Origin of the sequence: Brevibacillus dissolubilis (genome assembly GCF_006170445.1) — a bacterium.
In the GTDB taxonomy this organism is placed as follows: Bacteria; Bacillota; Bacilli; order Brevibacillales; family Brevibacillaceae; genus Brevibacillus_B; species Brevibacillus_B dissolubilis.
In genome coordinates, this window is the sequence record NZ_VCNA01000008.1 from 1 (window position 1) to 56,427 (window position 56,427).

Annotated in this window: 60 protein-coding genes and 1 pseudogene (1 of these 61 only partly in view); 14 read left to right on the forward strand and 47 right to left on the reverse strand. The window is 50.6% G+C overall.

Annotated elements, in window-relative coordinates; genetic code table 11:
• Positions 1–175: 175 nt before the first annotated feature.
• From FGI41_RS15395 to FGI41_RS15405, 3 genes are all read right to left on the reverse strand, one after another.
• Positions 176–859: an SdpI family protein gene (locus tag FGI41_RS15395; protein WP_139491255.1), complete on the reverse strand. Its 684-nt coding sequence runs from the start codon at positions 857–859 to the stop codon at positions 176–178.
• A 22-nt stretch (positions 860–881) separates the two neighbouring features.
• On the reverse strand, positions 882–1,724 hold the full coding sequence (locus FGI41_RS15400) for a YtnP family quorum-quenching lactonase (RefSeq protein ID WP_139491256.1): 843 nt from the start codon (positions 1,722–1,724) through the stop codon (positions 882–884).
• 62 nt (positions 1,725–1,786) lie between these two features.
• Positions 1,787–2,086 (reverse strand): hypothetical protein, encoded by a 300-nt coding sequence (locus FGI41_RS15405; RefSeq protein ID WP_139491257.1) that lies wholly within the window; start codon positions 2,084–2,086, stop codon positions 1,787–1,789.
• A gap of 243 nt (positions 2,087–2,329) precedes the next feature.
• Here FGI41_RS15405 and FGI41_RS15410 point away from each other — a divergent pair, with 243 nt between their 5' ends.
• Entirely contained in the window at positions 2,330–6,547 is a 4,218-nt protein-coding gene (locus tag FGI41_RS15410) for a GGDEF domain-containing protein (RefSeq protein WP_176560289.1), read from the forward strand.
• A gap of 924 nt (positions 6,548–7,471) precedes the next feature.
• On the opposite strand, the gene FGI41_RS15415 is transcribed toward FGI41_RS15410, so the two are convergent.
• Together FGI41_RS15415 and FGI41_RS15420 are read right to left on the reverse strand one after the other, a co-directional pair.
• Positions 7,472–8,506: a homoserine dehydrogenase gene (locus tag FGI41_RS15415; RefSeq protein ID WP_139491259.1), complete on the reverse strand. Its 1,035-nt coding sequence runs from the start codon at positions 8,504–8,506 to the stop codon at positions 7,472–7,474.
• 59 nt (positions 8,507–8,565) lie between these two features.
• The gene (locus FGI41_RS15420; RefSeq protein ID WP_139491260.1) at positions 8,566–10,563 is read right to left on the reverse strand and encodes an NADPH-dependent 2,4-dienoyl-CoA reductase; all 1,998 of its coding nucleotides are present in this window, start codon (positions 10,561–10,563) and stop codon (positions 8,566–8,568) included.
• A gap of 153 nt (positions 10,564–10,716) precedes the next feature.
• Between FGI41_RS15420 and FGI41_RS15425 the strand changes: the two genes are divergently transcribed.
• The gene (locus tag FGI41_RS15425; RefSeq protein ID WP_139491261.1) at positions 10,717–11,613 is read left to right on the forward strand and encodes an NAD(P)-dependent oxidoreductase; all 897 of its coding nucleotides are present in this window, start codon (positions 10,717–10,719) and stop codon (positions 11,611–11,613) included.
• 156 nt (positions 11,614–11,769) lie between these two features.
• On the opposite strand, the gene FGI41_RS15430 is transcribed toward FGI41_RS15425, so the two are convergent.
• From FGI41_RS15430 to FGI41_RS15450, 6 genes are all read right to left on the reverse strand, one after another.
• A complete protein-coding gene (locus FGI41_RS15430; RefSeq protein WP_139491262.1) occupies positions 11,770–12,237 on the reverse strand; it encodes a hypothetical protein in 468 nt (155 codons plus the stop codon).
• A gap of 418 nt (positions 12,238–12,655) precedes the next feature.
• Positions 12,656–12,961, reverse strand: a complete 306-nt coding sequence (locus FGI41_RS15435) for a hypothetical protein (protein WP_139491263.1) — start codon at positions 12,959–12,961, stop codon at positions 12,656–12,658.
• A gap of 234 nt (positions 12,962–13,195) precedes the next feature.
• On the reverse strand, positions 13,196–14,647 hold the full coding sequence (locus FGI41_RS15440; RefSeq protein WP_139491264.1) for an LCP family protein: 1,452 nt from the start codon (positions 14,645–14,647) through the stop codon (positions 13,196–13,198).
• A gap of 214 nt (positions 14,648–14,861) precedes the next feature.
• The gene (locus tag FGI41_RS25010; RefSeq protein WP_176560290.1) at positions 14,862–15,005 is read right to left on the reverse strand and encodes a hypothetical protein; all 144 of its coding nucleotides are present in this window, start codon (positions 15,003–15,005) and stop codon (positions 14,862–14,864) included.
• 90 nt (positions 15,006–15,095) lie between these two features.
• On the reverse strand, positions 15,096–16,007 hold the full coding sequence (locus FGI41_RS15445) for a pseudouridine-5'-phosphate glycosidase (protein WP_139491265.1): 912 nt from the start codon (positions 16,005–16,007) through the stop codon (positions 15,096–15,098).
• Positions 15,991–16,950 carry a carbohydrate kinase family protein gene (locus FGI41_RS15450; protein ID WP_176560291.1) on the reverse strand — a complete coding sequence of 320 codons (960 nt, stop codon included), beginning with the start codon at positions 16,948–16,950 and terminating at the stop codon, positions 15,991–15,993. Before FGI41_RS15450 ends, FGI41_RS15445 begins: the two co-directional genes overlap by 17 nt.
• Positions 16,951–17,063: 113 nt before the next feature.
• Between FGI41_RS15450 and FGI41_RS15455 the strand changes: the two genes are divergently transcribed.
• Together FGI41_RS15455 and FGI41_RS15460 are read left to right on the forward strand one after the other, a co-directional pair.
• Entirely contained in the window at positions 17,064–18,395 is a 1,332-nt protein-coding gene (locus tag FGI41_RS15455) for a GNAT family N-acetyltransferase (protein WP_139491267.1), read from the forward strand.
• A gap of 163 nt (positions 18,396–18,558) precedes the next feature.
• On the forward strand, positions 18,559–19,806 hold the full coding sequence (locus tag FGI41_RS15460) for an MFS transporter (RefSeq protein ID WP_255298484.1): 1,248 nt from the start codon (positions 18,559–18,561) through the stop codon (positions 19,804–19,806).
• Between the two features lie 155 nt (positions 19,807–19,961).
• Here the strand turns inward: FGI41_RS15460 and FGI41_RS15465 are convergent, their stop codons facing one another.
• The 4 genes from FGI41_RS15465 to FGI41_RS15480 form a co-directional block, all read right to left on the reverse strand.
• Entirely contained in the window at positions 19,962–20,255 is a 294-nt protein-coding gene (locus FGI41_RS15465; RefSeq protein WP_139491268.1) for a hypothetical protein, read from the reverse strand.
• Between the two features lie 155 nt (positions 20,256–20,410).
• A complete protein-coding gene (locus FGI41_RS15470) occupies positions 20,411–22,465 on the reverse strand; it encodes a YecA family protein (RefSeq protein ID WP_139491269.1) in 2,055 nt (684 codons plus the stop codon).
• 31 nt (positions 22,466–22,496) lie between these two features.
• A complete protein-coding gene (locus FGI41_RS15475) occupies positions 22,497–22,739 on the reverse strand; it encodes a DUF1759 domain-containing protein (RefSeq protein WP_139491270.1) in 243 nt (80 codons plus the stop codon).
• The gene (locus tag FGI41_RS15480; protein ID WP_139491271.1) at positions 22,736–23,788 is read right to left on the reverse strand and encodes a hypothetical protein; all 1,053 of its coding nucleotides are present in this window, start codon (positions 23,786–23,788) and stop codon (positions 22,736–22,738) included. Before FGI41_RS15480 ends, FGI41_RS15475 begins: the two co-directional genes overlap by 4 nt.
• A gap of 145 nt (positions 23,789–23,933) precedes the next feature.
• Between FGI41_RS15480 and FGI41_RS15485 the strand changes: the two are divergent.
• Together FGI41_RS15485 and FGI41_RS15490 are read left to right on the forward strand one after the other, a co-directional pair.
• Positions 23,934–24,089 (forward strand): annotated as a pseudogene (locus FGI41_RS15485) (LysR family transcriptional regulator); the annotation flags it as partial.
• Between the two features lie 35 nt (positions 24,090–24,124).
• Positions 24,125–24,373: a type 2 periplasmic-binding domain-containing protein gene (locus tag FGI41_RS15490; protein WP_255298508.1), complete on the forward strand. Its 249-nt coding sequence runs from the start codon at positions 24,125–24,127 to the stop codon at positions 24,371–24,373.
• Positions 24,374–24,491: 118 nt separating this feature from the next.
• Here the strand turns inward: FGI41_RS15490 and FGI41_RS25015 are convergent, their stop codons facing one another.
• The 4 genes from FGI41_RS25015 to FGI41_RS15505 all read right to left on the reverse strand — a co-directional run bounded on the left by FGI41_RS25015 (position 24,492) and on the right by FGI41_RS15505 (position 26,904).
• Positions 24,492–24,638 (reverse strand): cysteine hydrolase family protein, encoded by a 147-nt coding sequence (locus tag FGI41_RS25015; protein WP_176560292.1) that lies wholly within the window; start codon positions 24,636–24,638, stop codon positions 24,492–24,494.
• 148 nt (positions 24,639–24,786) lie between these two features.
• Positions 24,787–25,734 carry a 3'-5' exoribonuclease YhaM family protein gene (locus FGI41_RS15495; RefSeq protein WP_139491273.1) on the reverse strand — a complete coding sequence of 316 codons (948 nt, stop codon included), beginning with the start codon at positions 25,732–25,734 and terminating at the stop codon, positions 24,787–24,789.
• A 16-nt stretch (positions 25,735–25,750) separates the two neighbouring features.
• Positions 25,751–26,281, reverse strand: a complete 531-nt coding sequence (locus FGI41_RS15500; RefSeq protein WP_139491274.1) for a YkvA family protein — start codon at positions 26,279–26,281, stop codon at positions 25,751–25,753.
• Complete coding sequence (locus FGI41_RS15505) at positions 26,278–26,904, reverse strand: DedA family protein (protein WP_139491275.1); 627 nt, start codon at positions 26,902–26,904, stop codon at positions 26,278–26,280. Before FGI41_RS15505 ends, FGI41_RS15500 begins: the two co-directional genes overlap by 4 nt.
• 160 nt (positions 26,905–27,064) lie before the next feature.
• Between FGI41_RS15505 and FGI41_RS15510 the strand changes: the two genes are divergently transcribed.
• The 3 genes from FGI41_RS15510 to FGI41_RS15520 all read left to right on the forward strand — a co-directional run bounded on the left by FGI41_RS15510 (position 27,065) and on the right by FGI41_RS15520 (position 28,654).
• Positions 27,065–27,577, forward strand: a complete 513-nt coding sequence (locus tag FGI41_RS15510; protein WP_139491276.1) for a DUF2062 domain-containing protein — start codon at positions 27,065–27,067, stop codon at positions 27,575–27,577.
• Between the two features lie 111 nt (positions 27,578–27,688).
• Positions 27,689–28,123, forward strand: a complete 435-nt coding sequence (locus FGI41_RS15515; RefSeq protein WP_139491277.1) for a MarR family winged helix-turn-helix transcriptional regulator — start codon at positions 27,689–27,691, stop codon at positions 28,121–28,123.
• A gap of 192 nt (positions 28,124–28,315) precedes the next feature.
• Positions 28,316–28,654: an antibiotic biosynthesis monooxygenase family protein gene (locus FGI41_RS15520; protein ID WP_139491278.1), complete on the forward strand. Its 339-nt coding sequence runs from the start codon at positions 28,316–28,318 to the stop codon at positions 28,652–28,654.
• Positions 28,655–29,424: 770 nt separating this feature from the next.
• Here the strand turns inward: FGI41_RS15520 and FGI41_RS15525 are convergent.
• The 5 genes from FGI41_RS15525 to FGI41_RS15540 form a co-directional block, all read right to left on the reverse strand.
• Complete coding sequence (locus tag FGI41_RS15525; protein WP_139491279.1) at positions 29,425–29,688, reverse strand: hypothetical protein; 264 nt, start codon at positions 29,686–29,688, stop codon at positions 29,425–29,427.
• Between the two features lie 70 nt (positions 29,689–29,758).
• On the reverse strand, positions 29,759–30,601 hold the full coding sequence (locus FGI41_RS15530) for an MBL fold metallo-hydrolase (RefSeq protein WP_176560293.1): 843 nt from the start codon (positions 30,599–30,601) through the stop codon (positions 29,759–29,761).
• Positions 30,602–30,741: 140 nt separating this feature from the next.
• A complete protein-coding gene (locus tag FGI41_RS25020; protein ID WP_176560294.1) occupies positions 30,742–30,909 on the reverse strand; it encodes a hypothetical protein in 168 nt (55 codons plus the stop codon).
• An 85-nt stretch (positions 30,910–30,994) separates the two neighbouring features.
• Positions 30,995–31,339: a PspC domain-containing protein gene (locus FGI41_RS15535; protein WP_139491495.1), complete on the reverse strand. Its 345-nt coding sequence runs from the start codon at positions 31,337–31,339 to the stop codon at positions 30,995–30,997.
• Positions 31,340–31,524: 185 nt separating this feature from the next.
• Entirely contained in the window at positions 31,525–31,905 is a 381-nt protein-coding gene (locus tag FGI41_RS15540; RefSeq protein WP_139491281.1) for a hypothetical protein, read from the reverse strand.
• 109 nt (positions 31,906–32,014) lie between these two features.
• Between FGI41_RS15540 and FGI41_RS15545 the strand changes: the two genes are divergently transcribed.
• On the forward strand, positions 32,015–32,395 hold the full coding sequence (locus tag FGI41_RS15545; RefSeq protein ID WP_139491282.1) for a hypothetical protein: 381 nt from the start codon (positions 32,015–32,017) through the stop codon (positions 32,393–32,395).
• A gap of 64 nt (positions 32,396–32,459) precedes the next feature.
• On the opposite strand, the gene FGI41_RS15550 is transcribed toward FGI41_RS15545, so the two are convergent.
• The 4 genes from FGI41_RS15550 to FGI41_RS15565 all read right to left on the reverse strand — a co-directional run bounded on the left by FGI41_RS15550 (position 32,460) and on the right by FGI41_RS15565 (position 35,857).
• Positions 32,460–33,116, reverse strand: a complete 657-nt coding sequence (locus tag FGI41_RS15550; RefSeq protein WP_438358028.1) for a flavin reductase family protein — start codon at positions 33,114–33,116, stop codon at positions 32,460–32,462.
• Between the two features lie 48 nt (positions 33,117–33,164).
• Complete coding sequence (locus tag FGI41_RS15555) at positions 33,165–34,328, reverse strand: homogentisate 1,2-dioxygenase (protein WP_139491284.1); 1,164 nt, start codon at positions 34,326–34,328, stop codon at positions 33,165–33,167.
• A gap of 26 nt (positions 34,329–34,354) precedes the next feature.
• A complete protein-coding gene (locus tag FGI41_RS15560; protein WP_139491285.1) occupies positions 34,355–35,290 on the reverse strand; it encodes a fumarylacetoacetate hydrolase family protein in 936 nt (311 codons plus the stop codon).
• A 219-nt stretch (positions 35,291–35,509) separates the two neighbouring features.
• On the reverse strand, positions 35,510–35,857 hold the full coding sequence (locus tag FGI41_RS15565) for a DUF3870 domain-containing protein (protein ID WP_139491286.1): 348 nt from the start codon (positions 35,855–35,857) through the stop codon (positions 35,510–35,512).
• Positions 35,858–36,012: 155 nt separating this feature from the next.
• Between FGI41_RS15565 and FGI41_RS15570 the strand changes: the two genes are divergently transcribed.
• The 3 genes from FGI41_RS15570 (at position 36,013) to FGI41_RS25480 (ending at position 36,951) form a co-directional block, all read left to right on the forward strand.
• A complete protein-coding gene (locus tag FGI41_RS15570; protein ID WP_139491287.1) occupies positions 36,013–36,258 on the forward strand; it encodes a hypothetical protein in 246 nt (81 codons plus the stop codon).
• Between the two features lie 180 nt (positions 36,259–36,438).
• Positions 36,439–36,786: a hypothetical protein gene (locus tag FGI41_RS15575; protein ID WP_139491288.1), complete on the forward strand. Its 348-nt coding sequence runs from the start codon at positions 36,439–36,441 to the stop codon at positions 36,784–36,786.
• 39 nt (positions 36,787–36,825) lie between these two features.
• Entirely contained in the window at positions 36,826–36,951 is a 126-nt protein-coding gene (locus tag FGI41_RS25480; RefSeq protein ID WP_255298485.1) for a hypothetical protein, read from the forward strand.
• 113 nt (positions 36,952–37,064) lie between these two features.
• On the opposite strand, the gene FGI41_RS15580 is transcribed toward FGI41_RS25480, so the two are convergent.
• From FGI41_RS15580 to FGI41_RS15600, 5 genes are all read right to left on the reverse strand, one after another.
• Positions 37,065–38,270, reverse strand: a complete 1,206-nt coding sequence (locus tag FGI41_RS15580) for a hypothetical protein (RefSeq protein ID WP_139491289.1) — start codon at positions 38,268–38,270, stop codon at positions 37,065–37,067.
• 269 nt (positions 38,271–38,539) lie between these two features.
• Positions 38,540–39,424 (reverse strand): RluA family pseudouridine synthase, encoded by an 885-nt coding sequence (locus tag FGI41_RS15585; RefSeq protein ID WP_139491290.1) that lies wholly within the window; start codon positions 39,422–39,424, stop codon positions 38,540–38,542.
• A 130-nt stretch (positions 39,425–39,554) separates the two neighbouring features.
• Positions 39,555–40,379, reverse strand: coding sequence for a methyl-accepting chemotaxis protein (locus FGI41_RS15590; RefSeq protein WP_139491291.1), 825 nt, complete (start codon positions 40,377–40,379; stop codon positions 39,555–39,557).
• A 138-nt stretch (positions 40,380–40,517) separates the two neighbouring features.
• Positions 40,518–41,039 (reverse strand): thiol peroxidase, encoded by a 522-nt coding sequence (gene tpx / locus FGI41_RS15595; RefSeq protein WP_139491292.1) that lies wholly within the window; start codon positions 41,037–41,039, stop codon positions 40,518–40,520.
• 101 nt (positions 41,040–41,140) lie between these two features.
• A complete protein-coding gene (locus FGI41_RS15600; protein WP_139491293.1) occupies positions 41,141–41,674 on the reverse strand; it encodes a hypothetical protein in 534 nt (177 codons plus the stop codon).
• 299 nt (positions 41,675–41,973) lie between these two features.
• Here FGI41_RS15600 and pyc point away from each other — a divergent pair, with 299 nt between their 5' ends.
• Entirely contained in the window at positions 41,974–45,420 is a 3,447-nt protein-coding gene (pyc, locus tag FGI41_RS15605; protein ID WP_139491294.1) for a pyruvate carboxylase, read from the forward strand.
• 76 nt (positions 45,421–45,496) lie between these two features.
• Here the strand turns inward: pyc and FGI41_RS15610 are convergent, their stop codons facing one another.
• The 14 genes in view from FGI41_RS15610 to FGI41_RS15670 are tightly spaced (at most 45 nt apart) and all read right to left on the reverse strand, a layout consistent with a single transcriptional unit that may run on beyond the window.
• Positions 45,497–46,555 carry a hypothetical protein gene (locus FGI41_RS15610; RefSeq protein ID WP_139491295.1) on the reverse strand — a complete coding sequence of 353 codons (1,059 nt, stop codon included), beginning with the start codon at positions 46,553–46,555 and terminating at the stop codon, positions 45,497–45,499.
• A 15-nt stretch (positions 46,556–46,570) separates the two neighbouring features.
• The gene (locus FGI41_RS15615; RefSeq protein WP_139491296.1) at positions 46,571–47,710 is read right to left on the reverse strand and encodes a hypothetical protein; all 1,140 of its coding nucleotides are present in this window, start codon (positions 47,708–47,710) and stop codon (positions 46,571–46,573) included.
• 3 nt (positions 47,711–47,713) lie between these two features.
• Positions 47,714–48,229: a putative phage tail protein gene (locus FGI41_RS15620; RefSeq protein WP_255298487.1), complete on the reverse strand. Its 516-nt coding sequence runs from the start codon at positions 48,227–48,229 to the stop codon at positions 47,714–47,716.
• Positions 48,222–49,289, reverse strand: a complete 1,068-nt coding sequence (locus tag FGI41_RS15625; RefSeq protein ID WP_139491297.1) for a baseplate J/gp47 family protein — start codon at positions 49,287–49,289, stop codon at positions 48,222–48,224. The genes FGI41_RS15620 and FGI41_RS15625 overlap by 8 nt, the downstream gene beginning before the upstream one ends.
• Complete coding sequence (locus FGI41_RS15630; protein ID WP_139491298.1) at positions 49,286–49,729, reverse strand: DUF2634 domain-containing protein; 444 nt, start codon at positions 49,727–49,729, stop codon at positions 49,286–49,288. Before FGI41_RS15630 ends, FGI41_RS15625 begins: the two co-directional genes overlap by 4 nt.
• The gene (locus FGI41_RS15635) at positions 49,713–50,165 is read right to left on the reverse strand and encodes a DUF2577 family protein (RefSeq protein WP_139491299.1); all 453 of its coding nucleotides are present in this window, start codon (positions 50,163–50,165) and stop codon (positions 49,713–49,715) included. The genes FGI41_RS15630 and FGI41_RS15635 overlap by 17 nt, the downstream gene beginning before the upstream one ends.
• Before the next feature lie 15 nt (positions 50,166–50,180).
• On the reverse strand, positions 50,181–51,155 hold the full coding sequence (locus FGI41_RS15640) for an XkdQ/YqbQ family protein (protein WP_139491300.1): 975 nt from the start codon (positions 51,153–51,155) through the stop codon (positions 50,181–50,183).
• 5 nt (positions 51,156–51,160) lie between these two features.
• A complete protein-coding gene (locus tag FGI41_RS15645) occupies positions 51,161–51,559 on the reverse strand; it encodes a hypothetical protein (protein ID WP_139491301.1) in 399 nt (132 codons plus the stop codon).
• A gap of 3 nt (positions 51,560–51,562) precedes the next feature.
• On the reverse strand, positions 51,563–53,959 hold the full coding sequence (locus FGI41_RS25025; RefSeq protein ID WP_176560295.1) for a hypothetical protein: 2,397 nt from the start codon (positions 53,957–53,959) through the stop codon (positions 51,563–51,565).
• 41 nt (positions 53,960–54,000) lie between these two features.
• Positions 54,001–54,138, reverse strand: coding sequence for a hypothetical protein (locus tag FGI41_RS25030; RefSeq protein ID WP_176560296.1), 138 nt, complete (start codon positions 54,136–54,138; stop codon positions 54,001–54,003).
• A gap of 23 nt (positions 54,139–54,161) precedes the next feature.
• On the reverse strand, positions 54,162–54,584 hold the full coding sequence (locus tag FGI41_RS15655) for a phage tail assembly chaperone (protein ID WP_139491302.1): 423 nt from the start codon (positions 54,582–54,584) through the stop codon (positions 54,162–54,164).
• Between the two features lie 45 nt (positions 54,585–54,629).
• On the reverse strand, positions 54,630–55,058 hold the full coding sequence (locus tag FGI41_RS15660) for a phage tail tube protein (protein WP_139491303.1): 429 nt from the start codon (positions 55,056–55,058) through the stop codon (positions 54,630–54,632).
• Between the two features lie 41 nt (positions 55,059–55,099).
• On the reverse strand, positions 55,100–56,155 hold the full coding sequence (locus tag FGI41_RS15665) for a phage tail sheath subtilisin-like domain-containing protein (protein ID WP_139491304.1): 1,056 nt from the start codon (positions 56,153–56,155) through the stop codon (positions 55,100–55,102).
• 18 nt (positions 56,156–56,173) lie between these two features.
• On the reverse strand, positions 56,174–56,427 hold the 3' portion of the coding sequence (locus FGI41_RS15670; protein ID WP_139491305.1) for a phage tail terminator family protein. 187 nt of this gene lie beyond the right edge of the window; only the last 254 of its 441 coding nucleotides appear in the window; its start codon lies beyond the right edge, outside the window; its stop codon occupies positions 56,174–56,176.

The window sequence follows — 56,427 nt, forward strand, 5'->3', positions numbered from 1 at the left end:
ATCGACATGCAGCCGTATGGCTTCACGTTTAATCGATTCTGGATAGCTTTGAAACTTCTGTCCTTTTACTGCCATAAAAAATGCACCCCCTAAAGTTCATCGGTTAAACCAGGGGGTTTTTCCAATGACTACTTTAAGGGGTGCACTTCAAACCTGCGGAAGCGGGGGTTTCTCTTTATCCATGTGCCTGTGTTTTGGGTATGTGCGTTTTTTTGCGGTGCAGCCAATACGAATAGCTGGTGGAGACGCCGACGGTCAGCACGACCATCCCGCCAGTCAGCCAAGCGGCCCACAGCGGTGGCACGAATGCCCCGATGAGCACCATCACACCTGTGAGCATCCACAGCGGGCCTGTGAACGCGTACGTGCGATGCCAGTTGTCTGCGTCCTGCAGCATCCATGGCGTCCGCCAGCCAAACGAGGTGCCAAACGGAATGTTGACCATAAAATTCCCCAGCAACAGACACACCGTACCCAAACCAAGCATCACATACACATACACACCCACCTGTTCACCCATGTTGATCATCAGAATAAAGCCCAGTGTCGCACTGGCAAAGATGGTCATGATAAAACGGATGAACTCGGTGATATGTCCAATGCTAAGCCTGCTCTCTGTCTTAAAATCAATATGCCGAAACGCTTTTAGCAAAATCGGGATGCCAAGCACAATCAAGCCATACACGATCAAAAAAACGATCTTGCTCTGGTAATTGTTCGGCTCGTTATCCCACCCAATCTGAATGGCAATGGGATCAGGCAGCTTCGTGTACAACAAAATGGCAGCGATAATAGGCACCCATGCCACGGTCAGCAAGATGAGGTCAGACCAACCCCATTTCCTGTACGGTCGAGCCATGTTGATTGTTTCACCACCGGGATTAGCTCTGAATCTCAATGTTCTCCACCATCTCACCCTGTTCGTTCCACTTCACGGCACGGTAGACTGCATCATGGTAGAAGGTAAACCAGGAGCCGTCCTGAACCCCTTTGGGAATCCATTTTTGCTTGGCATAGATCGCGGTCATCGGGTAATCATCATAAGCCATCACCCACAGCGGATTCTGGTGTGCATGGGTGGCCATGATGTCAGCCAGGTGCAAGGCAGATTCCCCGTTGGATTCCATCCGTATAATCGCGTGCCCTTCGCTGTGGCCGCCAGTGTGGAACATCTCGATACCGGGGAGAACAGTGATAGAATCAGTATATGTCTGAACCTGGGAATGGACACTGCGCCAGTTCTCTTCCCAATATGTATTGCGGGAGCGGATATTTGGATTGCGCATCTCATTCCATTCGATTTCTTGTACATAGATGGTCGCATTCGGGAAGGTAGAGACCAGCTCATACCCTTCTTTCGACACAAGACCGTTGCAATGGTCGTAATGCATGTGGGTCATCATGACGATGTCGATATCTTGTGGAGTGAGACCAAGCTCCGCCAATGATTCGACAACCTGAGACTCTTCCACCAGTCCATAGTTACGCTTCTGCTTGTCTGTTAAGCGGTTTTTTCCGATTCCTGCTTCGATCAACAGGTTTTTGCCGTGTGCCTGCACGAGGATCGGGTCCGCACGTAAAGGAATTTGGTTGAGGTCATTGCTTGGATAACGCTTGCTCCAGAGCGGCTTTGGAACCACTCCAAACATAGCGCCTCCGTCAAGCTGCGTCAAACCTCCGCGCAGCCAGGTTAAACGAAAATCTCCGATCGTCAATTGGTTCATATGCGTCTGATCCTCCTTGGAAGTAAAGCGACTAGACAAAAAGCACCCCAGGTTCGGGTGCTTTAATTTTTTTCAATTAAAGTGATAGTTCGGCTTGGAGCTGCAATCTCTAGAATAACATCACTTGCAATTGCTTGAATCGTTAAATTATCTTGTTTGTGTCTTTTGAGGCTGAGCTGTGCCACTTTTTCTGAGTCGTGGTACAAACTGATCAAGGTGTCGCCGTCTGTTTGCTGAGATTCGCCGCCTGCAATAATGTTATATCCTGCAGGGACATGAAAGTTCCAGCCTTCTACAACGATCTTTTGTTCTCGACAGAATAGAATCTGACGCTTTCCTAACATGATTTTGTTGTCGCTCATCTCCAGGCCACCTTCACTTCCGTAGAAAATGTTACATAGCTATTGTGCAACGAAACTCAGGCAAAAGAAAGGCTTTCGACAAAATATCTCATAACTAGACAACCTTTGTCTGATGTTATCTAATGGTGAGGCTTTTCTGACAGAATAATTTCAAGTAAAATAAAGTTAATTATTCTATTCACGGAACGGAGTGACGTCATGGATTTGGCTTATACAGTCTCATCCGATTCCTCCTCACGGTGTATGATCTTGACGCATAGCCGCCACGCTTCGACTATGCTCTTTCAAAAAAAGGTCTGGAAGTACTTCACCTACACCCTGATTGAAGAACGGTTGAACAAGTGGAGTAGGGCCGCCCATGAAGCTTATTTTCGCCGGCCGATAAGCTGGCATAAAATAGAGGACGAGCTTCACATCGACCTGCCCCCCCTGCCCAGCGGATTTACGCCTTTTGTCGAACTCTCGGGTTATCCTCTTGACGACTCCGCCAAGACACGCCTGCTGATCGGAGTTTGTGAGGCACTGACTCATCTACATATACATGATTTTTATATGGGCTTCCTATTGCCTGAGCTGATTTATTTTCACCCCGACACCTTAGAGATCATCATCGACCTACAACCATACCCCTCAGGCCTGCCCTTCGTCAATTTTCTGTTGGACGATTATCCGTTCATCCACTTCTCTCGCTTCACCCGTACCCACGATATGTCCCGCATTTCCGATTTTTACGCAGTTGGACTGCTGATCCAATATACCTTTACCAACTCACTTCCCCATAAACCTGGCGAGGTCAATGCCAATCTGCCAGATGCCATTCGTGACCTGTGTGAAAAATTAGCCCATTCGCCGGAGAGCTTCCTGTTCATTGAAGAGGTGGCCGACAGCCTGCGAGCGATGATTCACGAACCAATCCCTCTGCGCCCTGAGCTGGTCAATACCTCTGCCAAATGGCTGCACCCGATGGACCCACCAATCTCCCGTGACAATCAGGATGCGCTTCGCTCTTTTTTGCGTTCGCATGAGCACCGTCTGATCGGGCTGGTCTGCGAGGATGAATCCACCCGCTATCAGGTCATCAGCCAGCACTTTAATGAGGTGTTGGAGCACCACTTTTTCTTCACGATCATGTGCCGGAATCTGCCATTCGCCACGCTTCGCGAACTGATTCACAGAACGATCACGACAGCCATGGTCTATCTGCCTGATTCGGTCAACAAGCTTCGCTCTCTTTCCCGCAAGTTCGACGTGCTGCTCAAGCAGCATCATGAAGGCCCTGAGATCGTCCGCTCTCTGACCGACTGGTTGGTCGTCTTTTTCCGGGAAATTCTGCCGATGTTCCAGCTGCAGAGCTTCTACTATTACTTCGAGGGCTGTGAGAATTTTGACGAGGATTCTCAGCGGGTCTTTCTCTTGTTCTGGGAAACGTACGGCTCCCAGATCCCTGGTCTGCATGCCGTGTTCAGCGGGTGCCTGCCGCCTAAGCTGATTCCAGAGCTCAACATCACCCCAATCGAGATCGGCGGTGTGGGGCAGGATGTCTATCGTCGCTTGATCATCTCCCAGCTGGGACGGGCTGAGGGAGCACTGGTCAATCAGCTGACCACGTGGATGATGGAGCACGAGCTGGAGCACCGCCATTGCAGCGCGATTTTGGAAGATTTGATTGAGAACGGTGATATCTATCTGACCCGCCAAGGCTGGAGGAAGGCTGAATCCTTCCATTTGGACATGGAAGCCTTGTCTCCGCAAAAATGCTTTGACAAGCGGATCGCCCAATTGTCCGAGTTCGAGCTGGAGATGCTTCGTGTCTTCGCCTGTCTGCCGATGCCGATCCGTGCCAAGACGCTCTATATCACCAACAATCTGGATGTCAATGAATTGAGCACCCTTCTCTCCCGCTTCTCAAAGCTGGGTCTGATGGAGGTCTTATACGAGGACAGTGTGTTCGTCACCCGCGATGTAGCGACACAGGTGCTCCACGATCTGCCTGGCAGCGAGCAGCAGATCTACTATCGCAAAGCACTGCCCCTCCAGCAAAAATATATTTCCAACTCCTATCCGCCATTGATCGAACTGGCGCGGATGGCTGGGGATGACCGTCTGGAATACTTTTTCCTAATCAAATACTACCGCCAGCTCCGCACCATGCTGTCACTTGACCAGCGCAAAGCGATTCTGGAAAATATCAGACAGCTGCAGCACAAGCTCGCCCGCCTGCAGATTCTCTCATGGGATCGGTTGCTGTATCAGATCTATATGCGTCTGAACCTCTACTCGGAAGCGGAAAATCTGGCCTTTCATCTCTATGACCGCACCCATAAAGAAGCAGACCGGTTCCGCTGGATGCAGATCCTGTTGTTCCGCAACAGGCTAAATCTCCCCAATGTGCGTCAGGAGCTGCTCGATTTTGTGACCGATCCGGCCAATGATATCAACGATAAGATCAGAGCCGGGTTCCTGCTCTCTTATGTAGACTTCTTCATCCCACTGCAACGGGAAGGCGCTGAGAAGGTTCATCACTTCTATATCCACGAGTTTTACCCGAAGCGGCAGATGTTCTCTACCAGGGTCTTTGCCGAGTTTACGATGTGTTACGCGATTCTTTTGTTCACCTACTTCCACGAGCGTGATGAGTGGGCGACGGTCCTGTTAGCCAAGCTGGAATCCGTGCTGGAAAAATCGCCGCACTATGACCTCCTGCTGGAGCTGTACAACTCGTATATTTTTAACAATAACAACCGGATCAGCCATAAATACAACCAGCGCTGTCTGGAAACCTCCCGCCGTTACGGATTCAAGACCAAGGAGCAGGTCAGCCACCTCAACGGAATGGAGATCGGTCTGTTCCAAGGAGACCTGCCGAGCTACCGCTATCATCTGGAACGCTTCCCACATGTCGGCGAGATCAAGCGTACCGATCTCTCGGAGCAATTCTACATGCACCAGTTGCTCTACGCGATCGAGTGGGAGGATTGGGACTCTTACTACAAGCTGGAAGAAATCGTGTTGGCTAGCGGGTTGACCACCTCCACCCTGTATCAATGGGAGATGCACATCCGCTACTCTGCCTTCCGCCGCCACAAGCAGCTGCCGCCTCCACCGACCTGGAAAGAAGAGAATGCCTCCTCCCTGTTCGTCGGAGCGCTCTATGCGATTGAGGAAGGCGATTATGAAAAAGCATGCCACCAGTTCCAAGAAAGCATCATCTCCTCCGGCTTCCGCCTGCAATCCGGCTGGTCGTACCGCGAGATGATCGAGCTGCTGCTGCAGATGGAAGCGCCCGAGACGGGGTATTGGCTGGAGCAGTTTGAGCTTTATCTCAAGCAGTACGGCTATGATGTATTCTGGCCGGACTACTTCCGCCTCTCTGCTTACTGGGCGATGAAAAAAGGCGATTCCCAGCGCAGCCTGCTCTTCCTGCGCCGCGCGATCAACGGCTATCAGATGATCGAAAAAGAGAACTGGATGAGACAGCTGACCCACGATCTCAACCATGTGGTGAAGCCGACCATGATCGACGATGAATCTCCGTTGCTTGCACACGAACCGGTCCGCCAGCTGGTGGCCGAACGTGAGCAGCTGCTGCATCAATCCCTCGATCTGTTGATCATCATTCAGATGAGTGAGCTGGTGACAGAGACCCTTGATCTGGATACTACCTTCCAGCGCCTGACCCACGCCCTGTTCGAATATTTCCCTGTCACCCATGTGCTGATCAACTATGAGCTGTTCTACCGCAAGGAAAAAGTCTACTTCTCCTCCTCTGGTCACATCGACAACCATGAGCTGCTGCGCTACCAGAGCCGCAATAAAAATGAAGTGAACTACACCTTCCCGCTCTACCAGCAGGGACAGCAGTCGATCACGATGGATGTGCATGTGCAGGATCTGGAACCGACCAAGCTGCAGCACATGGAACACTTCCTCTCCTTCATCAAGCCGCATATCGCCAATGCGCTCCTGTATATGGAGATGATGATTGACAACCTGACCGGATTCTATCAGCGCCGTTATTTCCTCGACAGGCTGCAACAGGAGCTGGAGCTGTCCAAACGCTACGGCCTCGATCTCTCACTGATCATGCTCGACATCGACAACTTCCGACTGGTCAATGAGTTCGGCCATCAGGAAGGGGATAAAGTGATCCGTGAGCTCTCCGATATCGTCCGGACGATCCTGCGGAAAAACGATATCCCCGGGCGCTATGGCGGGGAGGAATTCCTGCTCATCCTGCCCAAAACAGACGGCTTCTCCGCGGTCCGCCTCGCCGAAGAGCTGCGCCAGACCATCGAGGAAGAGTTCTCTCACGGCCGTCCGTACAAGGTCACCGTCAGCGTAGGTGTCTCCTCTCTTGAAAAATGCCATGCTGATACCATTGACGAGCTCATCCGGCTGGCAGACGATGCCGAGATCGCCGCGAAAACAACTGGTAAAAATAAAGTAATCACCGCTTGGTAACCCGGTCTTATTACTCTATGATCATCCAATATCTCACCGCATCAAATAAAAAACCTGCTAGGGATGTCCCCGGCAGGTTTCATTATTTTCTGATTATTCAATGGTAATTTATCTTTATAGTCTTGAGCTTAGTCTTGAGCTGGCAAAGTGCCTTCTGGAATCCGATTGCTGTAGTATTTGTAGCAAAAAGTTCCGATTACCACGTTAGAAATGAGAAGCACAGCTGCGATTGTTGCCATTAGGGTTCACCTCATCGGAATTTTGATCAATCATGTTGTAATTATGGCGAAATTGTGAATGATAAGTTCATTATATCGTCAAACTCTTTTGCTGACAATACAATTTTCAAAAAAAGTTCACAACTGTGGGAGTATGTAGTTTGGGGCGGTGGAGAGGCGGCGGCTGGCAAGTTGCTTGCCTAATTGGACTGCCGCTAGGGGGTCTGACTGTCCGCTTCGAAAGAAGCGAGGGCTGAGACCGGGTCAAAAAGGGTTCGAGGAAGCTTAATCGTACGAAGAGGTTTGCCCCTCAGAGGATTCGAAGAAGCCTCATACGCCCTCGCTTCTTTCTACGCTGGGAGGAAGTCCAAAAAGGCACGCTCCTTGCCAGCCGCCGCCTCTCCAGCCAACCGTAGTGGTAAAAGAATCGAAAAAGATTGAACTGCAAATGCAAATGATTTTGAACTCCAAATCATTGATTGGTAAACAAATACAAAAAAGCTGATCCGGCTCAAACATGCACGGGTCAGCTTCTTTTCTCTTCCCCCTCTCCCCTAATTTCGCAGGGGAGAAGCTGTTTCAAGCACAGAGTGTGGGGAGTGGAGTATCTGTTTGTAAGGAGACCGGCCCCCTCATCGAGGGGGGAAAGGCGACTGGAAAACAGATACTCCGCTCCCCACACTCCCCCGCCCGCAAACAAAATCCCCTACGAAAACCTCCCCAAGATATGTTCAAAATCTTTCAAAGCAGCTGCCGCAGCCGCCCGAGGATCAGACTTACCGCCAATCACCAGGAGCTCACCCATCACATCTGTAGTGATCTGGATCGCCTTGGTAGATCCCTTCACCTGTGTAAACGGATGCTCCACCGAAAACAGCCTCAGCCCCACCTCTGCCTGCACTCCAGCTTCTGTGCGGCGAATCTGGCCGACCAGCTTCGGTACAACATGATCCTGCTTCCACTTCGCGATATCCTGCGGGGTCACACCCGAAATTCCCTCCCGCTTGATATCAGTCAGTTTCACATCGGCTCCAAAAGCAGCATTGGCAAGAATCGTCACTTTGCAGGCGGTATCCCAGCCCTCCACATCAAAGCTCGGGTCAGGCTCGGCGATGCCACGGCTCTGCGCTTCCGCAAGAGCAGTCTCGTAGGTCACTCCATCCTCCATCATGCGGGTCAAGATGAAGTTCGTCGTCCCTGTAAAAATACCAGTCATCTCCCCAACCGTGCACCCAGCAGCATTATATGTCACCAGATCAATGGTAGGGAGTGCCGCAGCGGTAGCTCCGCTGATTTTGAGCATGGCACGCTTGGACTTGGCCAGAGCAGCCAGACCGTGGTAATCGTAGACCAGCGCCCCCTTGGAGATGGAGACCGCATGCATGCCTTGGGACAGGGCAGCTTTGATATAACCATAGCCCGCCCCACCAGTCTCAAAATCAGTCGGTCCCGCTTCAATCAACACGTCTGCACCGCTCTTTTGCAAGAAGCTGACACCTGTATGTTCAGCCGAAAAATTCGGGGAGGCACTCACCCCGCCGTTTGCTCTGGTGAGCGGGGTCAGTTCCTGCCAAGGCAGACCGTCAGCCTGGTAAATGCCGCCCTTGGAGTTGCTGGCGGCGATCAGGCGCACGTCAGCTTGGTAGGTATCGAGGTAATAGGCTTGGCGTTGGGCCAGCAGATCTGCAACATGCCAGCCCACATTGCCAAAGCCCGTAATCGCGATGTTCCAAGTTTTCACGATGTAAGCTCCTTTGTTCATCCGTTACACCAGATGAATTTTACCCCTATTATACACCCTTAAATCTGACGGGCCACCAGTGTTCCTTCATAAATCGCACGTTTGGCATCCAGCTCTCCCGCTTCTTTTGCCCCACCGATCAGGTGAACGGGGAGACGTCCTGCCAGTGCTTCATAGAGCTGGTTGTTTGGCGTAGCCCCCGCCGCGATGATCACAGTATCTGCCGGGATCGTCTTCTCTTCCCCTTTTTCGATGATGACCACGCCCTCAGGAGTGATTGCTTGATAATCGATTTCGGTAATCATCTCGACCCCTTGGCTTTTTAACAGAGCGATCGTGGCCCAGCGAGTCGTCTTGCCAAGACCTGTACCGACATGATTGCCACGGCGCAGCATGGTGATTTTGCGGCCTGTGTGCTGCATGCGGTGAATCATTTTTGGCTCCAGAATCCCGAAGGCGGCGAGATATTGCCCAGCCTCTGCGCTGACCACGCCATTGTGGAGCAACAGGTGGGACATGTCACATGCGATGCCGCCCGCACCGATGATCACGACGCGTCTGCCTACGGCTGCACGGCCTTCGAACACGTCAGAATAAGAGACGACATGCGGAAGATCAACGCCAGGCAGATCAGGCATCCGCGGTGTGACACCTGTCGCCACGACCACTTCCTCAAAGCCTTCGTTGATCAGCGTATTCGCATCTATCTGTGTACCAAGACGCGTCTCGACGCCCAGTTTGTTCAATTGCACTTCATAGTAGCGAAGTGTTTCGTTGAACTCGCTTTTGCCCGGTACACTGCGCGCGTAGTTGAGTTGACCGCCGATCCATTTGCCTTTTTCAAAAAGAGTCACCTCATGCCCGCGAAGTGCCAGTACACGCGCTGTCTCCAGACCAGCAGCACCTGCTCCGACCACTGCGACACGTTTACGCACCTCGGCAGGTGTGATTGCCAGATCAAGCTCGCGGCCTGCCAGTGGGTTGACCAGACACGAAGCCGGTTTGCCGTCGAAGACATGGTCAAGACACGCTTGGTTGCATGCGATACAGGTGTTGACCTCGTCGAAGCGGCCTTCCTGGCTTTTGTGGACGATCTCGGCGTCGGCGAGGAACGGACGGGCCATTGAGACGATGTCACATTGACCTTCGCCGAGGAATTTTTCGGCGAGACGGACATCATTGATCCGGTTGCTTGCGATGACGGGTACCGATACGGCCTGCTTGATCTGCGCCGCCACCCAGACGTAAGCACCGCGTGGAACCATCATCGAGATGGTCGGTACTTTGGACTCGTGCCAGCCGATCCCGATATTGAGTGCGTCAGCGTAAGGCTCTACCATTTTGGCAAAACGGACGGTCTCTTCCGGCGTGGTGCTGTTCGGGATCAGATCAAGTCCGGACATGCGGAAAATCACTGGATAATCCTGCCCCACCGCTTCTCTCACACGACGGGCGATCTCTGTGCCAAAACGTGCGCGGCGCTCAAAATCACCGCCCCACTCGTCTTCGCGGATGTTGGTCACAGGCGAGAGGAACTGGTTGATCAGGTAGCCCTCCGAACCCATGATTTCGACTGCGTCATAACCGGCTTTTTTGGCTCGTACTGCTCCATCGGCAAAAGCCTGGATCGTCTGCTCCACCTCAGCCGGACTCAGCTCACGCGGCACGCTGCGGTTGATCGGTGCCTGCAGCGGTGAAGGCGCGACCGGGTCAAGACCTGTATGCTCCTTGTACGCATAGCGCCCGGCGTGGAACAGCTGCAGCGCAATCCGTCCACCTGCCTGATGGACAGCATCGGTCACCACCTGATGACGCCCGATCTCCTCGTCCTTGTTAATATTCATCATATAATGACCGCCGCCACCCTCTGGCGCCACAGCGGCCCCGCCTGTCACGATCAGACCTGCTCCCCCACGGGCACGCTCCGCATAAAAAGCAGCCAGCCGCTCTTCCCCACGATCCAGCTCCTCCAGCCCAACGTGCATCGAACCCATCATAATCCGGTTTGGCAAGGTCATCTTCGCCAGCGTAATCGGTTGAAAAACGTTAAACAGCATATTCCCACACCCTTTTCTTTTGAATGAATATTCATTCAGTTCCTTATCTTTTATTTTATCATACGGTAAGCGATTACAAAAACACTTTTCACTTGTCCCCCCAGAGGGCTGGGAGTAAACTAGGGATATCATTTTTGGAAAAGAGGGATTCCTATGGAACGTATTGGTTTTATCGGCCTTGGCACGATGGGTCTGCCAATGGTCAAAAACCTGTTGAAAGCCGGCTTCTCCGTCCGCGTCGTCTCCCGCAGCCGCGGCCCAATCGACACCGCCATCTCACTTGGCGCGACCGAAGCACTTCATCCACAAGATCTGGCTGAGCAAGTCGATATCCTGCTCACCTGTCTGCCGCTCCCTGCCAGCATCGAGGATGTCTATTTCGGCGAACATGGTATCCTGTCAGCAGATCTCACCGGCAAGCTCGTGATCGACCACAGCACCGTATCCCCGCTCCTCAACAAACGCTGCTATGAAGCCATCCAGGCAAAAGGCGGCTCTTACATGGATGCACCGATCAGCGGTGGTCCGATGGGCGCAGAAGCAGCGACGCTCGCCATCATGTGCGGCGGTGGGGCCGATGACTATGCACGTGCTCTGCCTGTTTTTGAAGCGATGGGCAAATCCCTGTTCCACATCGGCGAGATTGGCAATGGCAGCATCGTCAAGCTGATGAACAACTACGTGATCGGCGTCAACACCGCTGCACTGGCCGAGGTCTTCTGTCTCGCCACCAAAGCAGGCGTCGACACCGATCTGATGCAGCAGGTTCTCGCCGCAAGCACAGGCGACTCCAAGATGCTCCACCGGATCGTCCCGCTCGTGCACCAGCGCGATTTTGCCGCCCGCTTCAGCAACGAGCTTCTCTATAAAGATATGAAGATCGCCGGCGAACTAGCCCAAGCCTATGAAATCGATATGCCGGTGCACAAGGTAGCCGAAGAGATGTACCGCATTACAAAGGAGAATTATCCGAAAGAAGACATGGCTGCACTGTTCAAGGTATATGAGGAAAAGACAGGTGTAGTCGTGAAGGGCAACAGCGAGAAGTAGGATAACACGTACATACTAACGGGAAAACGCGAACCAAACTACTCACGGTGTCATTACCTGATACCTGTGCGAGAACGGTTCGCGTTTTTTTATGTAGCTGATATGATAACGAAAATACGGCGGCAGTCCGACTGATTATTTACAATCCAAACCGATTTATAGTCTGACCAGCTGTCCCAAGTCAGCGGCGAACTTAGAGAGCATCTCATCCGTCTGCTGGTCCTCTTCTTCTGTACGCGGAATCTGCACCACAAAATGATAATCCAGCACAATCGATGCTTCGACCAGCTCGCCCACCTCGATGTAGCGGCGTTTTTCGGTCAGGCTGGCTTCCGCTACAAGCTCGCGTGCCTTTGCCCAGAGCGCCTGAGCGTCTTCGTAGCGGCCTTCTTCCTGTGGGTATTCAATCTCCACCTCTACCTCACACGCCGTATCCTCCAGCGGAAACAGGTGAATCGTCGCGACAGGCTTGTCCCACGCCTCTTCTGACTCGGCAAAGTACATCTCCACCTCATGATGCTCTTCCCCATGAAACACATCTGTCTCCGTCTTCGCCAACAGACTGGTGATCATCCCATGCTGGGACAGCTTCTCGTCCAATTTGGACACCAACACATCCATCATCGTCTCATTCCTCCTACAACGAACCAATATTTGCTACTCCCATCATAATGTCATGGGTGGTGAAGCGCAATAGAGGTTGGTTTCATAACGGTGACAACTGGTTATATGATGGTAGGAAATACCCGCAACCTTTTCCATTCCTCTCCCGTTTTAAAAAATGAGCAGTGCCGTAGAGGAGCAGGGTTCAGGCTGCAAACCTTTTTGAAGCCCCTCCCAGCGGAGAAAAAGCCAAGAGTGGGCCTGGCTTCTTCGAGTCCACTTAGGGGCAAACCCTTCGTTTGCATAAGCTTCCTCGAAACTTTTTGACCCGTTCCCACTCTTGGCTTTTTCGCAGCGGACAGTCTTGACCACCTTCGGGGCTTCAATGAGGTGAAGCAGCTTGAACCCTGCTCCTCTCTCCCGAGGCTAGACGAATTTTTTACGTAAACTCCCGTCCCAGATTTTTCCGGCTCAAGAATTCCGACAACCACACACGGCGCACATCTTTATTAGGGCAGTAGCCGAGAATATAGCTTTCGCCATCCATGTATTTTTGTTTGATCCATTCTTTGTGTTTGCGGAAAAACGCATTTTGGAATTCGAGCGGCATCTGCTGAAATTCTTCCATTGCTAAAGGATTCTGGAGGAAATAATCATCATCGTACACCACTTCTTCTTCGTGATGGCGGCTAATCACATACAGAAACAACAGCACCAAACCCGCATTCACCAAAAAAATTGTCATGTTACCCTCCCCTTTCCTTAAGCAAAACGGCATATGTTTATGACTAGAGATATAAAAATTTTCAGAAATTTTAGTTTTATTCGTAGTACTTTTATTTTATCATGTTTTTGTTTTTTGGTAACCCCTTCTTTGCATCGGACAAGCCAAAAATTTTACAGGAAAATAACAAAACGGTCAGCACCTCTACTTAACAGAGGGCTGACCGTTTTATTTTGGTTGATTCATATGGACAAATTATGTGGCTGGTGTAGTAATCGTTGCGTTCGGGTCGGACGGCTGCACAATATCCGGTGGTGGAGTTGTGGATGGGTCCTGTTCTGCCGGTGGTTCATTGACGATATCCGGCGGTGGAGTCGTACCTCCATTGTTAGGATCCGTCTGTGGTTCGGACGGAGTCGTCGGTGATACTGGCGGTTCAGCCGGAGTCGGCTCGGTCGGTTGCGTGTTGGTATCCTGCTCTGGTGGCAACGTCTCTTCCGGTTGCGGGTTCTCCACTGTCTCTGCTGGCTGCTCCTTAGGTGTCTGTTCTACCGTCTTTTTCTTGGTAGAACGTTTGCTTGAGGACGAGGATGTTGACGCAGCCTCCTCATAAGAAGAACCGGCAAAAGGTGAATCGTTCAGATCAGCTACCTGACTGCTGTCCACTTGCATCGCCGTTTGCAGCGCAGAGCGGATTTCGTCGCGTTTTTCACTCGGCAGCATGGTATAGCTGGTCGCGGCGTTCCAGTAACCACCGTTTTCGAGGGTGGTCACGTTGGACATATCCAGACCTTTGAAATCGTAAGCAAGACCCTTGATCTGCTCAGGAGAGAAGTCGGTGTGAATGTATTCGCTGCCCACTTCGATGACTTTCGGCAGATTCAGCAGTCCTTCCGGCGTCGTCATCTTGGACAGAACGGCGCGGATGACTTCCTGTTGACGACGGTTGCGGTCAAAGTCATTGGAGAAGTATTTCACACCGCGGTTGTCATGACGGTGACGGACATAGCCAAGGGCCTGTTCCCCGTTGAGTTCCTGGACACCCGGCTGCAGGTCAATATGTGTATCATCGGTCGGGTCATCGTAGACGAGGCGTCGGTCGACATTAACCTCGACACCGCCCAATTGGTCTACTACGGCTTTAAATCCGTTGAAATCTACCTCGATATAGTGCTCGATCGGAATACCGAGGATATCCTGAAGCGTCTTTTTGGTCAAAGTAATACCGTTTTCGGTTGCGGTCTGGCCTGACGCATTGGCTTGACGTCGCTCCATCTCGCCATTGGCAAAGACAGCATTGATCTTATGGTAACCGCGATAGCCAGGGATTTTCACCCGTGTGTCACGCGGCAGGGAGAGCATGGTGATTTGTTTTGTTTTCGGATCGATGACCGCAACGATCATAACGTCCGTATTGAGCGATCCCGTCTCTTTGCGGGTATCTCGTCCCAGTATCACAACAGACAATGGCTTGTCAGAGTTATAGGAAGGGTCGATGGTCGTCTGTGTACCTTCTGCATAAGGGTCATTGGCATTCTGGATGCCTTTATCAACAGCAGTGTAAATATTATAGGCATAGGCTCCTCCGGCAATCAGCAGGAACATAAACATGAAAAAAAGAATCCGGCGGAACTTACGGCGTTTCGCGGGTGCTTTCGCCTTCTTGGCAGGTGAAGCGGTGCGGCGTTTCGCAACCGATTCTTGCATATATGATCATTCTCCTTGTTGGCTGAATTTTATTAAGACTAGCATATGTAATGCTATATCGGTTAGACGTAATCGACAAAATGTTTGTTTCTTTCCTGTTAAAAAAACTACAACCACAATTGTAGCATATCCGAAAACTCTTTTGTATAAAAAAATATGGCATGAAAAAGAACCCGGCGCATAAATGAACCGGGTTCTTCCTGATATCAATCTGCTATTGTTTGCCCTGTGGGGCTTGGCTGAAGCCTTGAACAGGCTCACTCACGTTTTGCTGCTTCGCATTCTGCCCGGAATGATGGGCGTCGCCACCATGTTGGATGCTGTACTTGTCTGCTTTTCCTTTGATTTGCTTAGCCATACTGCACTCCTCCTTTATTCAGTCAGGATGAGTGTAGTGTGTGGCACAGACAAGCCTCTCATGCGGCAAGATCAATAGGATGTTGCTTCCTTATTTGCCGAGTTTGGCTAACTCGATAGCGATGGCAGCACCGACACGGGCATTGTTTTTCACCAGTTCGATGTTGGACGCAAGGCTCTTGCCTGCGGTGATCTCGCCGAGCTTGGACAACAGGAACGGAGTGACGGCTTTGCCTGCGATGCCGTTCTCGTCTGCTTCCTTGAGTGCCTGCTGAATGGCTGCTTCGATCTCGTCTGCCGGCAGGGCATGTTCCTCTGGGATCGGATTGGCGATGACGGTACCACCTTCGAGTCCCAGCTGTGCTTTGGAATGCAGAATCTCTGCCATCTCCTCAGCACTGTTCACCTGATAGTTGACAGCAAAGCCGCTGTCGCGGGTGTAGAAGGCAGGGAAGCGGTCGGTCTGGTAGCCAAGCACGGGTACACCTTGGGTTTCGAGATATTCGAGGGTGAGGCCGAGGTCGAGGATGGATTTGGCTCCGGCGCAGACGACGGCGACATTGGTTTTCGCCAGTTCGGTCAGGTCTGCGGAGATGTCCATTGTTTTTTCTGCACCACGGTGCACGCCACCGATTCCGCCTGTGACGAAGACACGGATACCAGCCATGGCCGCGCAAATCATGGTTCCGGCTACGGTTGTCGCACCTGTTTTCTTCTGCGCCATGATATATGGAAGGTCGCGGCGGCTTGCTTTGAGCACATCAGAAGCTTGTGCAAGCTGCTCGATCTCATCATGGCTCAAGCCGATCTTGATCACGCCGTCCATGATCGCGATGGTAGCAGGGACGGCACCGGCATCACGGATGATCTGCTCTACTTCGAGTGCGGTCTCGACGTTTTTTGGGTACGGCATGCCGTGGGAAATAATGGTGGATTCCAATGCGATGACGGCTTTGCCTTGGGCAAGGGCTTCTTGGATGTCTGCTTTAATCTGAATGTTCACGTAGGTAAGCCTCCTTGGCGGTATGTAGTTGAGCACGGTCTACGGTAGCAGCAGTGGAGTGCTCGCTCGACAGCGCGAGTCCTGCCATGCTGAGTCCGCAGGCCGTCTGTTCGATCAGGGATTCGAAATGTATCATACCGTACATGACTCCGGCGGTAAAGGCATCACCTGCTCCGGTCACATCACGGATGGTTGTGCTTGGGGCGGGCAACCAGCATCGCTGTGCATGATTTTCAACATAGACCCCCTGTGATCCGCAGGTGATCATCACACACGCGACCCCCTGTTCACGCAGAGCATGTGCGGCTCGTTCCACCTCTGCCGGTTCCTGTACGGTCAGGCCTGTCAGTCCGGCTGCCTCTTCCCTGCCCGGAGCAATCAGCGTGATCCCGTCGAGTAGTCCTTGGACAACCTCTGCTTTTTTCACGGATACAGGGTCGACGATGACAGGGCAGCCTTTTTCCACTGCCGTGCGGATGATCGTCTCTACCGCATGCCGTGGCAGGTTCGTGTCGATGAACAAGCCATCGGTCCCAGGCTTGATCAGGGACGTGACAAAAGCGAGCTGCTCGTCTGTCCACGTCAGATTGATCGCCATATCAGCGACCGCGACGACCATCTCCCCCGCCTCATCATGGGTGGCAATATAGCGGCCAGTCCGCTGTCCGGGAACACGCAGCATCCCGACGGTGCTGACCCCGCTCTGTCCAGTCATCTGGCGCAGCCACTCTCCATCTGTATCTTCCCCCACCAGCGCGCAAAGCGTCACTTCTTCACCAAGACGCGCCAAATTCTCTGCTACATTGCGTCCGACACCGCCTGCGGTCAGTCGGACAACCCCTGGATTGCTCGTATGATACACAAGGGGTGACGAGGGCTCTGCCTTTATATCCACATTGGCTCCCCCGATGACAAGCCAGTTTCCTTGTTTGGTATTCGTCATGGACATATCCTCCCATCGGGTGTATGATTTGTCACAACATTCCAATGATTATTGTAAAATCATTTTCTGTCGATTAAAATATTTTTACTACCAAAAACTAGGGGGTTACACTGATGAGCAAGATCACGTTGATGAACGAGCAGGATGTCCTTATGTACTCCTCCATCGTAGCAAATGCCTATCCCGGTATGCAATACACCACACCTGAAGGACGGGCCAAATTACAGACCCGCATGCTCAGAATCCATCACGAAGACGACATCTCCGGCTACTACAAGCTATCCCGCGACGGCCAGATGCTGGGCGGGATGCGGCTATTGGATTTTACCGTAAACGTTTTCGGTACAATGGTGAAGGCAGGCGGACTTGGCACGGTAGCGGTTGATCTTTTGCACAAAAAAGAAAAAGTGGCGTATGAGCTCGTCTCTGGATTTTTGCATCATTATAAGGAAAAAGGTGCCTGCCTTGCCCTGCTCTACCCGTTCCGGCATGATTTTTACAAGCAGATGGGCTTTGGCTACGGAACTAAGTCCAACCATTACAGCATCCGTCCAAGCGACCTGCCTGACGGGGAGAAGACACATCTGACCTACCTCACCCCGGAACAGATCGGCGAGCTCCGCGACTGTTATGACCGTGTGGCGCAACGGACTCACGGGATGATTGCCAAATCTGATTTTGACCTGAGTGCTACGGCAGAGAATCCAGAACATATCTACGTCGGCTACCGCCCGGACGGCAAGCTCCGCGGCTACCTGATCATGGCGTTCCGCTCAGGCAGTCCAGTGAATCCGTTCACCAACCACCTTCATGTAAAAGAGATGATCTACGAGACATCGCAAGCACTGCGAGCTTTGCTTGCTTTTCTGCGCAGCCAGGCGGATCAGGTGCAGCGGATCATCTACCAGACGCAGGATGAGTCGTTCCACCATCTGCTGAAAAACCCGCGAAATGATACCGAAGACATGTACCAATTCGTGACGGTGGAATCCAATGTGCAGGGTGTCGGCTTGATGTATCGGGTGATTGATACGAAAAAGCTGTTTGGTGAGCTTAGCGGGCACCGATTTGGAGGGAATGGCTTGGGATGTGGGCAAAGCTTCAACAATTCGCAGCCACTGGGAGACACTCCGGCCATGACCTCCCCTGCTGAATCCACATTAAAACTGAAGCTGACCATCCGCGACAGCTTTTTGCCGGAAAATGACGGCAGTACGATCGTTCATTTTACAGACGGCTATGCTCGTGTGGTCACTGACACGGGAGAATACGACGTGGAGATCGGAATGGATATCGCCGAGTTTTCGTCCATGATCATGGGGGTTGTCCCGTTCCGTCAGCTGGTGCGGTATGGGATGGCGACGATTTCGGATGAGCGTTATGTGGAGTGGGTCAATCGGTTGTTTGCGGCTGAGGAGAAGCCGTGGTGTAATACGCCTTTTTAAACACAACTTTCTTGAATCCGTTCAGCGGTTGACCTGAGATTCATCTTCGTTCAATATGTTGAAAAATTTGTTCATCTCTAAAATAAATAGATTATCAATCTATTTAAGTGGTAAAGTAGGTACATTACATGTAATTGAATAAAAAAACGGAGATGAAATCAAAGTGTCTACCAGTACCATCGCAAGTACCAGTCCTCGTACGAATCCTACGATTTACCGTGTACTGTTCGCTGTCAGTCTTGTCCATCTGCTCAATGATACGCTGCAGGCCGTCATCCCGGCCTTGATGCCGACCCTGCAGAAGAGCCTGCTGCTCACCTATACACAGGTGGGAATGATCTCGTTTGTTATGAACATGGTTGCCTCCGTGTTTCAGCCAGTGATTGGCTACATGGCCGACCGTAACCCGCGTCCGTGGCTGTTGCCGATAGCCGCTACCCTGTCTGGACTTGGGATGGTCGGGATCGCGCTGTCAGACCAGTATGAATGGGTGCTGCTGTCGGTGGCCCTGCTTGGTCTTGGGTCTGCTGTCTTTCACCCAGAAGCATCGCGGGTCGTCTACATGGCGGCAGGTGATCGCCGGGGCCTGAGTCAATCGATCTTCCAAGTCGGCGGGAATGCAGGCTCCGCGCTCGCTCCGCTGATGGCGATTTGGTTTTTCGTTCCATTCGGACAACCGGGGGCGATGTGGTTCACGATTCCGGCAGCTTTGGCTGTGACAGTGCTGATCTATATTGCCGTCTGGTATACAGGCAGACAGAAGAGCGCCAAGAAGACATCTGTCACCATTCCGCTTAATTATAAGAAAAAGCGCTATATCGCGCTTCTCCTGCTCGTCACCATCATCAGTGTCCGGTCATGGCTGTACTCCGGCATCCAAATTTTTTATCCGCTTCATCTGATCAATGACCTCGGGGTGAAAACCGAAGAGGCACAGGTCTACACCTTCCTCTTCCTGCTGTCTGGTGCTGTCGGGACGTTTTTCGGCGGTGCGCTGTCAGATAGGTTCGGGCATCGCAATCTGCTGATCGGCTCTACCTTGGGAGCATTGCCGTTTATTCTCCTGATTCCGTATGTACACGGCTTCTGGGCCTATCCGCTACTCTTCATCGGCGGGCTGGTCATGTTCTCCAGCTTCTCGGCGGCTGTGGTCTACGGACAGGAGCTTATGCCTGGACGGATTGGGATGATCTCGGGTCTGATCGTCGGCTTCTCCTTTGGGATGGGCGGAGTCGGGGCATCTGTTCTGGGAAGTATCGCGGACGTACAAGGTCTCTTTTTCGTCATGGTGCTCTGCTCCCTGATGCCGCTGATCGGTCTGTTAGGCTTCACTCTGCCAAAGGATTCCCAATTGCGGAAATGGGCAGATGAGCAGGAACAGGAGCTGCAGGCTGCCAGCACCAAATTGTAATGGAGCCAAGCATCATACACCCATACAAACGCTTGCGGCTTTTTGCCTACAGCATACGAAAAGGAACACCTCTCTGGCCGATCCGATCTCAGAGAAGTGTTCCTTCTTTGTATTGTATTCCACACCATTGGCCCAAGCGTATACGTGCAGTGGTTTTAGATTATCCAGACAAGCAGGAGCAGTACAGCCGAAGAAACGGCCAGCCCCTTCGTAACGCTTCCCGGGAGCTTTTGCCTGCCTGCTCCACGGTACCAGCCACTGAACTGCCAGACATTGCGGTAGAAAAGGAAAATCAATATCAGATTCCCCGCAAGCGCCAGCCAAAAACGGACGCCTTCCAGCACTTCCCCCATCAACGCCTGCTCGATCCCAAATAGGATAGATAATCCAAGGATCGCAATGATCACGATTCGAATCAGTTCTAACGCCGCTCCTGCTAAACTCCCCATGACCGTCTCCTCCCTCCTGCTTCCTATATGGTATACGTGTTACATCCCCTAGCCGTTGCATCACCGCGATCAGAATAAAAAAGGTGCCCCACATACGGGACACCTCTTTCTCTGCCATCCTATGACAGCTTCCTATTAACGCTTGTTTCGCTGAATTAAACCGGTACGTTAACCTCAACACCCAGCAATTCAGCAACGGTCGGCGGATACAGCTCAGGCGTACCATAGAGACGCCATTGGCCGTCTTTCGCTTTACCGCTGACACCGGAGATGAGCCAGCCTGGCTGCAGATTGAGGTCTGCTTTTTCCTCCAGCTTGAGGGTGAACAGCTCGTCGCCATTGCCCACCACCTGATAGCCGTCAGCTTGCTTTTCCAAGACGATGAGGGTCTCTCCGCTCACTTCTTCTGGGGCGATCGCTTCGTTTTTCAGGTTGGCACTTGCTTCTTTTACCAGGACACCGCGGATGCGGTATGCTTCTGGCAGCTCTTCCTTGATACCTGCGAGGAAGCCTTGCAGGTTGGCCATCATGGTGAGGCCGTGACGCTTGTCCAGCCACTTGAAGAAAGCGGTCAGGACGGACAACAGGTTGGTTGCCAGCGTCTTGGAAGGGGCATCGACACGTTGCAGGACATCATGGCTCAGGAAGTAAGCAAGCTCCTGCGGACGAATTGCTTCCCACGTGAAGCTTGGGCCGAATGCACTGCGTACGAAGGAGCGGAACAGGTTCATCGTCTCATCGTATTTTTTCACAGTGGACTCGGATTTGCCGGATGTCATCTCTTCGACGAAGGACGCGATGTCATCCAGGCGTTCTGGCAATACGGTGTACAGGGACTCCGGCAGACCCTCGATAAGCGGACGCTTGAGCAAATTGCCGATATGTACCTGATCGTTGTCCAGAGCCAGTCGCGGCTTGATCAGGTCGGTACGCATGAAACGCGCCAGACCTTGTCCGAGTGCTGTCTCTGCGTCGATCTTGGCGATCAGTTGCGCGAGTTCTTCGCGCGCTTCCGCTTTGTCAGAGGCTGCTACCAGTACTGGAGCCAGTCCGGACAACTCTGGATGCGCGGTCAGAAGCCATTTTTCTGCAAAATAGGTCTGTACCGCCCACTGCAGCACGCGTGGCGGCAGGGCCGGCTGACTAGTGATGAACAGGGTGCCTTGGCTAAGCTTGGAGCGAGTTGATGTGAGATGCTCAATCTGCTGCTTGATTGGTCCGATCAGCTGGAGTTGATCCGCAATCTCAGACACCTGCTGCTCATAGCCCTCGACCATCACGAGCTTTTCCTGAAGCAGGATCTCACCGGCTACCTCGTGCAGTTCCAGCAAGGAATTGTCGAATTCGGTGAACAGATGCTGCTCGGTATGCTTGGCGAATACCCATACATCCATAAAGGCATCGCGTTTTTTCAGTTCAAAAGAAGGCAGCTTCTCCAGCAGTTCGCGTACCTGATCGGTCGATTCCATCGCAAAATTGTAACGGATCATACCCTCTTCCCGCTTTTGCTGCGGTTGCTGGTAGCGTACTCCGTCCTGGATCACATGCTCATAGAGAGCCAGGGTACGGCGGCTGATATCTGCTGTTTCGTTGATCGGATGCTCTTGAGCAACACGGATCATCTGGTCTTTCATGAATGGCTGCAATACCACGCTTCCAGAGAACAGCATGTTGCGGTTGCCAAGACCAAACAGACGACCCATGATGATTTGGCCGCTTTCCACCCGTGCTTTTGGAGAAGCCAGGATGTAGTGCGTCTCATTGGTCGCAAGGTCGGTTACTCGCAACACCTCGTCTTCGTGACTGATCAGTTCGTACAGGCCCATCCGGAGATTGAGGAACGCTTCTTTTACCTCACGCTCCATCTTCTTGCCGTTGATGCTGACGAACTGTTTGATGAGAGAAGTGCCGTTTTGCTCAACGTCGAGGACGAACCAGTTAATAAAATGATCGGCCCATTGCGGATGAGTGGCTTCCTGCAGTGGCAATCCAGTGTGTGTAGCGAACTGCTCCCGCGCTTTGATGATCACTTCTTGTGAAATTTGGCTGGTGACAAATTTGGTCAGGCGCTCAATCCATTGAGCGCTTTCCTTGCGCAGGTTTTGTTCGCGGACACTGCGGATTTGCGTGATGGGAGTCACGACACCACAGCATTTTTTATACTTCTTGCCACTGCCGCAAGGACATTGTTGATTTCTGCCGACTGACATAATAGGGTGGTTCTCCTTTCAACTGCCAAAGCTAATCAATTCCGATTTCGGCGGCTTCTTCCCAATGCTCGACGAAATGTTCGAGTTTCTTGACAAGGCGCTCTATGCGATGCTTCTCCTCAATGCTTTTGGAGATGGCCGCCAGTTGGTTGGTGGCGAACAATTCCACCACCGTTGCTTCCATCTGCGTAAGACGCTCGTGGTACTGCGAGATGATCCCGCGAAGAGTGTCAAACCGCTTTTCGATGCAAATGGGGGTGGCTGTATGAATCATTGCTGTTCGAGAGCAGAGATAACTTGCAGAAGTCCATTTGCAGCCTGTTCATTCTTATGTTTCTCTTTCATAAGAATTTCAATCGCTTCCATGTTGCTTTGTTGGAAGTGGCCTACTACTTCGGCTTGCATCTCTTGGTTACGGGTTTCAAGAAGGCTTACTGCCTGACGGATCAATTGTTCTACTTGCTCGTTTACTGGTTGGGTTGCGGTCATAGTTGTCATGGTGACATCCTCCTTTGGATACGGTGCAGGGTTAGTAGTTGGTGGGGTTGTTGCGGTTTCCGCTGCTTCGGTGGTTACCGTTACGGCTTCCGCTGTAGCGGTTGCATCGGTGACGGCGGCGGCTGTCTGAGCCTCTGCCTCCATCACTTCCGTCTGAGCGAGTTGCTCCACAGCCGGTTCCTGCGCGGTGACTGGCACAGAATCGGCTTGGGCGGCTCCATCCTCAGCAATACAAATGTAGAGATTCTCGCCCTCCATACGGAAACGGTCGTCCAGCTCTGGGACAAACACATATTCCTTGGAGGACAGCTTGAGTTCGTGCTCCATCAGCGGCAACACGGAACGAAGTGCGATCCGGTCCATCTGGTTACGCGCTGCATAAGCAAACACATGGTCATTGGCGACCTGCCATTCTGCCAGATACCAGCGTTGGTCTTGCTCAAATTGCACAAAGCGCGGGTCTTGCTCCAACACGAGCGTGCGTGTCAGTTGGTTCCAAGACAAAGGACTATTCTTTCTCAGCTTTTGCAATATTTGCTCAATGGTTCTAGGCGTGTGGATCTCGCGCAGGTAGCGATATGCCAGTTCAAAAACAGGATGGGATACCGGCAACAGCTCGATGATCGCTTCCGTTCTCCCGACGCGTACAGGTGATACTGGCATTTGAAGGATTTCGGTGAGGGTCTGTTCTACGTCCTGACCGTTGCTCACATAAGGCAAGCAGTCTGTCAGACGATCGATGATATCGGTTCTTGGAAGTGAACGTTCCCCAGGCCGAAACACCTTCTTGATGCAACTCAGTGTCGTATAGGCAGGCCTTCTCATGAAAACATTCTCCTTCTCCGCCGACCTAAGTTTTCCATCTAGTCGGGGTAAGGATAAATATTCTACACGAAGCTGAAAACTCCTACAGAAAAATGCGCTTTTTTTGCTATAATCACGCTAAGAAACGGGAATGTAACGGGTTTTGATGAATCTCGACTGGTTTCGTGCCTTTTTGGAGACAGCTTCGACAAAAAGCCCGATGAAAGCAAGCGAAAAATTACATATCACCCACCCTGCCTTAACCAAGCAGATTCAAAAGCTGGAGCGGGAGCTGGTCGTCACCCTGCTGAAGCGCTCGTCTGCTTCCCAGCTCAATGCGACGTGCGTCAGCAAGTGGTGACAGCATACGCGATGCATCGGCGTGAACCAAAAATTTCCTCGGAAATTGCGTTCGGCGAGTTTTTGCTCGGGTACGTGGCGGCTGGTGCGGGTGTGTCGATTGTGCCGGAGCTGATCGCACGGCCTATTGGGTATCTCGCTTTGGGTTCTTTGCCGATTACGGATTTTCCTGTGATGCGGGTGATTGGACTGGTAGGCGATCCGGCTAAACCGCAAAGCAGAGTATCAGCGCATTTACAGAGATGATTTCTGACAGCTATAACAGAAAGAAAGAAATAATACTTTAAAAAATAAACCTACCTATAAGAAAAGACTTCCCCTCGGTTCGTGCCATAAGGGAAGTCTTTTCCTATGGTGAAGTGTGCTAAATGACCACACCTGGAACGCCGTGTGCATATGCTTCGTCCATGGCCCGCAGGATGTTGGAAAAGCTGTTGGACGGGTAGCTGACAGGCAGCTTGCCGCTGAAGTACTCATTTTGCACATTGATGATCAATAAACAACGTTTCATGTGTAACATTTACCTCAACTGGTCAAATTTGTATCACTAGTCATGTATGATCTGATTTGCTCATGTCTAGAGTACCAGCCTCGGGAGAGTTTGGGTAATTCCAATCAGGACTTAGGAAATAACAAAACGTTATGGCTCAAGCTTTTTCTTAAAAACCACGCCAGATGCGGCGGCGCAGGGCTCCTGCATACCCCCACTCTTCCTCTTCTCCCATGCCGCTTAAGGTCTGTCCGAGTGCATTCATCTTGCTGTCGATCTGATCAAGGTAGTGGAAGATGACAGCCGTCGGGGTTTTACCGGATACAGCACTGCCCCAGCCCATCTCGATATCGCCGTGGTGGCTGAGAATACAGTGCTTCAGGTGCAGAATTTCACTGTTGTCTGTCGGGATCTGGTGTGTGCGGCACGCTTCTGTCACCAGCTCCACTCCCATCACGAGATGACCGATCAGCTGACCCGGCGTAGAATAATCAGGGGCGATGGCATCTGACAGCTCGTACAGCTTGCCGATATCGTGCAGGATGCAGGTAGCGTACAGCACATCCCGGTCCACATGCGGGTAGAGCGGCAGCAGACGCTTGGCCAGCTCCAACAGAGAGACGATATGCTCCAGCAGTCCGGAGTAGTAGTTATGATGCATCTTGACGCCAGCCGGGAAGCTTCTCAGACGCTCAACCAGCTCTTCATTCGCCAAAATCTCACGGATGACCTTGACCAGCACATCGCTCTTGATCTCCCCGATGAAGCCCTGCAGCTGGTTCCACAGGTCTTCGAGTGGATACTTGGAAGCGGGAATGAGTGACTCCATCAGCACCTCGTCTGCTTCGGTCGCGAGGCGGACCCGCTGGATGACGAACTGCTTTTTACCCCGATAGCTCTGTACCTGTGCATCGATCTTAATGATGGATTTGACTTGGATGATCGTCTTGTGCTCCTCGGTCACGTCCCACAGCTTGGCGATGACACTGCCGGAACGATCCCCGATCTCGATGTTCATATATTCGCTCTGGTTGCTGGTCACGCCCACCTCTCGGCTTTTGACCAGACAAAAAGCGATGACGCGTTCTCCCTCCGCATAATCGTTGATATATTTCATCTCTCTAGTTCCTCTCTTATTTGCCGAAAATCTTTTCTTCGATTCGTTTCAGGATATTATGTCCGACCAGATCATCTGCTTTTTTGATGATATTGGTGATGACTTCCAGCAGATTATCTTGACCGTTCCAATGGTGCAGGACGATGTGCTCGTCGGTATCGACAAGGATTTTGCGCAGCGCATAGACGGCGACCACGATATCATCGAGCATACCGATTGGCCCTGTGATCGCTTCTGGGATCAAGTCAATCGGTGCAATATAGTAGGCAATGGCAAGTCCGGCAATCGTTTTGGCCTGCATGGAGACACGCTTGTCCAGAACCAGACGGGCCAGCAGTACGAACAGGTCTGGGGCAAGCAGCAGAATCGACGTCAGGTTATCGTTGAGTCCTTTGTCACGGACAAACTTTTCAATTCTGCCACGTAATTTGTCATAAAAGCGCTGATGCTCCTCCGGCAGTTCAACCACCATCATCGCCCGTTGCCTCGGTTCTGTGGTAAAAATCTCAATCTCTACTTGATCCCGGTCTTTGATCTCTTCACTCATTGGTCGGTCCCTCCTGATTTGGGTTTTGTTTTGTTTCGTCTAATCACATAAGAAACGATCATGATTCCTGCAAACACAAGGATGAAGAAAATAGCCAGGTTGCGTGAGATCGCATCAAATAATTCTTCCCAACGCTCTCCCAATTGCCAGCCCAGCGTCACGAACAGTGTGCTCCAAAACGCCCCGCCAAGATACGCATACAAGGCGAAGTCACCGAACGGAAGCTTCGTAATCCCGGCAAAATACGCCGTATACTGACGCACCACCGGAATGAAATAGCCGATGGGGAGCGCCCATTTGCCCACCCGGTTGAACCATTCTTCTGTGCGTTTATACGCATCATAGCCAAGCCCAAACCGTTTGCCGTATTTTTCAATAAAAGGATGTCCCAAGCTCCGGCCAATCCAATAGGCAGCTGTCATCGCGCTGATCGAACCGAGAAAACAAGTAAGGAGCGTCGGCCAATAGGACAGATGTCCAATGGAAACCAGATAACCGGAGAATACCAAAAGCGACTCTTCCGGAACAGGCAGACCAAGGATCCCGAAGAAGAACAGTCCATAAAGCGCCCCATATCCATATGTCGTGATATATTCCCCAAATTGACTGATGATCTCTTCCATCTTTCGTTCTTCTCTCTCCTTCCCATTGTTTCCCATTCATTATTATGCCAAATCATAACTACGATTCGCAAATTAATCCTTTGTGTTTAACCGACAGGATTCGCTATAATAGAATTGTAAAAGATGAGGAAACTATAAAGCTGTTGGGAGATACGTATCCATGTGGAGAAAACTATACCGTAAACTAAAACTTGAATATTATAAACTGGTTCGTATGAAGGGCGCCGCATCTTTTATTGCCCGTGGGTTTTCGATCGGAATGTTCATTGAGTTTATTACCCTGCCCACGATTGGCACCGCTTTCCTTCTCCTTTATCCGCTGAATGTGTTGTTCCGCTCCAGCTTCTCCGCCTCTCTGATCGCTTTTGTAATTGGCAAAATTCTTCTTCCATTGTTTATGTATACGAATAAGCAGGTCGGTAATCTGGTCATGGGCAAACACATCGTGGAAGAACCTGTTCATCATGGTCACCATGCCCCACCGCTGTTTTCCGCTGATTGGTTCTATGACAAATGGGAGTGGTTCCTCAACTTCGGGATCACTTATCTGGTCGGCAGTGCGGTTGTCGGATTGGTCGTCGCGATCGCCAGCTACTTCTTGGTCTATGGTGCTTTGGTCTATTACCGCAAAAAACGGGCGAAGCGTACCGTCGTGGTCAACCGTTCGTCTTAACTTACTCATACACCCCTTACCGATCAGATTCTGGAGTATTTGTCCGGTCTGATTTGGAGGGGTTTTTGATTTCTATCATGAATTTCTCTTTACGAAAAGGAGCCGCTTGAGATGCAAGATCGTAAGACAGAGTATTTACAGGAATTTCAAACGATTTTTGAAGATGTATTCGTCAAAATGAAAAAGAAAACAGGTTTCCCCAAAACCGAGTACAAGCTGGCCACTGGTCATATCTTCGTACTGCTCAATCTTGTACCTGATAAGGTCCGTACCGCTACCGAATTGGCTAACGCTCTCGGGGTAACCTCCGGCGCTGTAACCGGGTTGACCGATAAGCTCGTGTCCTTCGATCTGATCAACCGGGTCCGCTCCGAGGAAGACCGCCGAGTCGTCCAGTTCTCTCTGACCGAAAAAGGGATGGATGTCGTCCATCAGGTCAGAAAGGATCGCGCCCAGACCTTCGTCAATCTGTTTTCCAACCTGCCTGAAGAAGATATCGTAACCATCGTAGAAGTGTTCAAGAAGCTGAACAGTGTGTTGGAGTAGTCATCCATCTATATTGGCGTTATGAAGAAAGAGTAAGGTTCCTCTGTTTGAAACATGAGGAGCCTTCTTTTTGTTGCTTGTTGATAATGATTATCATTGACGAGGAGTGTTTCTTTGGTTTATCATGGAGGTGTCAGTTATTTTAGCGACTAAAATAATTAGGTATCAAGATAAATAACAGGAGGCTCCGCCATGTTTGTTTCCCAAGCCAGCTTCGAGATTGACAAGAATCATGAAGACCGCCTCATCGCCAAAAGCCAAAAGAATCAAAAAGAAATCGCCCAAGCAGACGGACTGATCTCCTACGAATGCTGGCGACGCGTCCATGCTGAGACCGTTGAATTTGTGTTTGTCTCCAAATGGAATGCGCAAGCCGATTTTCAAAAATGGATCAGCCGGGAAGAGCATGTACAGGAGCATAAGGAGAAGTATAAAGAACAGAAGGCGTCTGGGGTAGAACCGCAGGTGAAGATGAAGAAGACGTTGAGTTTCTACGAAGTATTTGAGGCTTCTGGGGCATCTGCGGTGTAGAGAGAAGCCGACTTTCAATCCGCTCGCCTTTTTGAAGCCCCAGAGGGGGTTGGAACTGTCCGCTCCGAATAATTCACTGGGAAGCATCGGGCAAAAAAGGTTTACTCGAAGATGATTAAAGTTTGCCCCGGAGTGTTTTCAGAGAAGTTGATTCCCAGTGAATCATTCGGAGCTAGGTGGGGGCTTCAAGGAGGCTTGCTGCTTGAAAGTCGTCTTCTCTCTGCCAGCATTGGATGAAGGAAATACTAAATGCCTTCATAAATGATTGGTAAGATGAAAGGCTGTTTTCGTAAAAGGAACGGTCTTTTCTTCATTCACTACCAGTGATTTTGTAGTATGTTTTAAGCCTTACAGTAGTATCTTTATCCGGATAAATTCTAACTGCTGATTATACAAGCCGTCCTCCCTCCTATCACATTTTCCTTTGGGGACGGCTTGTTTTATTTTTTGCCCCAAGCTACCGCTGGCTAGAGAGAAGACGGATTTCAAGCCGCAAGCCTACTTGAAGCCCCTCCCCAGCGAAGAATGATTCACTGGGAAAATGACTTCCCTGCGGATTCTTCTGGGCAAACTTCAATCCTCTTCGAGTAAACCTTTTTTGCCCATTGTTTCCCAGTGAATCATTCGCAGCGGACAGTCCTACCCCCTTCGGGGCTTCAAAAAGGCGCGCGGATTGAAATCCGGCTTCTCTCAAGCCACCCCACCAGCCTTGAGTCAAAAAAGTAAAAAAGACCGCTCCCCCAAAGGATCGGTCTTTCTTCATTCAAGATTTACGCTTCTTCAGCAGCCTCTCTCGCACGCTCTTCTTCATAGCGTCTAAACGTGCCACCTTGGCGCAAGCTGTACATGATCTCGCTCACAGTAAAACGGTCATTGAGAAGTTCCAGGCAAGAATCGGCTTCTTCTTCGGTCAGGCCTGTAGCAATCAAGCTCTCACGGAGCAATACGTCATTGGGACGACGGAAGTAAGATTGCAGAGTGCGCTGTACGCGTCCTTCGAAACTGGTTCTAAGGAGCAGCTCTGTCGTTGACATGTTCTTCCACCTCTTTTAAGCAGTCTATTCTCTATTATGTACCAAATGGTCAAAAGAAATCAATGATTTATCAACTTTTCTTGCTAATATGCTCCATCAACAAATTCATGTTGTCCAGATGACGCTGGATAAACTCGCCTTGGATCATGTTTTCAGCATATCGGATCCCGCCAAACGCTTCCTTGATTGCCTCTTCAGACAGCCCATTCGCCACACCCTGCACAACCGCTTCGCGCGTCTCCTCCAGATAACGCCGATCCTGATCAATACGCCGCAGCATTTCTCTTTTTTCCGTTGTGGGGTTGCCGTGACCAGGGATCAGCAGCTCCACCAGATCCGCTGTGACCAATTCCTCCATCTGGGTCAGTGTTGCCAGATATTCCTCATAGCTGTGGTAGACAAACGGAAATTCCATGTCAGAAAGAATATCCCCCACAACCAAGGTTTTATGGCTATGTATATAGGTAGCAATCATATCATCCACATGGCCGGGAACCGGGTAGAAGGTCGTCTTCCACTCCCCGACTTCTTCTACACCCTCAATCACACGGTCAATCCGGGGAATCTGGAGCGCTTCAGGACGCATCACGTAATACCGCTCATCAAAACGTCGGGCACTCTCGATCTGCCCCTCTAGTCGGCCCTCCGCCAGAATACGCTTGTGAGCCACCACGGTCGCATCTGCAAACAACGGATATCCCACGATATGATCCCAGTCCCCATGCGTCAGCACGAGGATCAGCTCGCGGCCGCGCCGGATTTCGTTGACATAGTCAGCAATGGCGTCCAGCTCGTTTGGAAAATAAGCCGGATCAAACAAAAAAATCCGTTCCCCCTCCTCTACAACCGTCGAGCAGGTCTGCCAGATCACACTGGTAAAGACGGTAACCTCTCCAAAGCTCTGTCTTTGCATCGTCGCTTCCTCCCCCTTTTTGCATCCTGTCTGTACGCAGGAAAGCCCGTCCCTTATCCTATCATGAACCATGAAAAAAGGTAAGCTGGCGGATTCCCCGGGCTTACCCCATTCACAGACATGAAATTGTTTGGTACTACTTAATTGGAATTGCCGGAGTACGCGTGCATCATTTCTTCGATCATCTGTACATCGTTCTCCAAATCACGAATATCTTCTTCGATCATCTTCTTGAGGTGCTGCTTCTCACGGAGTACTTTGCGGGTCTGCTCCAGACGCTCTTTCATGTCGAAAACACCGAGATACAATTTAAGTTCCCTCCCTATGTAAAGTCCGATCATTACGCTTACATTTTATGCGTTCGGGAACATATTGTTGACAGAAATAAGTTCGTTATTGCGTTTGAAATTTCGCAAGCTCGGCACGCAGGCGGTACACTTCTTCTTGGAGTGCGCGTTTTTCTAGGCGATCAATCTCTTCGTCCAAATTACGATTATTCGGCTGTACCCCGAATCCGTCATCGGTAAACGGCATACGGCCAAAGGATGTCCACTCTGGCTGTTCCTTAGGCATCAGGAAGGCCAGCATCAGGTACACCACAACCGGAATACCGGTAAAAATGGTCAGGAAAATCACAGCAATCCGCACCAGTGTGGAATCTACGTTGATAAAACGGGCGATCCCCCCGCAGACACCAAAAATTCTTTTGTCATCCATTGAGCGATAAAGACGATTCATCATAAATCCTTCCTTTCATCTGTTTCCGTTGTCTTTATCATAGCTCACAGCAGGTCTCGTCAAAACTGGCTAGGGTGGGATTGTGCCTCCGTCTCAGGTCGGAGAGAGGCATCGGACTGGCACGCCCGCAGATGTCTTGTTATCGTCTCTTCCATGATTCAGCCTCGGATGTACTCACCGATCCGTTAGTCCACATACTCAGCCTGATACGAGTTCTCCCCTGCATGGACAGACAGCATGGTATTCGCATAGCCGACCAGCCGATTGACCAGCTCCTCCACGACAGCGTACACCAGCGGCTGCAGGCTCGGCTCATACAGCTTGGGATCATCGAAGATCACCGTCGTGTTGATAAAAATCTCCTTGTTCCCCTGAAGATCGTAGTGAACAATCACCTTGCCCGCCGCCCCTTGTGTAGCCGGATCTTTAAAGCCTGGCAGGAACACGTACCACTCCTCCGCCGTGGCTGAGCGAAAATTTTTGGTGAAAACGAGTCCGCGAATCACTTCTTCGGTCTGCTCCCGCAAGGCCGGGGACATGAGTTGGATGAGGTTTTCTTTTGACATGACGGTCCGCTCCTTTTATGGTAATAAGTCCTGTTGATCTGTGCTGCTTAGGATTCTTCCAATCGGTCTGTGTTAGTCGATTTCTTTTGGACAGGATGAGCGTGAACGTATGCATGGTATATCTGGTATGAAACCCCCGCAGGATGATCAGGCTAAGGCTGAGGTGATTGGTGTGAAAAAGAAGCCAAGACGGACTCCCCGTGCCGTGTATACATATGGATGTATGATACTCACCGCTGCCGTCGTGCTTTCCGGTTGCGGGAATACTGCCCGAACACAAGGCACAGGACAGAACGGAGCGACGGTTAAGAGCGATCCAAACGTGTATTTTCTCCAAAGTGACGTCCCGCCGCGTATGGATATTCAGGGGAACCAGACGCCCTATGGGACACCGGCTAATTTTGGTACCGGGTCGGATTATGGGCGGTTCATCCGGCCTGATGCGGTATCCGATTATACTGGGGTTGATTTTGGAGTCAGCCAGCATTAAAAACAGACCGGCATAAGAAAAAGCATGGGATATGGCTCCCATGCTTTTTTCCTGTTCACAGCCATTATTCTTTCTTCTCATATACCCCACGAGGACGGTCAAACATCTCCCCGATGGTCGCATACGTCAAACCCGCGAGGCGGCTGACCGGCTGGAACTTCGCGGTGTCGATTTTGCCGTCAAAATACAGCTCATCGTCCACATGCACATGCACGACTTCCCCGATGATCAGATCAGAAGCGATGTTATCCCCATCACCCAGATGCACGATCTGGTTCAGCTTGCATTCAAAATGAACGCGGGACTCGGCCATGCGTGGCACCTGCACCGCTTTGGACGGTTGTGGTGTGAGACCGATCTCCTCCACTTCGCTGATCTCAGGCGGATAGTCGGCGGATGATTGGTTGACCGCTTCGACATTGTGGATATCCACCATATTGACGACGAACTCGCCCAGCTCTTGGATATTGCGCGCGGTGTCCTTCATCACGCCACCCGGCTTGCGGGCGACTGCGATGGAGATCATCATCGGCTCGATGCAGGCTACATTAAAATAGCTGAAGGGAGCGACGTTGACCACACCGTCTTTGCTCGAAGAGGAGACCCAAGCGATCGGACGCGGTACGACACCGCCGATCAGCAGTTTGTATTTTTCTTGGCGTCCCAGGTCTTGCACATTGATTTCCACGGATGATTCCCCTCCTTGACGCTGCCACAGCATGCCCCAAATCGGTGCATGCCGGCAGCACCTCGTTCCAACTACAGCTTCTTAGTCCTTGGACGGAAGCCAGCTGTACATATAATTGTTATCCTCGACAGCAATTGCTGTCTTGGTGACTTTCAGCGGGTTGAAGGTGTCGACCATGACCGCCAGCTCTTGGGTTTCTTTTTTGCCGATGGAAGCTTCGATCTTGCCTGGATGCGGGCCATGCGGGATGCCCATCGGGTGCAGCGTGAGGGAGCCTTCCTTGACCCCTTTGCGGCTCATAAAATTACCGTCGACGTAGTAGAGCACCTCATCACTCTCCACGTTGCTGTGGTAGTATGGGGCCGGGATCGCCTGTGGATGGTAATCATAGAGACGCGGCACGAAGGAGCAGATGACGAAGTTCGGACCGGCAAACATCTGGTGGACCGGTGGTGGTTGGTGGATGCGGCCTGTTATTGGCTCAAAATCGTGGATAGAGATCGCATATGGATAGAGATACCCGTCCCAGCCTACTACATCAAGCGGATGGAAGTCAAAGGTGTAGGAGTACAGCGTGTTGTTCTGTTTCACGCGCACTTCGTAAGAGCCCTCTTCGGTATAGGTCTCCAGCTTCTCTGGCACACGCATGTCGCGCTCACAGAACGGAGAATGCTCCAGGAGCTGGCCGTGCTCGTTGCGGTAGCGCTTCGGCGGCACAATCTCATTCTGTGCCTCGATGACGAAGAAACGGCTGTTGTTATCGTTCGGTACGACACGGTAGGTAGTACCGATCGGAATCACCAGATAGTCGCCTTCACGGTAGCTGAGCGTACCAAAAATCGTCTCCAGTTTCCCCTCGCCTTTGTGGACGAACAGCACCTCGTCACCTTCGGAGTTGCGGTAGAAATAGTCCATCGGCTCAGTCGGAGAAACCACGCCAAGCACGACATCGTTATTGCCCATCAGATAGCGGCGGCCCATCACCGGGTCTCCACCAGCAGGCATATCAAAGGTAAAGAAATGCTGGTGCTTTAGCTCTTCACGCTCCACATATTCCATATCAAGCGTAGCGAATTTACGCACATTGGTTACTTGTGTCGGCGGGTTGTGGTGATACAGAATCGATTGGATGCCAGAGAAGCCTTTTGTCCCCATCAACTGCTCACGGTACAGCTCGCCATTAGGCTTGTAAAACGTGGTGTGACGCTTCTGCGGCACTTCCCCCATACGCAGGTAAAACGGCATATCGTTTCCTCCTCTTGTTTTCTTTATTATTGATCCGCAATGGTGTTACGAAGCACACCAAGGCGGTCGATCTCACATTCAACGGTGTCACCGGGCAAAAGCCATGGTCGGTTCTCTGGGCCAAGCTCCAGAATACAACCAGTACCTACCGTCCCCGACCCGATCACATCCCCCGGATACAGGGTGCAATCTGCGGAAGCGCGGGCAATCAGCTCGGCAAACGTATAGTGGATATCTATCAGATTGCCGCGTGAGTACTCTTCGCCATTGACGCGGGCTGTCATGGTCAGGTTGTAGCGGTTGCCCTTTTCTGTACGGGTGCAGACCTCTGCCAGCTCGTCGACGGTGAGCATGAATGGCCCCATCGAGGTAGCGAAGTCTTTTCCCTTGGCAGGGCCTAGGCCTACTTTGACCTCTTCCCGCTGGATGTCGCGAGCGCTCCAGTCATTCAAGATACAGAAGCCGGCAATATAGGAATCCGCCTCCTCCAGCGGGATATCGCGTCCTTCGCGAGCGATCACGCAGGCAATCTCCAGCTCGTAGTCGAGCCACTGGGTTGCTTTCGGCCGTACGAGTGTGTCCTCATGCCCAAGGAATGCCGCCGCATTGGAGAAGTAAAACACCGGGAAATCATACCACTCCGGCACCATCTCCAAGCCGCGTCTGCCCCGCGCTGTCTTCACATGCGCCTCGAACGCGTAAAAATCACGGAAGCTCAGTGGTCGCGGCAACGGCGAACCAAGCTTCACCATGTCATACGCAAGCGCAGCGTACTTGCCTTCTTCGGCAGCCGCTTCTTGCAGGCGCGGCCCCCACTTGCTCCAATCCTCCAGGAGCCCCTGCAACGTAGCCGGTGCTCCCTCGACAGCCACCGCGATATCCACAATCCCGTCACCGGAGATGAAGCCAGCACGCCATGGATCAGTGAGCGCCTCTTTTCGTTTAAAGGAAACGAGTTTCATGTCGATACACCCCTCCTCTACACCATATGAAAAAATGAAAAAACCCAGTCCTCGATTAGTCTTCCTCGAAAAATGGGCAAACTTCCTCCGTCTGCACACATCATTCCAGTAAGACCATACGAAGCGCTGGGTTCTGCCTACTATGCAATGAGAACAAATCTTGTGACGGATTCATCCCCCATAGACAACCAGTCTGTACGTAACAGTCAGGTGGATCTGTTATGAAGTTGTAGTGGCTCCCTCCTGGTAACGGTCAATCGCCGCACGCAGCGCCTGAATGATCGCACCCTGTGCATGCACGAGCGCCCGTGTACGGATCGACTCCTGCAGCTTGTGCCAATCCTCCGGCAATCGGTGCCCGATCACCAGTCCGCGCAGGAACTGTTCAGTCAACCCCATCAAAAAGGTAAAGGAAGCGTCGACCACGGCTCCATCTGTGCTGTCGATGATCAGTGCACAGGCGAACACCTTCTGATTCTCAGACAACGGCGTCCCTTTGGGCAGTTGGGCAAAGCCTGTGACCAGTACGTATTTAGGATCTGCATATGTCGGTACGGATTGGTTCATGGCTCCCTGCCTCCTACCCTTCTATCATAATGGAAACGCTCTCAATTTTCTAGAGGGAATTGACTGAATTTTGATGAGGTATAGAGAAATGGGCTTGGGGTCATGTTATATCAAGACCAGACCTTACCATCATGTTGAACGGGAGTTGTGCAACCGTGAGTGAAAATGATAAAAACCAAGTGCCTAAGATCAATCTGTTTACTACCCCACAAAATATGGACACTCCATATATCACGGAATCCCAGGCAGATACCGATGAGATTAACCAAGCTCTACTTGAAGTGGACAGCGATGAGAATGAAGACCCCGGACGTGAATGGTTGTTGGATCAGTCTGCCGCTGCTTTTTTGGATTTGAGCGGGCTGACCAGTCGTGCTGCGGACAACCAGGGTCACGAGTAAGCTGACAAAAAAACGTTTGATTCAAACAATACCCGTCTCTTTGGTTCTCTTACGAAAATCAGGGCGGGTTCTTTTTTACCATGTAGGAGATACCAGTAGGATTTCTATTGAAGTCTACCCCCTTTTTCATTACAATTAGATAAATATCCACTACTATCAACCTTCGCAAAGGAGGCTGAAATGTCGCATTCCTCGAAGTACCGCATTCATCTGATCATTATGATGATCGTGGCGCTCTTCTGCTCCCTAAGCATCAGCTCTCATTCTTCTATCATCCCATCTGATTCCGATTTCACATATTTGTCCAAAAAGACGGACGCCATCCACATGGTTTCCTCTTCGCATGCTGCCCGCAAGTTTGTGGGACTGAAAATTCAGTTGCTTCAAATCAAAAGCAATGATCGCATTCTCGTCTATGCCCTGCCGCTCTTGCTGGTCTCCTTTTTATTCTCCATCCAAATCAGGCTCAAGTGGCTCCATCTGATGCCCATCAAATACGGGTCGAAATTCGTGATCCGTCCCCTCTAAGGAAACGTTTTTTACAAATTCCGAGGAGGTACGATAATCATGAAATACACAAAAGAAGAAATCACCTTGATCCACAAGACCGTGAAGGAGTTAAAAGTCTTTGGGGCTGTTTTTGCCCTCCTTGTCGTCGGAATGCTGGCCGCTAAATATTTTTTGGAACTGTAAATAAGCTGGAACGACACACAACACCGGGAATTTTCTGGTGTTGTTTTTATTTTCGCAAAATAGGAGCCCGGCAGATTCCCGAGCTCCATTTGTTCGATATCCTATTCTATTGTTTATTGAACTTCAAATTTCACGTTTCCGCAGGCACCACCCGGAAGTACGTATGCAAAGTAGCTGTAACCATCAACATCGGGAGCTGGTAAAGCCATGGACCAAAAGCTGCCTGCTGTCGTAATTTTTGATGTAGTATACCATCCTGTATTCTGTGTCCAAAGAGCAATTCTTCCGCCGCTGCCAGAGCAACTGGATGGAGAAGTTAGATTCGGGTAGATATTAAGCTTTCTACCGGCAGAGTTCTTCACACCGACCCAATACTCTACACCGTAATTTCCCATTATTTTATTTCGGCCCAACAATGTATTGCCGACCGTATCCGCATATTCATACTCATTGGTATTCCCCTGTGCTTCGTAGCTGGAGAGGTAGAACGTATTGCCCGGATAATAGGTGTTGGCATCAATCCAAGCCTGACGCTGGCTATGCTTAAAGGTGCCACTTGTAAAACCAGTGTAGGAAGAGGTAGCTTGCGGGAAACTAAAAATCTTGCTGTCGAGGGTATTCGGATGGGCAAAATAGACTCTTGCCTTTAGACCACTAGAATTTGTTGACATCCATATTTTACCATTTCCAATATATCCATTTGGGAGGGAGGTATACATCAATACCTTGGTTTCACCAGGATTAATTGTCAATGTTTGATAATTGGTACTTTTTCCATAATCCACTTCAACTAGAGTCGACATATCGATCGTATAGCCCGCATTACGAATTGCCTTTTGACCAACATCCAAGGTTGCTACCGAACTGGATGTGTTCTTGACGGCAATTCCTAGTTTGACACCACTGAGACTCGAATTATTATGATGATAAAAATCTGCCACATACATCTCGTTGCTAAGAAGCGTGGTCTCAGTTGTGTATGACCCCCCTTGTGTATTGGTAAGATGTGAGCCCAGTATTGGTTCAGGATTATTTGAATAAATATAGTAAGTCCCCATTTGAGAAAAATTAATACCGTATGTAGTATCTGGAGTGATAACGTTTGAACTGCCGTTCTTCTGCTTTTCAACATTCTCTTGAATTCGTTTTTTCAAATGTTCCGGAAGTTCTACCGGACCTTGTTCCTGAATATCCTCAAACAACGGGACCTCGACACCCTGAGGCATTTGATCCTCCCCTGAATCATTAACAGCTGCACTTGCTTGTCCTACTAACCCTGTAGCCAGGGCTAATGTAAGATAACTTGTTTTTTTAAGCATATGGCTCAACTCCCTCTACATTAATGATGGAACGAGCTTAATTTTACATCTAGTGTATTATTATGTAAATATGGTTAATTATTACAAAATATTGAATCTGATTAAAAATATATATTTATATTCTTACGTATCATTTCGTTCCTATGTGGGTGCGAGCTTTGAGATTATAGCAAATGAACCCGTCCCCATACCAAATACCCTGATTTGCGCTCTGATTGCGCTATCAGGGTATTTTCGCTTTTCACTGTATTTCTTACTATTTCATTTCTCTAAGGCAACACCCGCACCATATCCTCCGGCATCGCCTCGACGAACTCCATCTGCTCTCCCGTCCGCGGATGGACAAACTCCAAGCGGTACGCATGCAGGGCCTGCCGCTCAAGCTCCTCCATGCTCCCGCCATACAGATCATCCCCCAAGAGCGGATGCCCGAGGTAGGCCATATGGACCCGAATCTGATGCGTCCGCCCTGTCTCTAGCTGCAGCTGCACCAGTGTCCGGTCGTCTCCGCGCGCCAGCACCTTGTAGTGAGTGATGGCTTCCTGACCATCCTCCCGTACCTCTCGCTCGATGATCGATGTCTCTTTTCGCCCGATCGGCGCATGGATTACACCCTCATCTGCTTCCACGACGCCATGCACGACCGCCTGATAGGTCCGCTTCATCGTCCGTTCCTTTTGCATGCGGGAAAACTGATCATGTGCCCACTGGTTCTGCGCGATCAGGATCAATCCGGTCGTGTCACGGTCGAGACGGCTGACTGGACGGAACTTGCGATTCTCTCCTTTTGACTGCCAATAAGCGACAACCCCGTTGGCAAGTGTTCCGCTCAGATGCATACCGGTCGGGTGGACGACCAATCCGGCTGGCTTGGCGATCAACAGCACGTCGTCATCCTCGTAGCGGATATCGAGCGGCATCGGTTCTGGTGCGAGTGTCTCCGATTCCTCTTCATCGAGCGTGATCGTGATGACATCGCCTGCTTTTAATTTATAGGTTACATAGACCGTCTCACCATTGACCTGGATATCTCCGCTGTATTTGGCCCGGATCAGCAGACGGCGGGAGATGCCCTTACTGCGCTGGAGAAAATCTCGTAAAAAACGCCCCTCGTCTGTCTCCCTGGCGGTAAATTGCAGTAGTACTTGATCCATATGTGTGTCTCCTTCGACATCTTGTAGATAGTACCATCCATTATACCTGAAAAAACCAAAAAAAGACCCAAGGGGCTCATCACCCAGGGTCCTAACCGGATTCGTCTTTGCTGCTCTTGGCCGCAAGTCTCTACAGCTTGGAAGCAAACTGATTCAGTTTCTCAGACATCATCTTGATCTCCTGCACGAAGTCAAAAATGTCATCTGTTGAAGACACCTGCTGATCCCCTACTGTCACGACCTTTTCGACCGACTGTTGGATCGAGTTCATGGCCTGTCTGATGCTGGACAAGGTGTCGCGGATTTTTTCTGTGGAGGATACGGTCTCCATCGAGAGCTTGCGGATTTCACTTGCGACTACGCTAAAGCCCTTCCCCATGTCTCCGGCACGGGCCGCTTCGATGGATGCGTTGAGTCCGAGCAGATTGGTCTGATCTGCCACTTTTTTGATAAAAGCCAGCACTTCATCCGTGTTCTTCACTTCATCTTGTGCCTGTTTAGACTGCGACAGAAGGGTCTGGCTCAATTCAGCCAATCTGTCTGCACCTTGGGATACATCGGCAACACGTTCGCTGGTTTGCTGCAGGGAATGCAGGATTTGGTCTGAGATCTTGAACAGCTCGCGCTCATTTTGACGGCGGACTGCAATTCCGATTGCACCTACAACTGTTCCCTTTATCCGAATCGGCGCTGCTTTCCCGGTGAATTCAATGCCGAACACATGCTCAGGAACTTCCGTTAAAATTTCACGGGCCTCATAAACCGCTGCATAGAGTGGCTCCTCCCGATGCAGCTTTTGACCTGCCTTCGCACCGATGTTGATCTGTTTGCCCGGAAAATACCCGACGAACTTTTCACGGTCGCATACCGCAATAGACATGTCTACAGGTGATGCCGCTTGAATCAGGGGAATTACGGTGCAGATCATTTCGAATAAAGATTCCGTCGATGACAATAGAACCACCCTCTTTCTTTTATGTCGGGATTATTCTAATCATTACGATCATACTATGAATTCTGTCATCCTAAAAGACGAGAAAATAAAGGAAAAAAGTCCCCCTGAATCCAGAGGGACTTGGTCGTAACGGATCGATTACTTCGCTGCTTTCGCCGCTTCGATCGCTGCTTCGTAGTTAGGGTGTTGGCCTACAGCTGGTACGTACTCAGCGTATACCACTTTGTCGTTAGCATCGATAACGAATACGGAACGAGCGAGGAGACGGAGTTCTTTGATCGCTACGCCGTAAGCGAGACCGAAGGAGAGGTCACGGTGGTCAGAAACCGTTTGAACTGCTTCGATGCCAGCCGCACCGCACCAGCGTTTTTGTGCGAATGGAAGGTCAACGGATACAGTCAGGATAGTTACGCCTTCGAGTTTTGCTGCTTCTTCGTTGAAGCGGCGGGTTTGTTGGTCGCATACGCCAGTGTCCAGGGAAGGAACAACGGAGATGATGCGAACAGTGCCTTTGGATGAAGCGAGGGTCACTGGGGAGAGGTCGTTAGCCAGAACAGTGAAGTCAGGAGCTTTGTCGCCTACTTTTACTTCTGCGCCGAGCAGGGTGACAGGTTGATCTTTAAAGGTAGTAACACCAGTACGTTCTACAGCAGTGGTCATGGAAAAATGGCCTCCTTTATGGTTCTATCCAAAATTGGAATATGTACGTGTTTTATCATACATGATCTTTCTAACGTTTTCACTATCAAATGTGTGAAAAACTAATGTTTCATATGTAAATCTTTTGCCACAAACCGCTCCACCTTGGCGATCCGCTTGACCTCGTGCTCAAATTCATAGTCACATTTTTTGTTCAGCTCATGACAGCGCAGGACAGCATGATACAAAGCGAAGGTGAAGTTGACTTTTTTCAGCTCATAGCGGGTGACGAGCATCTCGGGGTCCAGCCCGTTGACGATCTCCACCAGATAGTTGGAGCGGTCTCGCTTGCGGACGATAGGAGCCATATAGCCCATGTGCCGCAGGATCGCACCATAGTCAAAAATCCCCTGGTCATCAAAATCAAAGGTTTCATTGGTCCCAGCCAGCCGGGAGAACATGTCCCCAAGCGTATACATAGACAAGTGCTCCGGTGCATTCATCGCCAGCACGGAGCCATCGTTATTGACAAAATACACTTTGTCACGGTAGGTAAAAATCAATTCATCCTCCGGCATCTCATCCACATACAGCCAGCGCTGCTTCGGAATCAGCATCCGCCAGATGGTCGCCGGATCAGCGTGTAAAAGTTCCATCGTTCGCTCCCTCCTACTCTCCATTGTGGGCATTCCGTGTCCGTTCCATACTGTGGCCACTTCATTATAATGGAAATCAATACCGGGTGCTTCCCTGATTCAATCCTGTTGTTGTTGGGTAAAATATCCCTTGTTATCAGATTCTGGGGTTTAATTCCGACTAATTTTGTTATCTTTAACGGGTAAATCAGTCACTTTTCGTAATAAAACACATGTACAAACTTGCGAAATTCTGTATATTTAAAAGAAACAGCAAATAATCATCAATCGATCTGACGCAGAGCCAGGAGGAGAGAAACATGCAAGATAAAAAAATTAGACGCCTGCTTGTAGCTAACCGTGGAGAAATTGCAATCCGGATTTTCCGTGCTGCCACTGAGCTTGGAATCCGTACGGTTGCAATCTACTCTGAGCAGGACAATGTCTCAATCCATCGCTTCAAAGCGGATGAATCGTACCTCGTTGGTGCTGGTAAAGGCCCGATTGAGGCGTACTTGGATATCGAAAGCATTATCGAGATCGCCAAGCGCAACGATATTGACGCGATCCATCCGGGTTATGGCTTTTTGGCGGAAAATGCGGAGTTTGCCCGTCGCTGCCAAGAAGAAGGGATTATTTTTATCGGACCTGCTCCTGAATTGATTGATGCCTTCGGTGACAAGGTAGCCGCCCGCAAAATGGCGATTGAAGCCGGCATTCCAGTCATCCCAGGTACGGAGGAGCCGATCGAGTCTCTCCAAGAAGCTATGCTGTTCGCAAAGGAAAACGGTTACCCGATCATCATCAAAGGGGTATCCGGCGGCGGTGGCCGTGGGATGCGGATCGTCCGCAGTCAGGAAGAGCTACAGGATGCACTTGACCGTGCCCGCTCTGAAGCACGCTCTGCTTTTGGGAATGCCAAGGTGTATCTGGAGCGTTATCTGGAGCAGCCAAAGCATATCGAAGTACAGATCATCGGGGATGCTCACGGCAATATCGTGCATCTCTATGAGCGTGACTGTTCGATTCAGCGCCGTCACCAGAAGGTGGTCGAGGTTGCACCAAGCATTTCTCTGTCCAAGCAGCTGCGCGAGGATATCTGTAACTCCGCTCTGCAACTGATGAAAGCAGCAGGCTACACCAACGCAGGTACTGTTGAATTTTTGCTGACTCCTGACCAGAAGTTCTACTTCATCGAGGTCAACCCACGTATTCAGGTGGAACATACGATCACTGAGCTGGTCACGGGTATTGATATCGTTCATACCCAGCTGTTGGTCGCAGAAGGCCACGCTCTGCACGGCTCTGAGATCAATATTCCTAAGCAAGAAGCAATCCCGCTGAACGGCTACGCCATCCAGTGCCGCGTCACAACCGAAGACCCGGAAAACGGCTTTGTCCCAGATACAGGCCGCTTGCTTGCGTACCGCTCTGGCGGTGGTTTCGGTGTGCGTCTCGACGGTGGCAACGGCTATCCGGGTGCGATCATCACTCCTTTCTATGATTCACTCCTGGTTAAAATCTCCACATACGCGTCTGACTTTGAGACAGCGGCCAAGAAAATGTACCGTACCCTCCGCGAATTCCGTATCCGTGGGGTTAAGACGAACCTGCACTTCTTGGAGAACGTGGTATCCAACCCAGACTTCCTCTCCGGTCTATATGACACATCCTTTATCGACACCAAACCTGAGCTGTTCCATTTCCCTGGCCGTCTCGACCGTGGAACCAAGCTCCTCAACTATATCGGCAACGTGATTGTCAACGGCTATCCAGGTCTTCATAAGGGAGACAAGAAGCCTCACTTCGAGACCCCTCGCATCCCAAAAACACCATTCTCCCAGCCGTATCCAGACGGCACCAAGCAGATTCTCGACCGTGAAGGCGCAGACGGCTTGGTCAAATGGATTCAGGCGCAAAAACAGGTGCTGGTCACTGACACCACCTTCCGTGATGCGCATCAGTCTCTGTTTGCGACCCGCGTGCGTACGTACGATCTCGCAGCCATCGCTGAAGCGACTGGCAAATACGGTTCAGACCTGTTCTCTCTGGAGATGTGGGGCGGTGCGACTTTTGACACCAGCATGCGATTCCTGAGTGAATCCCCGTGGGAACGCCTCAGCATCCTGCGTGAAAAAATCCCGAACATCCTGTTCCAGATGCTCCTGCGCGGGGCGAATGCGGTTGGCTACACCAACTACCCTGACAATGTCATCGAGTCATTCGTCAAGGAAGCGGCCCAGAACGGTATCGACGTCTTCCGGATCTTCGACAGCCTCAACTGGCTCGAAGGCATGAAGGTAGCGATCAACGCGGTACGCGAATCCGGTAAGGTCGCAGAAGCCGCCATCTGCTATACCGGCGACATCCAGGACCCAAGCCGCACCAAATACACCCTGAAATACTACATCGACCTCGCCAAAGACTTAGAAAAAGCCGGGGCCAACATCCTCGCGATCAAAGACATGGCAGGTCTCTTAAAGCCATATGCAGCCTACGAGCTGATCACCGCGCTCAAGCAAGAGATCGGCATCCCGATTCACCTGCATACCCACGACACCTCTGGCAACGGCGGCGCGATGCTGCTCAAAGCGATCGAAGCAGGCGTCGATATCGTAGACGCTGCGGTCAGCTCCATGTCTGGCCTCACCTCTCAGCCAAGCCTGAATGCGCTGGTGGCTGCTCTTGAGCGCTCCGAGCGCGAGACAGGCCTGCCGCTGGATCACTTCAACAAGTTGTCCGACTACTGGAACGACATCCGTCCGCTCTATCAGGGCTTTGCCAGCGACATGAACACCACCAATGCCGAGGTGTATGTCCACGAAATGCCGGGCGGTCAATACTCCAACCTCGAACAGCAGGCCAAAGCCGTCGGTCTCGAAGGCCGTTGGGAAGAGGTCAAAAAGATGTACGCCAACGTCAACCTGCTGTTTGACGACATCGTCAAGGTAACCCCTTCCTCCAAGGTTGTCGGCGACATGGCCCTGTTCATGGTGCAAAACAACCTCACCGAAGAAAACATCTATGAAAAAGGCAAAGAGATCGACTTCCCAGACTCTGTCATCCAATTCTTCCAAGGCTACCTCGGCCAGCCACCAGGGGGCTTCCCTGAGCGACTGCGCGACGTCGTCTTGAAAGGCCGCGACTTCTTCACCACCCGCCCAGGCGAGCTGATGGCTCCTGTTGATTTTGCCAAAGTCAAAGCGGAAATCGAAGAAAAAATCGAGCGTCCGGCAAGCGATCTGGATGTGCTCTCCTACATCATGTATCCACAGGTGTTCCTGCAGTATGATCAACAGATCAAGGACTTCGGTGATCTCTCCGTACTCGACACCGCTACCTTCTTCTACGGTCTGCGTCCGGGTGAAGAGACCGCTATCACCATCGAGCGCGGGAAAACGCTGGTCATCAAGCTCGTCGCTGTAGGTGATCTGCAAGTAGACGGCACACGTCCAATCTACTTCGAATTGAACGGCCAGCCGCGCGAAATCACCGTCCGCGACCGTTCTGCCAAAGTAACCGAAGCGAAACGCCTCAAGGTAGACCGCAAAGTTCCAGGCCAGATCGGTGCCTCCATGCCGGGTAAAGTCCTCAAAATTCTCGTAGAGCCAGGAGATAAGGTGCGCAAAGGTGAGCACCTGATCGTCAGCGAAGCGATGAAGATGGAGACGACGATTCAGGCTCCGGTGGATGGTAAGATTAAAGCGGTGCATGTGAAGGCCGGGGATACGATTGAGGTTGGGGATTTGTTGTTGGAAGTGGAATAGGGTAAAAAGTATGTTTTAATATAAAGAAGCCTTGCCACACCTCATATTTGGGTTTGGCAAGGCTTTTTGTAATGCATTATTTGACAAGTGGAAAGTGTGTTGGGTTGCGGCTGACGTGCTGTGTCCCTGATTCTTTAAACCTTGTAATGAATCCGTACTTTTCGAACTCTACGATCAAGTTCGAAAAATCATTTTCTGAAGTCTGCGTGGATTGGGAAATGAAGTGCTTGTTAATTGTTTCAAAGGTGGTTTTATTCGCCTTGATTAAGTAATTCTCACCTGTAGTCGGGTGTAGGCTGTAATATAAATAGCCGTATTTGACAAATATATTGCCGATGGCATCTAGCCCCATCTTCAGAGAATTGAGCAGTTTCCCATCGTGCGAATAGCAAAACATGGTTCCATATCGCCTGTCATTCGACTCGCCAAAAACCAGAATGTGCTCATGATCCATCGCCATTTCCAACAGGTTATTATACATCGCAGTAACCCACACTCTTGCACCAGATAGCAGATCGTATTTAACAAGATGGGTTTGATCCATGATATAAGCAGAACTGCCCCATATCATTACACCCCTTCTTGCGATATCCGTGGATGCGATACTCCAAGTGCCTATTTGATTAAGGTTCAGATCGTATCCATACAATGTTTTTGTATCATAAATATATTGAAAGAAACGATCCTTCTCCTCACTTTGATAAATTTCGCTTACCGAAAAAGCTTTTGAGCTCACTGATGCTCCTGTTACCGGATCTGCTTTGATTAATTTCTCTGGAGTTCTATAGTACGGGACATTATCCTTATCTATATAAACTAAAGATATACCTTGTGAATATACATTCGGGGGGATATCTTGCGGGGTTATTCTGAATAGAACCTGAATGTTTCCCAGCTCGTCAGATGTAAATTTTTCAAAGTAATGAGTCCCTGTGGAATTACTATAGGTTCTTAAATAAATAGAACCTGATGAATCCGCAGCAAGTCCAGTAATAGATTCATTGGTACTAAAGGTTCTCTTAAACGTTCTGTTCCGGTTCACCGTAATCCCCAGATTCTCCACAGGCACATACTGCCCCACCTTATACTTCCCCACACCGATCCCGTGATGTTTCAAAGCCTCTGTGATATTCATCTTCTCACCTCTTGTTTAGACAGGATTCATCTCGTAGACTTCGCCGTCGGTATCGTACTTGAGGGACCATGTCTCCGTGGTAGTGACGGTGGTCCCTGCTTCATCGTAATATTCGTATTTCATTGTCTGGTAGTTGCCATTGGCATCCGGGTTAGACAGCAGAGTCCGCATATAGACGGTATCGTTGGGACGTTTGTATTGGACTTCTTTGTAGACGCCCTTTGCTGTGTCTTTGGTCCATTTCGCGATCTTCAGACGATGGCTGCCGGGAAGCTTCCACGGTTGCCAGCCAGTGGAGGTCTTGACTCGGGTGAACATACCGAATCCATGGAAATCATTGGCGATCTGGAACTCCCATCTGAGCGGGTCACGGGAATGCTTCATGGATGTCAGATAGATGAAATCATGTCCGCCTGGCGGGCGGTTTTTCCCCTTGTATACGTCGTACATGCGGTTGCCCACGTCTGTAGGCAGCGTGTTGATATCTGCGTTGTCACTGAGATTTTCCGTATAGCGGCGGAGGTATTGGGTATGCGGATCACCAGTAGAGTTGTGGTTTCCTGTATGGTGGAACGTCTCAGAACCGATCCGCATGCTGCCGTTATCATAAATCTGCACACCCCGATCCCAGTTCCAGTCCTCACCATTCACGGTGCCAGACGGTGCAAATACCAAGGCATTTCCCTCAGTCTGATGATGCATCACCCATGAGAGGCGATTCGGATATTTGGAGACGAACGCATAGGTATGATTACTCTGAATCGTACCTGTAAAAGTCGCGCCAGACAGATTGGCCTTCTCATCGGAAAGCTGCTGAAGCGTCTTCACCGGCTTCTCCCACCAGTTGGCCTTGCCTGTGATCGACTTGATCATGTTGGCGAACCAGGATAAAAACTGCGTGTATTTCCCCGTATTGCCTGTCGGTGTAAGCGCCTGATCGACAGCACGGTCGCCGATGTGCGTATCCGTGACACTGCCTGCGGTACTCGGCAGGGTGCCTGTTTTCAACGCAGCGAGATCGGTGTCCAATTGCCCCAGACTTGTATCGATCTTCTCGAAGTTATCATTGAGCATCGTCTTGACATTGAATGTCTGCTTGGCATCCTCGATGGGGTCTGCCATGTACAGATTTTTATTCGGTGTGTATTGACCCATAGGTTATGCACCTCCTGCAAAGTTTTCCAATGGTTGTGTCTGAAGCTGTTCGAGTGTCATCTGTTGGACGTCTTCGATAAACAGGTAGCGGAACTCGTACTCCACTCCGAGGTGGGCGGGCTTAATCTCCTCGATGGCCCGCTTCAGCTCTTCGAGTCGCGGAGGAATCCCGATCTGGCTGGTGAACTTCACCCTGATTCGTCCGTTGAAGCTGACCTCACAATCCCCGTTGGCGTAGGCGTCGGCCACCACCTTGATCTGCATCCGGTCGATTTTGCCTGAGCCGCGCATTTTGGAGCGGATCACCTCGCGCCGCGCATCGTATGATTTGGACAGGTCAGTGGGGATGCCAAGTTCCTGCTCAAACACAACAAGGCCCCAAGTAGCCGTAGAGACGTCCAATTGGGGCATCAGGTCTTCGAGTTGTCCGTTGATCAGTTCCAGTTCAAGCTGTTCGGCTGTTTCGAACTGCTGCAGGACCCGGCTTTTTTGCATAAAAGCAGGGAGATGGTTAAGCAACGGTTACTCCCCCCAGTATCGGCACCTCGTTGTCTGCCAGTTGAATGTTGGCTGTACCGCCATTGACGAGCAGGTTGGAATAGTCGAGGTATCCATGTGTGTTTAAGATGATATTGCCGATCTTGGCGTAGCTGGGATGGATGCCGGTAAAGGAGCAGGATGCCAGATAGTCGCGGAGGTTCTCCTCTAGATTGCGGATTCGGTCTGGCTCGGCTACTGCCGGATCGGTTACCCCCGTAAATGAGATGCTGATCGTCCTAGCCACCGCACTCTCCACCGTGCAGCGCGCTCCCAGCGGTGCAACGCCATCCCCGAGACCTGTTGAGCCGGGGTCGATGTAAGCCTGCACCTGTGCGACCAGTTCGTCGCTCGCCGGTTGCTTGTTGGCATCGATGATGATGATTTTGACCGTGTTGTCACCGTTCCAGAGCGGGATCACCTTGGCATCGCCTACGCCGACCACCTCTTTTGCCCAGTTGCGGTAGTGGTGCCTGTTGCCGCTGGTAGCCGGGGTGCGGACGCGTTCGTAGTAGCGCTGGAGCAGGGCTTCATCTGTCTCGGCATCGAAGCCGTTGGTAACTGGCTCGAGGTTAGTGACAGAGGTGATGCCTTCGATTGGCATAGGGAAGCTTTTGATCGCGTTGGCCGGGACGTTGCCGAGGCTGCCAGGGAGGGTGCATTCGACGGTGGTTTGGGCCGTTCCGCCCGCCCCGATCTGGACAGCTTCCGTGACGATGTAAGACATGGTATCTGAGGCGACACGGTCTCCCTTCACAATTGGTGTCCCTGGATTACCCGTCAGAAGGATATAGGTACTGGCCTTCGTTGCCTGATTGCGGGAAATACCCGTTCGCTCATAGATGCGCTGAGCCAGCTCGTCCCCGCTGAGATTATCCAATTGCAATTTTTTTTTCCATTCATCCACTTTGCCATACCAATTGGTCAATTCCAACGAGTACGCCTTGAGTACATCTGAAATAAAACTGCCCACTGCTTTGTTAAAACGGTTATCCACAGCGGTAATCATCCGCTGAAAAATCTCTTGGCTTGTCTGACTCATACGAACTCAGCTCCTTGTCGAAATTGGTTCCCATCCCTAAGAAGGACGTCAAACTCTACAACGAGCATCGCCTTCACCTGCCGAAACTCCCAGTTGGATAGACCCATGATCATGGGATGACGGGTTAATGCCTCTGTCACCTCCCGCTTGATCTCCTCTACGAAAAAGTCTCGGTACCGCTGGAATTGATAGCCCACCAGCAATTCTCCCAGTGGTATGCCGTAAGCTTCACCCTCGTAGATTTCAAAGACATCCCGTTCCGTACGCAGGCACTTTTCTACCCAGAGTTTGATCGCATCCATGCCGTCCACTTCTACACATTTACCATCGACGAGCACGAACTCCCCTACAGCAAAGTCAAAAGCGACCTCTACACCCAACCTGTCCTGCTCGCTTTCTTGCCCCTCCTGAAAAGGAAGCTGGCTATTTTGCGGTATCACTCCATTTCACCACCCGGTTTGAAATATAGTAGAGCTGTCCATCTGCAAAAGGCTGAACCAGTACGGTATCACCGACCTTGAGCGGATCTAAGTACGTGATCTCTTCTTCCTCTGTTGTATAATCAGTGGACACCTGCAAGGATTCAATCCCATGGCTGTGCCCTGGACTCCCTCCAACTGCCGTGCTTCCTGCATTTATCTGCGAGAAGGAGAGCTTGCCTTTTGATTCGGCTTTTCGTTTGTGATCAGGCAACAGATGCTCGGCGAAGACCATGTCATCCTTGTCGAGTACGAGTCCGTCTATTTTGATCTCAATGTTTGGAAAAGCGTTGGTAACCGTCCCCAGTTGAATACTTAGAATCACAGGGTTTTCACGCTCTTTGAACAACTTTGCCCACATCGCAACCACATCGTCCATCGTTCCTGCATTTCCCATGGTCCCACCTCCTTTTTAAGCTAATTTGGTTTTCAACTGTGTCTTGTGGATTCCATTAGAGACCGTATGCGATGCGGAAAGGATGACAAACGTGCCTTTGGCTCCTGTCGAGTCATCGACAATATCAATGAGTCGCCCGGCACACAAATCGTCGTGCCCGACCACGGTAAAACTCAATTCATCCTTCACCTTGCTTTGCTCTTTCAAGTAATATCTGGCTTTTTTCTCGGCCTCCGCCTTATTTTCTTTTTCAATCGAAATATACTCTTGCAACAATCCGTATTGCTTCACGCTTTGATCATCTTTGGCTGTGGCCAGTACTTTCTCTTGGGCTGTGACGATGACACTATTTTTCATCTCTTCGATGGAAAGAGTTCGGCTCGGATCAGACAGTGTCTCCATAATCGGAATAGGACTGACATGATCAGCCAGCTTGATCATTGGTGCGATCTTCAGCTTGCTGCGTTCCTCGATATAGAGCTTTCCTTCCCGCATCTCCATCCGGTATTTCTCTTCGTATTCGCCCTGTGCCTGTGCCAGGATATCTTTGATAATCTCTGCGAGTGCCTGTCCTGTATAGATTTTGTTAATCGGGTTCTTAATCGCAGCAATACTGCCAATCGGGAACTGACGTTGATCCGACGTCAATACTTTTCGGATCGCGTCATCGGCACGCTCCCCTTTGAACTTGATCGTCAGTTTGGACTGATTGAGGTAAAAAGCCGGGTCAAGACAATGAAAGGAACGGTTATGACGACCGTTCCTTGTCTCGGTGATAATGACTCCTTGAAAAAGAGTCCGCTGGTTATGACGCAACATGATTCCATCGCCCGGCGCCGTTTCCGTGTAAGGGAAGATGCCTCCCCTATTTTCCGCCAAATCAAAATCCAGCTGCGCCCCCAACGTGTCCAAACTGCTTGACCACGAAAGATTCCCCACAGGCAGCAGGGTCTGTTTCCCGTTACGCACGAGGTAGACTTCATGACTCATCAGATTCACCCCAAAAACTTAAATTCAGATAAATCCAGCTTATACGGCACATCCTGGCTTCTGTCAGCACCATAGGTAAAATCATCGATCGTCATGGCGATGTTGATCCCAAGCTCAGGAATGACCATACGGATCGGCAGGCTGCTGTCCCGCCATTTTCTCAGTGTCTCAACGTAACTGAGCATCGGCTGATGCTCGCCCCGCACGAATAGATATGTTTCTGCTGGAAAAAAGGAGGAGATGCTGCACCGTTTCAGCTTCGATTTGCCGATCAGCTTAATTTCTCCGTATTTTTCCGTAGTGAAGGTTTCGTGGTTATTACCTGTTTCAATCGAAAATTCATTCGGCAGGACAGGCAGTTGAATCAGTTCTTGACGGTTGTTCCACGAGAGGAAAATATCCAATGGTTACGTAACCTCCTTTTGAAAATATGGAGGCAATGGGGTACTTGACGTATTTTGTACCTGCAAGTTAACCCTGTTAAATGTATTAATTAACATCGCTTCTATCTGCTTTTCATTTTGAATCTGCGGGTTATTGATGGTGAAATATTGATTGTTGACCGTTTTATTATTTTGAGTGACTTGATTGGCCGTGGACTTTTGATTGTTGTTTGTTACCCCTTGGGCTGGAGCTGTGATCGTGTTAATCGTCGGGAGATAGGAATTATCCAAATTTTTCTGTTTATTGATATAGAACTTCTCAGCGTTAAACCGGTCACTGTCATTATTCTGCGAATCAGCAATTCGGTTTTCCAGCGAGTTAAAATCTCGATCTATCCCCAACCGCCTTTGTTTATCCAATGCAGCATAATAGCTATCTGCATAATTACTGCTGCTGGCAGCAAGCGATTGTTGCATCTCTTCTGACAAAAACGGAATCTTCGAAAAACCATTTAACAATTCGAACATAAACTTGTCGAAGAGAATCTCTACTTCGAGAAAAATGCCTTTAAAGGTGTTCCCGACATTTTTAAAAGAAACACCGATTTCATGCATCTTTACCTTCCAGTTCTCAAATACCGCCATGATCTTGTCCTGATTCTGGTACACCATCACAAATACCATCCCGAGCGCAGCTACTGCCGTAATAATAACCCCGACCGGATTCGCCAACATAGCCGCATTCAATCTCCACTGTTGGATGGAGGCAAGCACAAGTCCGGCCCTATAAGATGCCCATGCCACAGTAGCAAAGGTGATCGCTGTCCCAAGACCATACATTAAGTTCGTCTGCCCCTGCAGTCCCTCCCCTTTCAACCTGTCGAAGAAGGCTCCGAATGCTTTGCCAGCATCTCTGAAGTTTCCATTCAACAGATTGGCAAAACCACGGATTGCAGGCTCTAATTGTTTGAAGGAAACCAGTAATGACCCCGCTAAAATATCGGACAGACCCTCAATGACTCCAGTCACCTGTGGCAACACATTCTGGGCAATCGCTTCAAAGAGGTTAAACAATGGCTGAAACGCCAGTCTGATGTCATCTATGATCCGGATGATGACAGGTCCGAACTTATCCCAGTTCTTGTAGATGAGGGCGCCTATCCCTATCGCGATACTAAGCAATGGATTTAATCTGTAAAAACTAGCCGCAAACCGCAAAATGACTCCCGGTAAAGACAACAATCCCCGGAGCACAATAGGTAAGCTGGTGGCAAACATACGCGGCAATATAGACAACTGTGCCATCCAGACCCGAACGGCCGGACCTATTGTAGCCATATTTTCAACCAGTAACATTGCCCCTGATGTAAGCGAAGCCATCCCCACTGTTGTGGCGATTACTGCTGGTGCAAACAGCATGAATTTGGCTATGAATTCCGTCACGCCAGGATGAGTCTGCAAGAATGCGTGAACATTTTTCATCAGATCATAAAAAGCTGAACTGATCGCAGCCAGAGTAGGCTGCATCGCTTTATAAATCTCGATGAGTGACGCCATCCCAGCCTTCAGACCTTTGGTGAAATTCCCCATCGCTCCTTTGTCGAGAGCCGCACCCATCATCTCGAAAGATTGGCTTCCTTGACTCCCCGAGGCTGTTTGTTTCTGCATGGCCTCTAGTTTTTTTCGGTCAGCCAGCGCTTTTTGAGCTTCTTCGAGGTTGCCTGAGTTCTCCTTGAGCGCGAGAGCAAGAATATCAGAGGCTTGATCCACTGTGCCTTCAACCCCTAACAGGTCTTGGATATCTTTAATCGCCTCATAATACTTCTCCGCTTCCTGAGCCTGACTCCAGACGCCAGTCTCGATGCCATCCTTTTGGTTTTGCTTGCCAAAGGCATCATAGAATTGCCATGCGCGCGTCGCCTCGACCTCCAACTGCTTGTTATCCACCTTGTGTTTGTTGACCAGATCGCTGAATAAATCACCTGTCTCGGCGTATGTCAAATTCGTCTCGACAGTGAGGTTCAGCATCTGCTTTTCGATCTCCGGCATCTCGATATCGGCAGTCAACGTGCGGGCCTGAAACTTGTTGACCATCTCCTCGTACTGCGTCCCCACTGCACTAATCCCAACGGCCACCTGGGTCAGTGCGCCTGCAAAACCCATAGCTGCTGCCGATGCATTTTGATACGCGGTCTGATTACTGGAAAACGAGATCATATCTTGTTCTTGTTTGGTGTTCCAGATCACCTTTCTTGCTTCCTGATCCAGTGCTTGGAGGGCATTCTTCGTTCTCTGATTCATTCCTTGAAAACGGCTGCCCATTCTATCGAGATTCGTAATGACACGTTCTGCTGTACGGTCCGATGTGTCCTGAAGCTGCTTTAGCCATTGATCAATCGGATCAGTCTGTGCATTCAACATTCCCTCATCCTCCTTCCTCCTCAAATAGGAAAAAAGCAAGGTCAGAGCAGATCCCCGCCCTGCCTTGCTTTCTCTTCCAGCTCCAGCATCATGCTCGCCACCATAAAGCCTGTCTGATACGCGTCATAGCCCATCAGCACATTGAGGTCCACACCTTTTTTGACGTTGTGGTGATACATGGCGAACACGGTGCTGGTTTTGATTAGTTTTTTACGTCTTCCACCAATTCGACCGGATTGGAAGCGACATCCACATCAGCCAGCTCCAAGATACGGGATGCAAGGTGAAGGATTTCCGGCACTTCAAAGATTTTGCGGACAACATCCGTGGCGTTTAACTGAGAGACCTTCAGTCCCTTGCGCAGCTCCGGATCGGAGAGCTTGGGGTCGATGACGCAGGAATAGACCAGCTTTTCATTGAGCTGCTGGTTGATTTCGGCAGAGTCGCCTTTGGAGTAGATCATCTTCGCCATGTACTCTTCCATCATCTTCTGATCCGGCTCCTGAATCGTCATGGTCGCATCGAGGCGCTTCACGTAGACCTCAGCGGTTTTCAGTTCGCGGCTTTCTTTTCCTTTGGCCTTGGCAATCAAATCTTGCATCGTCGCTTTTTTCTGTGCGTTCATGTGATAGGTCACTCCCTTTTATTCGTTACAGGTGGTTATTGGATATTAGATGGTGTCTTCGTACTCGAAGCTTGTGACGGTGAAGCGAAATGGGAACTCGCGCTCAAGCAGCTTTTTTGGTTCGAACTGAGTGAGCGTCAGCTTGGACAGCCATGCTTTGCCGATGACCGCAGTCTCGAAGCCCTCGGATTCTGGGTCGGCCAGCTGGAAGACGATTTTGAAGTAAGGGTTTTTGCCCCTCTTCCATTGCTCGATGACATCTTTGGCGATACCGGTGTTCACCTTGTAGACGGTGAAGCTGCCGGAGCCTTTGAGGCCGATCAGCTTTTCGTGCTCATCGAGGGTGTGCAGCATGTTCACCTGGGCAAACTCTGCCTCAACCTCGCAGTTAACTGCTTTGACTTCCATGATTTCTTGATCGTCGAGGAACATCTTGCCCCAGGTTCCGTTAATGATTTGACCTGCTTCCAACATGTATGGTCAGCTCCTTTTCGTATGCATTCGGGTATGCTTGATTAGATCGAAACGATAAATTGCAAATCTTCCATCGCGTCAAGCGGCTTGATCGCACCACCGACGAACAGGCGGGAACCTGTGTTGGCTGTTTTGATCTCTTGGTCAGACATCTCGGTGACATCCACACCTTTGTCGGTCAGATGCTGGCGGATGGCCGCAACGTCGATCGCTACCTTGTTGACTGCTTCACCGTCGAGTGCACCCGCATTGACGAGAGATTGCAGATAGCTGTTGACCGCACTCACGAACAAAAGCTTGTTCACGTAGGAATTTTTCATGGAGACATAATGATCGGCAAATGTGCGCTTGATATCCTCGCGGGCTTGGTCGATCACTTCGACGACAGCGATTTTGCTGAAGTCTTCTTTTTTGGTCGCGGTATAGGTCACGAGTGAGTTGATGCCGCGCGCCAGCTTGTGTTTGCGGCCGTCGAAGATGATGATCAATTCACCATTGTTGATATCTTGATCCGGTGTATCGCTTTCTTTGACCGAGATGATCTCATCGAGTGGGAAATACGTCGCAGAACGGGTAAAAGGCAGCCCAGCGAGCACACCTGCGATTCGTGCGCAGTATTCAGCAGTTGTGTAGGTTTTTTCGTCTGTTTTGATTTCATCTGTAGTGAAATTGACGATGCCCTCATGATTGCTTGCGCTGTTCGGGTAGACCGCCTTGAATGGCTTACCTGCTTCACGCTGTTCTTTGATGAATGTGACCAGTGCAGCGATTTCGCCGGATTGTGCACCCGGTACTGCGTTCCAGTTCCATTCACGCGTCTTCAGACGGTTGAGGGCTGCTGTGTAGTCGGTGCTGGCTGGATCGATGCGGATGACGAGCACCTTGGACGGCTTGCCCTTGAATACGTCACGGATGTAGCCATAGTTGGCGGTGGTCCAGTCTTCTTGCTTTACCTCAGACAAGCTCTTATAGGTGATCTCGTCAAAAGTCGTATTGGTGCTGTCTTTGAGGATCAGTGACACGATGCCTCGCTGTGAGCGCTCAACCGCTGTTGACGCCAAGTTTTGAAATACCACTTCGATTTGTGGAAGTCCCATGTTTCGTACACCTGCTTTCTACATAGTTAAGGTTAGCTCTTGCATCGGCTCGGATGTTGGATCATCCACAGCCTGTGCCCGTTCGAGGAAGGTCAAGTCAAACGATACGTTGAGTTTGCCCTCCTTGATCTCTGCCTTGGATTCGGTGATCCGAAGCTTACGCAACCGGTTCTGATCGTCGGAGTCAGAAATCTCAAGCGTTCCGACGAACCTGGTATTCAGCTTGTCGATCACGTCATAAAAGGCAAGCTGACTCACCGGATCTGTCTCAT

Excerpts from the sequence above, each read along its gene's own strand:
- FGI41_RS15395 (WP_139491255.1), bottom strand. The coding sequence starts at position 859 with ATGGCTCGACCGTACAGGAAATGGGGTTGGTCTGACCTCATCTTGCTG.
- FGI41_RS15400 (WP_139491256.1), bottom strand. The coding sequence starts at position 1,724 with ATGAACCAATTGACGATCGGAGATTTTCGTTTAACCTGGCTGCGCGGA.
- FGI41_RS15405 (WP_139491257.1), bottom strand. The coding sequence starts at position 2,086 with ATGAGCGACAACAAAATCATGTTAGGAAAGCGTCAGATTCTATTCTGT.
- FGI41_RS15410 (WP_176560289.1), top strand. The coding sequence starts at position 2,330 with ATGATCTTGACGCATAGCCGCCACGCTTCGACTATGCTCTTTCAAAAA.
- FGI41_RS15420 (WP_139491260.1), bottom strand. The coding sequence starts at position 10,563 with ATGCTGTTTAACGTTTTTCAACCGATTACGCTGGCGAAGATGACCTTG.
- FGI41_RS15425 (WP_139491261.1), top strand. The coding sequence starts at position 10,717 with ATGGAACGTATTGGTTTTATCGGCCTTGGCACGATGGGTCTGCCAATG.
- FGI41_RS15430 (WP_139491262.1), bottom strand. The coding sequence starts at position 12,237 with ATGATGGATGTGTTGGTGTCCAAATTGGACGAGAAGCTGTCCCAGCAT.
- FGI41_RS15435 (WP_139491263.1), bottom strand. The coding sequence starts at position 12,961 with ATGACAATTTTTTTGGTGAATGCGGGTTTGGTGCTGTTGTTTCTGTAT.
- FGI41_RS15440 (WP_139491264.1), bottom strand. The coding sequence starts at position 14,647 with ATGCAAGAATCGGTTGCGAAACGCCGCACCGCTTCACCTGCCAAGAAG.
- FGI41_RS25010 (WP_176560290.1), bottom strand. The coding sequence starts at position 15,005 with ATGGCTAAGCAAATCAAAGGAAAAGCAGACAAGTACAGCATCCAACAT.
- FGI41_RS15450 (WP_176560291.1), bottom strand. The coding sequence starts at position 16,950 with ATGACGAATACCAAACAAGGAAACTGGCTTGTCATCGGGGGAGCCAAT.
- FGI41_RS15455 (WP_139491267.1), top strand. The coding sequence starts at position 17,064 with ATGAGCAAGATCACGTTGATGAACGAGCAGGATGTCCTTATGTACTCC.
- FGI41_RS15465 (WP_139491268.1), bottom strand. The coding sequence starts at position 20,255 with ATGGGGAGTTTAGCAGGAGCGGCGTTAGAACTGATTCGAATCGTGATC.
- FGI41_RS15470 (WP_139491269.1), bottom strand. The coding sequence starts at position 22,465 with ATGTCAGTCGGCAGAAATCAACAATGTCCTTGCGGCAGTGGCAAGAAG.
- FGI41_RS15475 (WP_139491270.1), bottom strand. The coding sequence starts at position 22,739 with ATGATTCATACAGCCACCCCCATTTGCATCGAAAAGCGGTTTGACACT.
- FGI41_RS15480 (WP_139491271.1), bottom strand. The coding sequence starts at position 23,788 with ATGAGAAGGCCTGCCTATACGACACTGAGTTGCATCAAGAAGGTGTTT.
- FGI41_RS25015 (WP_176560292.1), bottom strand. The coding sequence starts at position 24,638 with ATGAAACGTTGTTTATTGATCATCAATGTGCAAAATGAGTACTTCAGC.
- FGI41_RS15495 (WP_139491273.1), bottom strand. The coding sequence starts at position 25,734 with ATGAAATATATCAACGATTATGCGGAGGGAGAACGCGTCATCGCTTTT.
- FGI41_RS15500 (WP_139491274.1), bottom strand. The coding sequence starts at position 26,281 with ATGAGTGAAGAGATCAAAGACCGGGATCAAGTAGAGATTGAGATTTTT.
- FGI41_RS15505 (WP_139491275.1), bottom strand. The coding sequence starts at position 26,904 with ATGGAAGAGATCATCAGTCAATTTGGGGAATATATCACGACATATGGA.
- FGI41_RS15510 (WP_139491276.1), top strand. The coding sequence starts at position 27,065 with ATGTGGAGAAAACTATACCGTAAACTAAAACTTGAATATTATAAACTG.
- FGI41_RS15515 (WP_139491277.1), top strand. The coding sequence starts at position 27,689 with ATGCAAGATCGTAAGACAGAGTATTTACAGGAATTTCAAACGATTTTT.
- FGI41_RS15520 (WP_139491278.1), top strand. The coding sequence starts at position 28,316 with ATGTTTGTTTCCCAAGCCAGCTTCGAGATTGACAAGAATCATGAAGAC.
- FGI41_RS15525 (WP_139491279.1), bottom strand. The coding sequence starts at position 29,688 with ATGTCAACGACAGAGCTGCTCCTTAGAACCAGTTTCGAAGGACGCGTA.
- FGI41_RS15530 (WP_176560293.1), bottom strand. The coding sequence starts at position 30,601 with ATGCAAAGACAGAGCTTTGGAGAGGTTACCGTCTTTACCAGTGTGATC.
- FGI41_RS15535 (WP_139491495.1), bottom strand. The coding sequence starts at position 31,339 with ATGAATCGTCTTTATCGCTCAATGGATGACAAAAGAATTTTTGGTGTC.
- FGI41_RS15540 (WP_139491281.1), bottom strand. The coding sequence starts at position 31,905 with ATGTCAAAAGAAAACCTCATCCAACTCATGTCCCCGGCCTTGCGGGAG.
- FGI41_RS15545 (WP_139491282.1), top strand. The coding sequence starts at position 32,015 with ATGCATGGTATATCTGGTATGAAACCCCCGCAGGATGATCAGGCTAAG.
- FGI41_RS15550 (WP_438358028.1), bottom strand. The coding sequence starts at position 33,116 with ATGCTGTGGCAGCGTCAAGGAGGGGAATCATCCGTGGAAATCAATGTG.
- FGI41_RS15555 (WP_139491284.1), bottom strand. The coding sequence starts at position 34,328 with ATGCCGTTTTACCTGCGTATGGGGGAAGTGCCGCAGAAGCGTCACACC.
- FGI41_RS15560 (WP_139491285.1), bottom strand. The coding sequence starts at position 35,290 with ATGAAACTCGTTTCCTTTAAACGAAAAGAGGCGCTCACTGATCCATGG.
- FGI41_RS15565 (WP_139491286.1), bottom strand. The coding sequence starts at position 35,857 with ATGAACCAATCCGTACCGACATATGCAGATCCTAAATACGTACTGGTC.
- FGI41_RS15575 (WP_139491288.1), top strand. The coding sequence starts at position 36,439 with ATGTCGCATTCCTCGAAGTACCGCATTCATCTGATCATTATGATGATC.
- FGI41_RS25480 (WP_255298485.1), top strand. The coding sequence starts at position 36,826 with ATGAAATACACAAAAGAAGAAATCACCTTGATCCACAAGACCGTGAAG.
- FGI41_RS15580 (WP_139491289.1), bottom strand. The coding sequence starts at position 38,270 with ATGCTTAAAAAAACAAGTTATCTTACATTAGCCCTGGCTACAGGGTTA.
- FGI41_RS15585 (WP_139491290.1), bottom strand. The coding sequence starts at position 39,424 with ATGGATCAAGTACTACTGCAATTTACCGCCAGGGAGACAGACGAGGGG.
- tpx (WP_139491292.1), bottom strand. The coding sequence starts at position 41,039 with ATGACCACTGCTGTAGAACGTACTGGTGTTACTACCTTTAAAGATCAA.
- FGI41_RS15600 (WP_139491293.1), bottom strand. The coding sequence starts at position 41,674 with ATGGAACTTTTACACGCTGATCCGGCGACCATCTGGCGGATGCTGATT.
- pyc (WP_139491294.1), top strand. The coding sequence starts at position 41,974 with ATGCAAGATAAAAAAATTAGACGCCTGCTTGTAGCTAACCGTGGAGAA.
- FGI41_RS15610 (WP_139491295.1), bottom strand. The coding sequence starts at position 46,555 with ATGAATATCACAGAGGCTTTGAAACATCACGGGATCGGTGTGGGGAAG.
- FGI41_RS15615 (WP_139491296.1), bottom strand. The coding sequence starts at position 47,710 with ATGGGTCAATACACACCGAATAAAAATCTGTACATGGCAGACCCCATC.
- FGI41_RS15625 (WP_139491297.1), bottom strand. The coding sequence starts at position 49,289 with ATGAGTCAGACAAGCCAAGAGATTTTTCAGCGGATGATTACCGCTGTG.
- FGI41_RS15635 (WP_139491299.1), bottom strand. The coding sequence starts at position 50,165 with ATGGGAAATGCAGGAACGATGGACGATGTGGTTGCGATGTGGGCAAAG.
- FGI41_RS15640 (WP_139491300.1), bottom strand. The coding sequence starts at position 51,155 with ATGAGTCATGAAGTCTACCTCGTGCGTAACGGGAAACAGACCCTGCTG.
- FGI41_RS25025 (WP_176560295.1), bottom strand. The coding sequence starts at position 53,959 with ATGTTGAATGCACAGACTGATCCGATTGATCAATGGCTAAAGCAGCTT.
- FGI41_RS25030 (WP_176560296.1), bottom strand. The coding sequence starts at position 54,138 with ATGTATCACCACAACGTCAAAAAAGGTGTGGACCTCAATGTGCTGATG.
- FGI41_RS15655 (WP_139491302.1), bottom strand. The coding sequence starts at position 54,584 with ATGAACGCACAGAAAAAAGCGACGATGCAAGATTTGATTGCCAAGGCC.
- FGI41_RS15660 (WP_139491303.1), bottom strand. The coding sequence starts at position 55,058 with ATGTTGGAAGCAGGTCAAATCATTAACGGAACCTGGGGCAAGATGTTC.
- FGI41_RS15665 (WP_139491304.1), bottom strand. The coding sequence starts at position 56,155 with ATGGGACTTCCACAAATCGAAGTGGTATTTCAAAACTTGGCGTCAACA.